Below are 57,671 nucleotides of genomic sequence, written 5' to 3' on the forward strand. Positions count from 1 at the left end.
CGTGGTGTAGCAAAGAGTGGACCTACAGCCAAATAACAGACAACAGTTAAGATTAAACTGGCAACTTTACCTAGAGGTGAGCTAAGTAGTTGAATTGAACCTTCAACACGTGAAAGTGCAATGATGGTAATAACAGGTAAACCCACTGCAGTAACTAAAAATCCGGCAGCGGCTAACCAAACATGTTCACCCGCTTGTTGGGCAACAATAGGAGGAAAGATAATATTGCCTGCCCCAATGAACAGAGCAAAGGTCATGAAACCCAAAGCAATAATATCTCTAGTACGAAGATTCGTCATGTTGAGAGATGCATTGACTAAAAACAGGCGATTCTAGTAGAAAAATAAGGACTTGGGAAAATTTTTTATATGTAATATGAATTTTTTTTATACAATATTTCTGTAGTTTAACTAATGGTTGAATTATATGGCTGAAAATTGATAAAAAATTATTAAAGAGTCTATTTAGAAATTTATAAAAAATTTAGCGGGTAGAAACATTGTCTGTTATTTTTCTGCGGTTATTTTAAGATCGTTGCAGTTGTTGTGGTTGCTTAGATTACTCGCAACATTTTTAAATGAAAAGGATTATAATGCCTGCATCATTTAAGAGGGTGAGAATATGCTAGCTTCTTCAGTCGTGATTAAAACTGAGCAAGATATTGAAAAACTGCGCGTGTCAGGGCGTTTAGCGGCACAAGTTTTGGCAATGATTGGCGAGCATGTTAAGCCTGGGGTCAGTACTGAATATCTGGATGATATTTGTCACGACTATATTGTAAATACCTTAAATGTGATTCCTGCAAATATTGGTTATTACGGTTATACCAAAACCACGTGTATTTCACCAAATGAAGTGGTTTGTCATGGTATTCCTTCGGCTACTCGTATTCTACAAGATGGGGATATTATTAATATTGATGTTGCTATTATCAAAGATGGTTACTTTGGTGACACCAGTCGTATGTATTATGTGGGCAGTATCAAACCAGAAGCAAAAAAATTGGTCGATACAACTTATGAAGCTATGCTAGCAGGAATTCAAGCTGTTAAACCTGATGCAACATTAGGGGATATTGGCTTTGCAATTCAGTCTGTTGCACAGCGGGAAGGTTTTAGTGTTGTGAAGGATTATTGTGGTCATGGTATTGGTAAAGTTTATCATGAGCAGCCAAGCGTCTTACATTACGGGAAACCAGGCCTAGGCTTGAAGCTTAAAACAGGCATGGTATTTACTATTGAGCCCATGATAAACATCGGTCGTGGTAGCGTAAAAGAACTTAAAGATGGTTGGACGGTCGTGACGACTGATAAGTCGCTGTCCGCTCAATGGGAACATATGGTAGCAGTCACAGATACAGGGTTTGAATTATTGACACCTTGGCCAGAAGGGACAGGGGATTATCCAGAAATTAACTGTCAATCAAATTAAATCGAATTTAGACTTAAGTCTAAGTTGCTTATTTATTCATCTTTATTAATAGCTAATTTCGATCAAAACTTACGTTGAGCTAGATTTTTTCAGCTTTGTATGATTTTTAAGTGAAAATATTAATCGTTTTTTTGTCTTTGATTGAATAAGTGTCTGTATATAGAATGCATTCCAAGATTCTCGCTGTAGTTTCTTATTTCAAGCTTATCCTCCTTGGATAAGCTTTTTTTTTTTATCCTTACTTATGTTTGTGTGCTAAATGTTCGACTAAGTAATCAATAAAAACCCGAACAGCAGGAAGTTGTCCTCTGCGAGATGGGTAGACGGCATGGAAAATACCATGAGGTGCTTTCCAGTCGGGTAAGACGCGGACCAATTCACCTGTTTTGATATAGTCCTGAGCAATCGAGTCTGGCAATAAGGCAATACCGCAGTTCTGCCGAGCTAGCTGTGCCAGCATCATTAAATCAGAACCCATGACAACAGGATTTACCTTGATTTTCTTCTGATGATTTTGATTGTCATGAACAATGATCTGTTGATCAAGATGTTCATCAACCATACTTAGTATATGGTGATGAGCCAAATCTTCGGGTTGTTTCAGCTCACCAAATTCATTCAAATAGGCTTGACTGGCAAAGAGATGTTGTTCAATCAATTCAAATTTTCTTAAAATTAGGCTTGGATCATCATCAAGATTTGATCGGACACGTAGAGCTAAGTCGATCCCTTCATTAATCACATCCACTCGACGATTACTCACCAAAAGTTGAACTTTAATCTCGGGGTATTTTTTTAAAAAACCAGGAAGAATTTTGGTCATTTCGTTTTGGGCAATCGAAACAGGTAAGCTGACTTTAATGACACCACGTGGTTCAACGCTTAAATGATCGACTAAATCATGAGCAGCCTGTGCGGCATTCATCATGACTTGGGCATGGCGATAGACATTCATGCCGATTTCAGTTACTGCAAAATGACGTGAGCTGCGTTGAATAAGGCGTACACCAAGACGTTCTTCTAAATTATAGACACGACGGCTCAGTTTGGACTTGGGGATGTCGGTCGCCCGTTCTGCTGCACTAAAGCCCCCATGTTCTACAACTAAAGCAAAGCAATAAAAATCATCAAGGTCGGATAACATTTATAATTCCATTTATGCAACAATTTCTAAAATTTAGTGTTAATGTTGCATGTTGTCAATTTTAAATCCTGTGTCTTTTCATGTAATTTTGCTGTTGAATCTATTAGACTGCACAGAATAGATTACAGTTGATAAAAGATGTACCAGCAAATTATTGAAATACATTCAGCAGAAGAGAATATTCGTTGTCCTATATGCCAACATGCTGTGGTGGATTGGACGGAAGAGCAATATATCCAGCCATGTGAACATACATTATTTATTGCAATGGATTTGGGCTTTGAATTTGTCTCGGATCGTTTTGAAGAAAAAATGTCACGTTCTGTAGATCAAATTCATGATGATGAAGCGGCAAATGTATTTCAAGAAATCCTCAATGTTGAGTTTAATGATGCCATTTTGGTGCGTTCAGAATTGGGGATAGAGAATATGTATCGTTATACTGGTTTTGCAGCGTAATGATAAAATAAAAACAGCTCCATTAGGAGCTGTTTTTATTTAAAGATTAGCCTTCAATTTCTTCTTCAATGTCATCATCTGCTGTATCCATACCAAGTTCTTTCAATTTACGCGTCAGAGTATTTCGTCCCCAACCTAAAAGCTCAGCAGCATGGCGTTTGCGACCACGCGTTTGCTGTAGTGCAGCATTGATGAGAGTGCGTTCAAACATTGGCGTGGCAATGTCAAGAATCTTCATTTCACCATTTTTGAGTTTCTGAATAGCCCATTGACCGAGTAATTCATCCCAGTGGTGTAATGAGATACGGTCAAAATGTGGAGTTGCCGCATGTTCTGATGCTTTTTCAATTGGAATTTGTTTTAGCTCAGATGGAAGATCTTCTGGATAAACTTCACGACCTGTAATCATGACCGTAAGCCAGCGGCAGGTATTTTCCAATTGGCGTACATTACCTGGCCAAGGAAGTTGCTGCATATATTCCTGTGTCTCAGGACGGAGAATTTTTGGACTAACGCCAAGTTCTTTGCCTGCACGTGCAAGGAAATGCTGTGCCAGCATAGGAATATCTTCGCTACGATGCGCCAGTTTAGGAATATGAATGCGGATCACGTTAAGACGGTGATACAAGTCTTCACGGAAGCGGCCTTCATTGACTAATTTTTCAAGGTCTTGGTGAGTTGCGGCCACAATACGGACATCGACCTTAACAGGGATATGACCGCCTACGCGATAAAACTCACCATCGGCTAAGACGCGTAATAGACGTGTTTGAGTTTCAAAAGGCATGTCCCCAATTTCATCGAGGAATAATGTACCGCCATTGGCTTGTTCAAAACGACCTTGACGTTGAGTATTGGCGCCAGTAAACGCGCCTTTCTCATGACCAAAGAGTTCGGTTTCGATTAAATCTTTTGGAATTGCAGCCATATTTAAGGCAATGAATGGTTTGCTGCTACGTGGTGAGTGGCGATGTAGCGCATGTGCAACTAATTCTTTACCTGTGCCAGATTCCCCATTAATCAATACAGTGATGTGTGATTGTGATAAACGACCAATCGCACGGAAGACTTCCTGCATGGCAGGAGATTCACCAATAATTTCTGTAGATTGAATAGGTGATGCTATTTTTGCAGATTCTTGTTGTTGTAACTTGGTGATATGCAAGATTGCTCGATTCACCAGTGCTAATGCTTCGTCAATATCAAAAGGTTTTGGTAAATATTCAAAAGCACCAGTCTGATAACTAGACACTGCGGATTCAAGATCGGAGTGTGCGGTCATAATAATGACGGGTAGGTCTGGATAATTGTTCTTAACTTTAGCTAAAAAAGTCAGACCATCGATTCCTGGCATGCGAATGTCGGTAAGAATCACGTCAGGTGCATCAGTCGCAAGTTGATCTAAAGCAGATTGTGCTTCTTCAAAGCTAGTAACATCAAAACCTTCTTCTTTGAATGTTTTTTCAAGCACCCATCGCATGGCGCGATCATCATCAATTACCCATATTTTATTTCGCGACATGGTTAGACTCCCAAGGTAAATATAAGCTAAATACTGTTTTTCCAGGAATAGATTGGCATTCAATCATTCCGTTATGTTGGTGCATAATGTTTTGTGCAATGCTTAGGCCGAGACCAGTACCTTTGGCACGACCGGTCACAAGTGGGTAGAACACAGATTCCAAAATTTCCTCAGGAACGCCTGGTCCATTATCTTCAATATCAACACGAACCGCAGAGCGATTCAGTACACCATTAATGGTGACAAGACGTTGAATTCGAGTTCTTAAGACCAGTTCTGGTTGATGTTCGGTAAAGAAATCTTTGTTTTCCATCATGGCTTGTACTGCGTTCACGCTAATGTTTAGCATGACTTGAATCAATTGATCACGATCTGCTTTAACTTCAGGTAAGGATAAATCGTAATCACGTGTGATCTTGATTTTTTTCTTGGTCTGGTTGGCAATCAGAGATCGAACGCGTTCTAAAGGCTCATGTACATTGACTGGTTCATAGCTTGGTAATTGGCGAGAACCCAACATGGTGTCGGCAAGATTGCGCAAACGATCAACTTCACTGATGATAATATCAGTGAACTCTGAGTATTCTGGATTATTTAAACTGCGAGCTAAAAGCTGTGTAGCACCGCGAATCCCACCTAAAGGGTTTTTAATTTCATGGGCTACCCCACGAATTAATTGACGAGCTACTTGATGTTGTTGAATCAGATTTTCTTCTTTGGAGATTTTCAGCATCCGATCAATCGGATTAAGTTCAATGAGCAGTAAAGGGTGGTAGGGTTTACCTGCATTGAGTTGTGAAACGGTATAATCTACATGAATGTCTTTAAAGTTGACGTTAATTGTAGCTTCACGGCGAGTATAAGGCTGACCAGTTGCTAAAGTGTTAAATAATGCTTCTTCTGTATTAAATTCATCATTCGGCATATGGAGCAAATTTAGGACAGGCTGCCCATTTGCTCGTAATAAACTCATATCAAACAAAGATTCACATGACGAGTTTAAGTAAAAAATATTAAGTTTACTGTCGACAAGCAAAATCGCGGTGGTCAAATTGTCCACCAAAACGCGATAGTCGATAGTATGTGGTTGATCCATTAGCGAAGGTATCCTGTGTTAAAATGGCGCAATGGCATCTTCAAAAAGCAATTAATAGTCCAATATTGGAACGCAATTGATGCAGATTAAGCAAAATGCACGCCAACTTTAAATTCAGGGTGTCAAAGTTGAACCTTTATTAAAAAAATGCGCTGAAATTGGACTTTATTAAAATTGTAGGCCGAAGATATTAAGTAATTAACTTTTAAAATGTATCAAAATGGTGCAAATGTAAATATATAAGACAAACAGTGGATTAATTTTGGTGCATTACATAAAGAGTCGGCTTCCCACCTATTTTTATCAATCGAAAAGTCTTACAATACGCGCATTCTAGTGGAGCGCAGATTCATGAAGTCCCCCAAAGTCGGTTTTGTTTCTTTAGGTTGTCCTAAGGCATTGGTAGATTCTGAACGAATTTTAACTCAGTTAAAGACTGAAGGTTATGATGTGGCATCAGATTATGATGGTGCCGATTTGGTTGTTGTTAATACCTGTGGTTTTATTGAATCTGCAGTACAAGAATCATTGGATGCGATTGGCGAAGCAATGAGTGCCAATGGTAAAGTTATTGTGACAGGCTGTTTAGGCAAAGACGAAGATAAAATTCGTGAAATGCACCCAAATGTCTTAAAAGTCACAGGCGCGGCAGCTTATCAGGATGTCATGGAAGCAGTACATGAATATGTACCAGCACCGCCAAAGCACAATCCATTTATTGATTTAGTGCCAGAGCAAGGCATTCGTTTAACCCCGAAACATTATGCCTATTTAAAAATATCGGAAGGATGTAACCATCGTTGTACCTTCTGTATCATTCCAAGTATGCGCGGTGATTTGGTATCACGCCCAGTTGGTTCTGTACTTGACGAAGCGGCTGCATTAAAACGTGCAGGTGTAAAAGAAGTATTGGTGATTTCTCAAGACACCTCTGCTTATGGTGTAGATACCAAATATAAACTGGATTTCTGGAATGGTCAGCCAGTTAAAACCAAATTTTATGACATGTGTGAAGCCTTAGGTCAATTAGGGATCTGGGTTCGTTTGCACTATGTTTACCCATATCCGCATGTAGATGCTGTTATTGATTTAATGGCTCAGGGTAAAATCTTACCGTACTTAGATATTCCTTTTCAGCATGCCAGTCCGCGCATCTTAAAATTGATGAAGCGACCAGCCCATAGTGAAAACACATTAGAGCGCCTGAAATTGTGGCGTGAAAAATGTCCTGAATTGGTGATTCGTTCAACATTTGTGGTCGGTTTCCCAGGCGAAACTGAAGAAGATTTCCAAATGTTGCTGGAATGGTTGAAAGAAGCGAAGTTAGACCGTGTGGGTTGCTTTACTTATTCACCAGTCGAAGGTGCTACGGCTAACGATTTACCAGATCACGTACCTGAAGAAGTTAAGCAAGAGCGTTATGAACGTTTTATGGAAGTTCAGCAGGAAATTTCAGCGGCTAAGCTACAAAAGCGTATTGGTCAGGTCATGACGGTCTTGGTTGATGATCTTGAAGAAGAGTTTCCTGTTGCAGTAGCTCGTTCATATGCGGATGCACCTGAAATTGATGGGAATGTCTTTGTTGAAGATATCGACAAGAATCTGATTAAAGCAGGCGATTTGCTTGAAGTAGAAATTACTGATGCAGATGAATACGATTTGTTTGCGAAGTTGATTCGAGTGAAATCGGCTTAAGTAAATCCATATATAGAAAAATAGAAATTAAGTTAATTTGGAGTTTGGAATGTCAGATTCAAAGAATCCACGCTATTCACGCATCTTGCTAAAGCTTTCAGGTGAGGCGCTTGCGGGCAACAAGGACATGGGGATTGATGCGCAAGTATTAGACCAAATGTCTTTATCTATTGCACATTTGGTTGGCCTTGGTGTGCAAGTTGGTATTGTTGTTGGTGGTGGTAACTTATACCGTGGTAGTCAACTACAGAAAGATGGTTTGGTTGGCCGAGTAACGGGTGACCAAATGGGTATGTTGGCAACTGTTATGAATGGTTTGGCTATGCGCGATGCATTGGTACGCCGTAACATTAAAACACGTTTAATGTCAGCATTGCCAATTGGTACTGTGGTGGAATCATATTCTAGCCGTGATGCAATTCGTCACTTGACTCAAGGTGAGGTATGTGTATTTGTTGCAGGTACCGGTAACCCATTCTTTACGACAGATACTGCAGCATGTTTGCGTGGTATTGAAATTGAAGCTAGCCTTATCTTAAAAGCCACTAAAGTTGATGGTGTTTATAATAAAGACCCAAGCAAATTTGATGATGCAGTGAAATACGACAATTTAACATTCGATCAAGTGTTGGATGAAAAGTTGGGTGTAATGGATTTAACTGCAATCTGTTTGTGTCGTGACCATCATGTACCGCTTCAAGTATTTGATATGAACAAGTCTGGTGCGTTGCTTTCAGTGGTTATGGGTGAAAAAGAAGGGACTCACGTTACGAACTAATGTACGTGAGCCTGAAAGCTCTTTATACTACACGCTATTTTAGTAATGACATCTTTTAGAATTAAGTAAGGAAGATCATATGATTAACGATCTTAAAAAAGACGCAGAAGACCGTATGAACAAGTCACTTGACTCGTTGGAACATGGTTTTGCAAAGGTTCGTACTGGACGAGCGCATCCATCCATTCTGAACGGTGTAATGGTTCCTTACTATGGCTCTGATGTGCCTTTAAATCAGGTTGCCAACGTTGGTGTTGAGGATTCTCGTACACTTTTAGTTCAACCTTTTGAACGTTCAATGGTTGCGGCAATTGATAAAGCAATTCGCGAATCAGATTTAGGTTTGAATCCTATTACAGCAGATGCGATTCGTGTGCCAATGGCAGCATTGACAGAAGAAACACGTCGTGACATGCAGAAAGTTGCACGTAACGAAGCTGAAAATGCAAAAGTAGCAATTCGTAACATTCGTCGTGATGTGTTGGGTGATATCAAAGCATTGTTGAAAGAAAAAGAAATTTCTGAAGATGATGAGCGCCGTGCAGGTGAAGATATCCAAAAAATCACTGATAAGTTCGTTGCTGAAGTTGAAAAGCGTTTGGCTGCAAAAGAAGCTGAATTGATGAAGGTCTAAAATTAATGACCACATCTGAAGACACTACACATCTTCCAAAACATGTTGCCATCATTATGGATGGCAACAATCGTTTTGCCAAAAAAATGCAGATGCAAAAGGGTGCGGGACACCGTGAAGGTAAAAATGTCCTTGATCCAATTGTTGAGCATTGTCGAAAAAGAAAGATTCAAGCTTTAACCGTTTTTGCATTTTCAAGCGAAAATTGGAACAGACCTCAGTATGAGGTGGATTTGCTGATGAATTTGTTGGAAGAAACAATTCATGAGCAAATCCCACGTATGGAAAAATTTGAAATCGCTTTAAGATTTATCGGTGATCGTTCTCGCTTGTCTCCGCATTTGCGCGAGTTAATGTTGCATGCTGAGCAAAGGACTGCTAAGTTCACTCAAATGACTTTAACCATTGCGGTGAGTTATGGTGGCATGTGGGATATGGCGCAAGCTGCACAACAAATTGCTCAGGAAGTCAAAGCTGGTAAGCTAGAAATGAGTCAAATTAATACTGAGCTTATGGGGCAGTATATTAGTTTGTCGGATCTACCTGCTGTTGATTTGCTGATTCGTACAGGCGGTGACTATCGACTGTCGAACTTCTTGCTTTGGCAAGCTGCGTATGCAGAATTGTATTTTACTGAAACTTTATGGCCTGAATTCGATGTGCAAGAGTTTGATCATGCACTTGAAGTTTTTGCAGGACGTGAACGTCGTTTTGGTAAAACATCTGAGCAAATTCAACAAGATAAATTTGAGAATTAATAAATGTTAGAGCGGATTATTACCGCCTTGGTATTGGTGGCAGTTGTACTTAGTTGTATGTTTGCTACTCAATCTCAGTATCCAATGTTGATGCTGATGATTGTTGCCGCTGGGGTTGCTGGTTATGAGTGGTTTAAGCTCATGCCGAGAAAAACAAATCATATTATTAAGCCTTTTGCATGGTGCTACGGTATTGTTACTGCTGCATTGGCAACTTTGGCTTTGTATTTTAAAGATATTGCACTTTTATTATGGTGTGCATCCATTTTGTCTTGGTTAGTCAGTGTTTATTGGGTAAAAAATTATCCAGAATACGATGGTTGGTATAATAACAGTCTCTATTTTTCAGGATTTATTTTAGTTTCTGCTGCCGTAACAGCAATTTTCGCGCTATGGGTGAGTTCTCCATGGTGGTTAATGTATCTGTTCTTGTTGGTTTGGGGAGCAGACAGTGGTGCATACTTTGTTGGGCGTAAATTGGGTAAGAAAAAACTTGCGCCAGATGTAAGTCCAAATAAATCCGTTGAAGGGTTGTATGGTGGTATTTTAACCTCAATGCTTATTGTAATTGTTGTTGAAGTTTTATATCTAGATTTAACGTTAGCGCAACATATTTTGTTCCTGATTCTCTCTATAGTCACTGTGTTTAGTTCAGTCTTGGGAGACTTGTTTGAGTCCATGATTAAACGCCGAGCGGGAATTAAGGATTCTGGTCGAATCTTACCTGGGCATGGCGGTGTATTAGACCGTATTGATTCTTTGCTTTCTGCAGCGCCAATATTTGCTGCGGGGATGTATGTGTTAAAACTAATTGGCGTAGATTTGTAAATGTCACAAGCAGTTTGTATCTTAGGTGTAACGGGTTCTATTGGGCAAAGTACCTTAAAAATACTGCAACAGCATCCTGAAGATTATTCTGTTTTTGCAATAACGGCATACAGTCGAATTCAAGAATTGGTGCAGATTTGCAAACAGTATCGCCCCAAAATTGTGGTTATTCCATCTGCCAAAGAGCGAGAGTTACGACAAAGCTTTGCGCAAGAAAATATTAATGATATCGAAATTTTATTTGATGAAGCGGGCTTAGAAACAGTTGCTCGTCATCCCGATGTCGATGTGGTGATGGCTGCAATTGTCGGAGCTGCGGGCCTATTGCCAACTTTGGCCGCGGTTAAAGCGGGTAAGCGAGTACTGCTTGCCAATAAAGAAGCCTTGGTCATGTCTGGTGATTTGATGATGCAGGCTGCTCGGGAGCATCAAGCCTTATTATTGCCCGTAGACTCTGAGCACAATGCAATTTTCCAATGTCTACCTGAACAATATTTGAATGTAGAACGTAATGGTCAGCCTAAACTGGGTGTTTCGCGTGTTTTATTAACAGCATCTGGTGGGCCATTTCTTCATCATTCTCTAGATGAGTTGAAAAGTGTTACACCTGAACAGGCCTGTAAGCACCCTAACTGGTCTATGGGGCAGAAGATTTCTGTTGATTCTGCGACTTTGATGAATAAGGGGCTTGAATTAATCGAAGCGTGTCATCTTTTTGCAATTTCAGAACATTTTGTAACAATTGTTGTTCATCCACAGAGTATTATTCACTCCATGGTGCAATATGTTGATGGTTCAACTTTGGCGCAAATGGGGAATCCGGATATGTGTACTCCAATTGCTCATGCTTTAGCTTGGCCTAAGCGTATTAATACCCATGTTCCAGCTTTGGATTTATTCGTAAACCATCAGCTTGATTTTCAAGAGCCAGATACAACGCGCTTTCCTGCTTTAACCTTGGCTCGCCAATCTATCCAAGCGGGTGGCTTGGCTCCTACAGTTTTAAATGCAGCAAATGAAATAGCGGTGGCATCTTTCTTGCAAAAACAGATTGGTTTTACCGATATTCCTGTGGTGGTTGAACATACGTTGAATCAAGTTGAAAATGGTTCTGCGGATTCAATAGATTTAATCTTACAAGTGGACTCAACTGCCAGATCTATTGCTCAGCAGTTTGTAAGCAGTAAAGGAAGCTAAAATGAATGCCTTGTTTATTATTGTTGCAGCAATTTTATTGCTCGGGCCTCTTATCGCGATTCATGAGTTCGGACATTATTTTGTAGCACGTAAACTCGGCGTTAAAGTTTTGGTTTATTCGATTGGCTTTGGGCCAACTGTGTTGAAATGGACATCTAAGAAGTCAGGTATTCAATATCAATTGTCTGCTTTGCCTTTAGGTGGCTATGTCAAAATGTTGGATGAGCGTGAAGGTAATGTGGCGGAAGCTGATTTACCTTATGCATTTAACCGTCAACATCCATGGAAGCGTATTGCGATTGTAGCCGCAGGACCGCTGATCAATCTTATTTTTGCAGTGTTATTATTTTGGGTGCTATTTTTACCTGCACAAGAACAATTAAATACACGAGTGGGTAAGGTCTTGGTGAATTCACCTGCCGCAACTGCCCAAATGCAGGTCGGTGACAAGATTACAGCTGTTGATGGCGCTAAAACCACGACTTGGGAGCAATTGAATTTTGCTTTGGTTGATCGTGCTGGTGAATCGGGGGTTATTCAGATTGAAGCAGATCGAAATGGTCAAGCAAAGTCTTTTCAACTTCCTATTCAAAATTTCTTAAAAGATCAAAATCAATCGCCATTGGATAGTTTGGGCTTTATTCCATATCGCCCGTATTTTCCTGCAACTGTCAAGAAGTTAAGTGAGGATGGTGCAGCGATTCGACAGGGAATGAAAGCGGGTGATCAGATAGTTGCAATTGATGGTGTAAAAATGAAAGATTGGTTTGATGTTGTTGAGGTGGTTCAAGCCTCACCTGAAAAACTACTCAAAATTGATGTATTAAGACAAAATCAGTTGGTGCATTTAGAAGTGATGCCACAAGGTAAGCGAGACAACATGGGTAATGTGTCTGGTGTGCTTGGTGTGCAAAACAATCCTGGTCAAGTGGTCATTCCTGAGGAATATAAGCAAACGATTCAATATGGTCCTGTAGAAGCATTTGGAAAAGCGCTTGATAAGACAGGGCAAATCAGTACCATGATTTTGAACTCTATCGTGAAGATGGTTCGTGGTTTAATTGGTTTGGAAAACTTATCGGGTCCAATTACGATTGCAAAAGTCGCTGGACAAAGTGCTGAAATGGGATGGCAAACGTTTATTTCTTTTATGGCATTGATGAGTGTTAGTTTAGGAATATTAAACTTATTGCCGATTCCTATGTTGGATGGTGGGCATTTAGTGTACTACTTTGTGGAATTGATTCGTGGTAAACCTGTTTCTGAACAAATACAATTGGTTGGTTTAAAAATTGGTATGGTACTGCTGGGTAGCATGATGCTCCTTGCATTATTTAATGACTTTATGCGTTTATAACAACGTCGCTTTGAAATTAACATCGGAAAAGACTGGCATGCAGCACACACATTTATTTATGCCTTTGGCACTGGTTAGTGCTATGGCAGCAGTACAACAAGTATATGCAGCGGATGAATTTATTGTCCGTGATATAAAAATTGATGGACTCGTTCGTTTAACTCCTGCCAATGTGTATACCATGTTGCCAGTACATAGTGGTGATCGTGTTGATGATCAGGCTATTTCGAATTCAATTCGTGCATTGTATGCCTCAGGAATGTTTGATGACATTAAGGCATCGAAAGAAGGCGATACGCTTGTATTTAAAGTGATTGAGCGTCCGCTGATTTCTAAAGTTGAACTGAAAGGTAATAAACTTATTCCAAAAGAAGCTTTGGAAGAAGGTTTGAAAAAAATGGGCTTGGCTGAAGGTGAAGTGTTAAAAAAATCAACACTTCAAACAGTTGAGTCTGAATTAGAGCAACAATATGTTCAGCAAGGTCGTTATGATGCTGATGTAAAAGTGACAACTACAGCAAAACCCAATAACCGTGTAGATTTATTGCTCGAGTTTAATGAGGGTAAGGCTGCTAAAGTTGTCGATATCAATGTTATTGGAAACACCGTTTTCAGCGATAGTGATATTCAACAAGCTTTTGCTGTAAAAGAAAGCAGTTGGAGTTCAATTGTTTCACGTAATGACCGTTATGCACGTGAAAAAATGGCTGCAAGCTTAGAGGCATTACGTGCTTTATATTTAAATGCAGGTTATATCAACTTTGATATTACCAATTCTAGCTTGAACTTGAGTGAAGATAAGAAGCGAATTTTTATTGAAGTTTCTGTCAATGAGGGTCAGCAATTTAAGTTTGGCGAATCTAAATTCTTAGGAGATGCATTATATAAGCCTGAAGAATTGAAGGCGATGCAGATTTATAAGGATGGCTCGACATATTCACAAGAAAAAGTAAATGCTGTAAAGCAATTGTTGTTACGTAAATATGGTAATGCAGGTTATTACTATGCGGAAGTGAATGTTGTTCCGCAAATTAATAATGAAACACGACAAGTTGATCTAAATTACTATATTAATCCAGGTCAGCAAGTGACTGTACGTCGTATTAATTTTACAGGTAATACCAAAACTTCTGATGAAGTATTACGTCGTGAAATGCGTCAAATGGAAGGTGCTTTAGCAAGTAATGAAAAAATTGACTTGTCTAAAGTACGTTTAGAGCGTACTGGTTATTTTAAAACAGTTGATGTTAAACCAGCACGTATTCCGGGTATGCCTGATCAGGTCGATTTGAATGTGAGTGTTGAAGAACAACATTCAGGTACAAGTACCTTGGCAGTGGGTTATTCACAAAGTGGTGGTGTTACATTCCAAGCTGGATTAAGCCAAACCAACTTTATGGGGACAGGTAATAGCGTTGCAATCGATTTGTCTCGTTCAGAAACTCAAGACTACTACAATCTCAGTGTAACCGACCCATACTTCACCATTGATGGTGTGCGTCGTGGCTACAACATGTACTACCGTAAAACCAAATTAAATAGCGACTATAACGTTAATAACTATGTGACGGATAGTTTTGGTGGTGGTATTAACTTTGGTTATCCTATTGATGAAAACCAAAGTGTTAGTGCAGGTTTGAATATTGATAAAACTGATGTAACGACGGGTCCGTATGTATCTACTTATGTGCGAGATTATTTAAAAGCACATGGTGGGAAAGTTAAAAATACAGCAACTTATTGTATGGTGGATTTAACTGAAGCAAATAATTATACCTGTCCAGATGGTCAAACTTCGGCTCCTTACGAATCTGAATTTACAGGTGATTTCCTCACTTATAATCTAACTTTGGGTTGGTCATACAATACACTGAACCGTCCAGTATTCCCTACAACTGGTCAGTCGCACCGTGTCAATGCTGAGGTTGCTTTACCTGGTAGTGATGTTGAATACCAAAAAATTACTTACGATGCACAAGCATTTCTACCTCTAGGTAAGGATTTTGTGCTGCGTGGCTATGGTAAATTAGGTTATGGTAATGACTTACCTTTCTATAAAAACTTCTATGCAGGTGGTTATGGGTCAGTACGTGGTTATGACAACAGTACTTTAGGCCCAAAGTATGATGGTGTTTACTATAGTGAAACAAAGAAACCTGATCCATCACCAGAAGAAGTGGGTGGTAATGCTCTAGTTCAATTTGGTACTGAGTTGGCGTTACCTTTACCGTTTAAAGGGGATTGGACACGCCAAGTCCGCCCAGTGTTGTTTGCAGAAGGTGCACAAGTCTTTGATACTCAATGTGATGTGTTTAGTACAGAAGCTGCAAAGAAAACATGTAAAGATGAATATGGTTTTGATTTAAGCAATATGCGTTATAGCGTGGGTGTAGGCTTTACATGGATTACCATGATTGGTCCATTGTCGTTAAGTTATGCCTTCCCACTAAATGACAAGCAAGGCGATCAAACTAAAGAGCTTCAATTTGAAATCGGTCGTACTTTCTAAGTACGATCTTTCTTAAACCAAAGACAATATACAATAAGGTTTAATAAATGCGTAAAATAATCAAAGCATTGGCTATTGCTAGTGTTTCACTTAGTTCAATGGTTCATGCAGCAGGCTATGGCGTGGTCGATCTAGAGCAGGTAGTAGAGAATAGTACTTATCTCAAAGCGCAGAACGCAACCCTGCAACAGTCGATCAAGCCGCAAACTACTCGTTTAGAGCAGTTGGGTAAAGAGCTTGAGGCAATGAAACAAAAGGCTCAGACAAGTAAGCTTTCTGAGGCTGAAATGCAGAAAATGAGTGCGGAATATCAAACTAAGCTAAATGAGCTAAATGGTATTCAACAAGGTCTGCAAGGTAAAGTTCAGGCGTCTTTGCAAGTAATGAACAAGACATTGGATTCTCGTATTAAGCAAGTTGCTGAGCAATTGCGTAAAGAGGGTAATTTAGATGTAGTGTTGAATAAAAACTCTGCACTTGCCTATGACGCTAAGTACGATTTAACTGATAAAATGATTCAAAAGGTTAATGCAATTAAGTAATCAATGAATCTTAACAAAAAAAGTTTAGAAGACCTTGCTCGTCTTGTTCAAGGCGAGTGTATAGGTCAATCCAATCTTGTTATTCAAGGTTTGGCGAGCCTCGATGCAGCATCTGCGCAAAATATTTCCTTTGTGACAGATGAAAAGTATTTGGATAAGGCACTTGCGTCAAAAGCGGGTGCTCTTATTGTCACTCAGGCTTTACAAGAAAAAATGCATAGCCATAAAAACTTTATTCTTGTTCCCAATCCATATCTTGCTTTTGCAATTCTCACACATGTGTTTGAGAAAAAGCATCATGATGTTGGTATAGAAAGTACTGCACAAATTCATCCTTCAGCAATTATTTCAGATTCGGCTTATATTGGCCATTACGTTGTAATCGGTGCGCATTGCGTGGTTGGTGATAACACTGTAATTCAACCACATGTACGTATTGATGATGATGTAGAAATTGGTAAAGATGGATTTATTGATTCGCATGTGACATTAACAGGCGCATGTAAAATTGGTGATCGTGTGCGTATCCATGCCAATACTGTGATTGGTGGAGAAGGGTTTGGTTTTGCACCTTATCAAGGTAAATGGCACCGTATTGCTCAATTAGGTTCCGTTCAAATTGGAAATGATGTTCGAATAGGTTCAAATTGTAGTGTCGATCGTGGTGCTTTGGATGATACCATTTTGGAACATGGTGTTAAGATTGATAACCTTGTGCAAATCGCACATAACGTTAAAATTGGTGAAAACACTGCAATTGCAGCGAAGAGTGGAATTGCAGGTAGTACAACAATTGGCAAAAACTGCATCCTTGCAGGTGGTTGTGGGGTAGTTGGGCACATTTCAATTGCTGATAATGTGACAATTACAGGAATGTCAATGGTCACAAATAATATTTACGAAGCAGGAAGTTATTCTGGTGGTACAGGATTATTTGAAACACCGCAATGGAAGCGTACAGTTGTAAGGCTTCGACAATTAGCAGATGTGCCATTGACCCAATTAGTCAAACGACTTGATCATATGCAGACTCAAATTGAGTCCCTTGAATCAACTTTTAAATTGCGTAAATAGAAATATGATGACTGAGTCGACTTTACTATCATTTACGAAACCAGAATTGCCAATGCATATTCAGCAAATTCGTGAATATTTACCACACCGTTATCCATTCTTATTGGTTGATCGCATTGTTGATGTAACTGATAATGGGATTGTGGGCTATAAAAACGTTTCAATTAATGAAGAGTTCTTACAAGGACATTTCCCGAATTACCCAATTATGCCTGGTGTGTTAATTGTTGAAGCCTTGGCTCAAGTTTCAGGTATTCTGGGCTTTATTATGAACAATGAGAAACCAAGTGAAGGTTCTTTGTTCCTTTTTGCAGGTGCAGAGAAGGTAAGATTTAAAAAACAAGTGGTTGCAGGTGACCAACTTGTATTAAAATCTGAGCTGATTATGCAAAAACGTGGTATTTACAAATATAATTGTATTGCCACTGTTGATGGCGTAGTTGCGACAACCGCGGAAATTATGGTTTATCATCAGAAAGTATAGAGCAGGCATGAGCAATAACGAATTCATTCATCCAACCGCTATTATTGACTCATCAGCAGTAATTGCTCCGGATGTGCAAATTGGGCCCTATTGTATTATTGGTCCACAGGTCACAATTGGAGCTGGTACAAAACTTCATTCACACGTTGTGGTTGGAGGTTACACGCGTATTGGTAAAAATAATGAAATTTTCCAGTTCGCGAGTATTGGCGAAGTATGTCAAGACCTAAAATATCAAGGTGAAGAAACCTGGTTGGAAATTGGTGATCACAACTCAATTCGTGAACATTGCAGTTTACATCGTGGTACTGTGCAAGACCAAAGCTTGACCAAAATTGGTAGTCATAACTTATTGATGGTAAATACCCATATTGCACACGATTGCATGGTAGGTGATCATAATATTTTTGCTAATAATGTAGGGGTAGCGGGTCACGTTCATATTGGTGATTACGTTATTGTTGGTGGAAACTCAGGTATCCATCAGTTCTGTAAACTTGCTTCATTTAGCATGATCGGCGGTGCATCTTTAATTCTGAAAGACGTGCCTGCTTATGTAATGGCTTCTGGTAATCCTGCACATGCTTTTGCAATGAATGTGGAAGGCATGCGCCGCAAAGGTTGGTCTAAAGAGGTTATTCAAGGCTTGCGTACAGCGTTTAAACTTATTTATAAAGAAGGTTTAACGACAGTTGAAGCTATTGAGCGTATCCGTCAAGAGATTTTACCTACGGTGGCTGAAGCTCAATTGTTGATTGATTCTCTGGAGCAGTCTGAACGCGGTATTGTGCGTTAATTAATTGTAAAAAAAGACACCTTAAGGTGTCTTTTTTTATTTCTTGAAATAGCCTGCTTCTTCGCTTTTTGGATATTGTTTTAAGAGCTTTGCTTTGTATTGATTTGCCAAGGCTGTATTACGGTCAACATCTTTGGCTATGTTATATAGTTGATAAAGCGCTCGTGATGCTTTAGAAGACTGCGAATATTGGTTGACCACAATATTATAATTCCGCTTGGCTTCGGTATAGTTCGTAGGTTCTATGGCTAAGTTAAATTCTGCTAACCAGAAGTAAGCATTACTAATATAAACACTATTAGGATGGTTTTTGATGAAGTTTTGCATTGGAGCAATCGCTTTTTTCGCACCACCTTGTTTATATGCATCTAGAGCGACGGTGTAAGCGGCTTTTTCCAAATCTGTAGTTTGTTGTTGAGTGTTTGGTGTAGTTGTTGTATCTATGCTTGTAGCTTTAGTTGAGTTAGTTGCTACGGGTGCGGGATTACTTACATTATTTACTGCTGGAGCGGTGGTTGAGGTGGTGGTGCTGTTGGAGCTGGGAGAAGTATCTTGTTGATTATCCTCCGTTTGGGTGGCACTGTCAGGATCAACCTTTTGTTGTAATAATTCTAAACGTTGATCTAGGTCAGTATAGCGATTGTTTAGATCATTTTTAAGTTGCTCAATCGTATTTTCTTGTTCTTCAATACGTCCACGCAGACTTCTAATATCATTTTCAAGTTGCTGATTTTTCTGCATCAGTTGCCAATTGATGTTGGTTGGCACACTAGTCTCTGCAACAGGGGTGTTGGTTGATGTTGAGCCATAGTTAGAACCAGAATCGTTTTGACTTAAACCGCGAGTTTCAATTGGGACGTTGGCAAAAATAGAACTGCTGCTGAGTAAGGTGAGTGCATAAATTGCATGCTTATATTGCATCATAAAAACATATCCATTTTGTATTACTTGCTTAAAGCCTTGAGTTTGTGTGGCTTTATTCATTACATCTTGAACACATTTAAAATGTTCGAGTAAGGAAAAGCAATAAGTGTTTACAATCTTGTCGTATGTTTAAGGTAAACTTATCCTGCATGTCGAAGAAAAAATGTCATAAATTGGTATTTTTGTATTTTAAATAATCAAATGAATGGCTTAGCTATATAAATGCAGATTAAAGGCTTGCAACTTGAGTAAAAATCTCTATACTCTGTTCTTGCAATGGTAGCCCTGCCGGTTACTTCGCAATTGCACTCTGCGAACCCCGCCAGGACCGGAAGGTAGCAACGGTAGTAGAATTGTGATGTGCCGAAGCTTTGCTGGTAGGGTTGCCACCATTTTTATAGCATTTTATTATAATTATTCATCATCTTCTTTTTTGTTAATTACTTTCATAATCACCTCCATATCAAATCCTCTATATTGTAGAAAACGTATTTGTTTTGCTTTGAGTTTTGGATCTTTTTCCACTGTATTGCCAAATTTTTTGATTTTGAGTTGATAGGCTTGTTCAACCCAGTCGATTGCTTTTAGTTCTTCTTGAATCAGGTCACTATTAATTTTCTTGTTTTTCAACGCTAATTTAATACGTTGCGGCCCTTTCCCTTTTCTTTTTTGGCTTGATAGCACAATGTCAGCTACGCGCTGATCGCTTTGATAGTTCTGCTCGGACAATTCATTTACAAGATTTATCACTTCCTCACGACTTGCTGCGTAGACGGCAAGCTTTTCGATCAGTTCGGCTTTGGAAAATTCTTTACGAGTGAGTACAGCAAAGGCGTAAGAACGCAAGCGTGAGCCTGTCAGCCTTATATTTTGAGGGGGAATGGTCTCTATGGTGGCATCGGAATCATTGGTTGTGTCTTGCGATGCTGTATGTTCAGTAGAGGAAGTCCCAAATTCTTGTTTTAATCTTTCATAGTCAAGCAATTTAGGGAATTTAGATTGGCTCATAATATATCTAATCTTGATTGAAAAACGCCCCGAAGGGCGTTTAATTGTAACAGGTATATTTCTAAGAGGCAGATGCTTTAAGCATCGAGCAAGAGGTCAGATTCATCCTCTTCTTCTTTGTCTTCTACAACACCGCCCGTTGTTAATAATTGGTCACGGATAATGCGTTCCACTTCTTGTGCCAATTGTGGATTTTCTTCAAGGTGGCGAATGACATTGTTTTTACCTTGACCGATTTTGTTCCCTTGATAAGAATACCAAGCACCTGCTTTTTGAATGATGTCTTGTTGAACAGCAAGATCAACCAATTCACCTAGCTGGTTAACGCCCTTACCATAAAGAATCTGGAAAAGAGCTTCTTTAAATGGAGGCGCCATTTTATTTTTAACCACTTTAACTTTGGTTTCTGAACCTATAATTTCGTCACCTTCTTTAACTTGACCAACACGGCGAATGTCAAGGCGAACAGAAGCATAGAATTTTAATGCGTTACCACCAGTTGTAGTTTCAGGACTACCAAACATCACACCAATCTTCATACGAATTTGGTTAATGAAGATCACCATACAGTTCGAACGCTTCGCATTACCTGTAATTTTACGTAAGGCTTGGCTCATTAAGCGCGCTTGTAGCCCCATGTGTGAATCGCCCATTTCACCTTCGATTTCAGCGCGTGGTGTAAGTGCTGCAACAGAGTCGACTACGATTAAGTCAATTGCACCAGAACGTACTAGCATGTCTGCAATTTCGAGTGCTTGCTCACCATGGTCTGGTTGAGAAACTAAGAGGTTGTCAATATCAACACCAAGCTTGCGAGCATATTGTGGATCAAGTGCATGTTCAGCATCGATGAAAGCACAAGTACCACCGGCCTTTTGACATTGCGCAATCGCTTGTAATGTCATGGTGGTTTTACCTGAAGATTCTGGACCGTAAATTTCAACAATACGACCCTTTGGTAAGCCACCAATACCTAGTGCAATATCGAGTGTCAATGAACCTGTTGAAACGGCTTCAACAGCTTGTACTGTATTGTCACCAAGGCGCATAACTGTATTTTTACCAAACTGTTTTTCAATTTGGCTTAGGGCAGCATTGAGTGCCTTACTTTTATTCTCATCCATCTTACAACCTCAAAACTTTGTCACTTTACTTTTAACCTAAAGTGGATGTCTTACATTACAAACGTTTTCCACTTCAGTATAGTGACAGAATTATTTCTGTTATTCTATGCCTATTGTATCTTGTGCGACACAACATGACGCGACTAATTTAATCATCATTATATGACCAATGTTGGTCAAATTGCTGATCATTTTCTTGTTTAAATCTACTGATTTGTCGACGATCTTTTTTCGAAGGTCGATGATCAGGTCGAGCAAGATTATGCAATTTTCTTTGCGATGCAAGCAATTCTCTTTTTGCTAAACTGACTTCAGTTTCTTCATATAATTGCTGAGCAATAGGAGCAGGGCCACGCATATTAGAAATAGCTTTAATAATCACAGTTTTTTTCTCGAAACCTTGTTGGATGGTAAGTTCCATGCCTACACGGACTTCTTTAGAAACTTTGACGCGTTCTCCATCGAAATGGACTTTGCCGCCTTCAATTGCAGACTTAGCAATGCTTCGAGTTTTAAAAAAACGTGCAGCCCATAGCCATTTGTCGATACGTACAGTTTCGACAGGAAGATTTTGCTCTGCTTTAGGCATATTGCTTTTGTTCCTCAGCTTGTTCAAGTAAAGGGATTAGGTCTGTGAGTCTATTAATCATTGGGAAATTGGAATTCTCACGTATTAACCCTGTAGATGAGGGCTGTTGGATCGTAATCAAATGCTGTAGTCCAAATTTTTGTGCACCCAATAAAACTTTTTCAGTGTCATCAATAAAATAAGTTTGCTGCGCATCAAAAGGATGCAATTGGTGTAACTTTTCCCAGAATGCAGTAAATTCTTTGGCGTGCCCTAGTGTTTCACTGCTCACAATCACATCGAAATATTGCTCAATACTTGTTTGCTTAAGTTTAAATTTTAGACTGGCACAGTCAGCATTTGTGGCTAACCAACATGGATAATGGTTGGCTTTGAGATATTCTAATAATTCAATACAGCCTTCACGGCGGCTTACTTTATGTTGCTGCTTTTTTTGTAATGCAAGCACATCAAAGCCGACTTTAGTCGACCAAAAATGTGAAGAATACCAGTTTAAAGTGTGGCTATGTTCTTGATAGAATTGGAATAGGACTTCTTTACTTTGTTCGATCGAACATTGATGCACTTCAGCATACTGAATGGGCACAAGCTGATTCCAAATCAGGTCATCATAAGCAAGATCGAGTAAGGTTCCGTCCATATCAAAGATAATGGTCGGTTTTTGAGAAAAGTTCGACATATATAAGGTGATCTATGTTTAAAACAACAACAGCACCGCAAGACGCAATGATCTTGCAGCTTGTGCCCATTGTGACACAAGCGTGCGAAATTTTGCGAGAAGAATATCAACGCTATTGTGCTGGTGAGCAGTTTGATATCACCCAAAAGCATGATGATTCACCTGTCACTCAGGCAGATTTCAGAGTGAATCAATATATTACAGAAGCCTTGGCACAGCAATATTCAGATATCCCCCTGCTGTCAGAAGAAGGTGAGTATGATCAACGCCAGCAATGGCATCGGTTTTGGTTGCTCGATCCCTTAGATGGTACCAAAGAGTTTTTGCATAAACGTCCTGAGTTCACGATCAATTTAAGTCTGGTTGAGGGTGTGCATACGGTTTTTGCAGTTTTGGCAATTCCTGCTGAGCAGGTGATGTACTTTTGCCCTAGGCAAGGGATGCCATTGAAGTTAAATCTCAACAGTCAGCGGTGGTCTGTATATGAATTGGAACAAGCAATAACTACACCTGTGCATATAGGTTTAAGTCAAAGTACACAGCATAAGTCTGAATATATGGCGTATTTAGATGTGCTGAAAGATCTGGCTGCCTATGATGTATTTAAAGCAGGTAGTGCCTATAAGTTTTGTATGATCTTGGAACATAAGGTGGATATTTACCCACGGTTCCATCCAACCAGCGAATGGGATACCAGTGCAGGACAATGTTTAATTGAGCGAATTGGTGGCGGATTGGTCGATTTCAAAGGGCGACCATTTGTTTATAATCAACGAGAAACTCTGTTGAATGGTGGTTTTATTGCGTATCGGAATGCAGAGATGAAAGAACTCGCATTACAAGCACTTGCGGCAATGTAGAGTAAGCATTGAGCAAAAAAATTAAAATGTTATAGTGTAAGCTCGACGGAAGAATGATGGTCTTATGGCATTAGAACGACTCCCACATAGTATGCTAAAAGCAATCGATTTATTGCCAGATACACATACTCCAGTCACATTATTTACACGGCATTCCATTCGCGAAATGGTGAGCGGGCAAGGCTTGGCTGGTTATGATTTGCAGCTAACACCGCAAGGGCGTGATTTGGCGTTAGCATGGGGCGGACATTTAATTGCTCAAACAGGTCGAATTATTCAACATTGTATATCGAGTCCTATTCAACGTTGTGTGGATACGGCTGCTTTAATGATTCAAGGTGCAGATTCAATTAGTCTGCAAAGCAATACGCATCATATCGAAATAGTACAACAAGGGCTCTTAGTTGAGCCGGGCAGTTTTGTGCTTGATATTAAACAGGCAGGTCCCTATTTTCGTGAACAGGGAGCTTTAGGCTTTATCAATAGCTTTGTAAATAACGCTTTACCGGGCATGAAACACCCGATACGAGGTGTGGTGGATGTGCTTGAATTAATTTATAACACACATCCACAGCAGCATAATGGGCTTAGTCTGGCAGTAAGTCACGATACCATTATTTCTGCAATTATTGCGGTAATTTCAGGTCGAAATGTAATTACTCAAGAAGACTGGCCACAAATGATGGAAGGATTATTTGTTTGGTTTGAGGGAGATGAGTTTTTAGATTCAAAACTAAAATGGATTTGGCGTGGTGAATTACATGAGTTGAATATTCGACAGTTCAATCAGCATCATTAAAAGAACTGAATTAACCTAAATTTTAAAATATCTGCTAGATCAGATATGTCTTTCATTATTCTCAATTTTTGTATTTTATAAAAGTATAATATATTATTTAAAATAAGATCATGTTTTTTAATGATTTATTTTACATTTGCATTTTGGAATTTATAACAATTGGGGGTTTTTGTGAAAAATGTGATGAATTACCATTCGCATGTTCTGAGTGTGTGTATTGCCTCTATATTATTGTCAGCATGTGGCGGTGGAGGAGGAGACTCCGCTGGAGGAGGCTCTAAAAATCCAGATTCATCTGTTGATACCGCACCGAGTGAGCCTGTATATCCTGAGCCAACAAAAGATGTATTGGATGAGGATACGTTTGGTTTTTATGATTATGATGCAACTTCTGCAACGCGAGTAATTCGTTCTGATTTGACAGGTTCATTTCAGGGTATGGTTCAATTTGCGCAAGCGCATGTAGTTGATCCGAGTGGCAATGAAGCTAAAAAAATGCCCCGACTTACCTCTGAACGTGAGGCATTATTGTTGCTTACCCCTACTAGTGCAATGGGTGATATACAGAGCTTAGAGATTGAAATATATCAGGATGGTTTATTTGTACGGAAAGTTAAGCTGGATGATCCATCACAAATCCCACTTTCAGATCAGAGTAATCAGGATCAACGACCACAGGTGCTTTACAGTAAGCGAGCTTGGTCAGCTAAGTTAAATTGGAATGAAGTAAAACCTGGCCTGAAACTCAAATTTGTTGATGGGTCAGGTCGTGTGGGAGAGTTGCTGGAAACTCAAATTGACTTTGCTGCACCTGGCGTATTGGTATTGAATAATATCCGTTTAGGTCTGCTCACAGATCCACCTGTTTCTACAGGGCATTATATGTTGCTTGAACCTGAAAAGGCGGGCACGGATTATTTTCAAACCATTCCTGCCTCAGAAATGATTGTCGCGAAATATGATGACATGAAGCTAAATCGAGTCATGGTCGCGAATGGAACCATTTATGACACCAGTAGCGCGGTAGAGGGCGGTGTATATTCGGGTGATATGCGCGAAAATGTTGCGAAATCGACTTTTAGTGTTGGTATTAATTTGGCTAACTGGGGTGTGACGAGTGCTTCAATGGCAAGTCAGGAACAACCTCAACTCACTGAAAGTGTGATTGTGCATCATGCACGTGGTCAATATACCAATGGTATTCAAAACCACGGTTTGAGTGGTGGTAATGGTATGTTGACGCTGATTGATTCGATTGGTAATGAGTTTAGCCATGAAATCGGACATCATTATGGCCTAGGTCATTACCCCGGTTCGGTCTCGGTTGAAGGACAGCCGACCAATTATTTCTGGTCAGCACACCATGCAGACAGCGGATGGGGCTATATTTCTTTCCGTAATAAAATGCGCGGTAATCTTAACTGGAAATCGACCAGTTTAGGTGATGGCGCTAATGGTGTTCCAAATTTTCTAAAACTTTACCCTTATGGTTGGGATGCTATGGCTGGTGGTGCAACGGCTAGCTCAATTTCACGTTATACTCACTATACGGGATATAGTACATCAACCAAGATACAACCACATTTCAACCGCTATATCTGGGATGCAAATTCGAGTACAGGCTATACAAAGTGGAATGCAACAACCCGTAAAATGGAAGTTGTGCAACCCCGTGTCCCTAGCTCATCAAAAGTTTGGTATAACCGAACAGATTGTAATTATCTGAAACCTCGTTTATTCGGTGTTCCTGTATATACAATTTTAGGTGGATATGACCCTGAAAATCAGGTGGGTTTATTGTATCCAGCGGCACGAAGTAACTGGGGTAATGTGTTTGATTTGCCTGAAGCAAATACGGCAGTAACTCAAGCAGCGTGTTGGCTCAATATTCGTTCGGTAAGTGGTAATAAGACTGTTGGATTGGCGCCGAATCGCATGGATTCGACGAATAGTCCTGCAAATAAATTACACGTCAATCTGGCGATTTCTGATCAGCCCCAGCACGTCGATTTGTATTGTAAAAAAGCCAATCAGGCTGAAAAATTGCTTTCTAGTATTGATATTCCGACCTATGCTGAAGCGATGAGGCCTGCGGTGAAAATTGGTCGTGAAAATGGCTATGATGCTTTACGTAAAATTGAATTACCAAATTTAGAACAAGAATTAGAGGCTCAAAATGGTAAACCAATCGTAGCTTTATCTACGCAAAATAAATTACTGTACGATTCTTATCGAACTAATCAAGAAGGGCTATCTGCCACTGCTCAGCAAGTACTTGCACAATATTCTGACCAACAGCAAAAAATTTATCGTTTAAACCGTTGGATGAATGTGTATGCACAGGATTTAGCTGCAAATAATGTAGCAGCTAAATCTGCTTTGGCTTCATTTATTCAGCAGTTGGGTTTAGAAACGGACTCTTTACTGAATCAACAAAGTACTTTGCTGAATAGAACTAATTGCTTGAAAGTGGAGAAAACAACTTCGGGGCAATATAATCCTTATATTAGTGGTCCAACGGGGTGTACGGGTGATGACTCGGAGAAATGGATTTTAGATGGTTTGGGGCGTATTCATAGTAAATGGGCTGTGGATCAATGTTTAACCAGTAATGGAAGTGGTGGAAAAATTACACTTACTACGTGCTCAACGCAATTAAGCAGCCAAGTCTGGATCATGGCAGCAGATACTCAGTCTATTCGTCAAGGCAATCAGTGTTTTGATTTGAATCGTGGATATTTGGTTGATAATCGTGCTGATTTAATCCGTTATTCTTGTACAAATGGCGCGAATCAGAAGTGGAGTATGTTGACTCCGAATAATAATTTAATTTTATCGTATTTAAAGCCTAAAAACTTAGCTGTACTGGTAAATTAAAGTTTGCGCTCCTTCACTGATGTGGGGGAGTGCATTTGATATCTTGTTAGAATTTATAGGTTGAATTATAAAGCTATAGATGTAAAAAAAGCCCAGATGGGCTTTTTTTAATACAACAAATTAGTTAGCTAACGCTTTAACTTGTGCATTTAAGCGGCTCTTATGACGAGCTGCTTTGTTTTTATGGATGATACCTTTATCAGCCATACGGTCAATTACAGGAACAGCTTTTTTGTAAGCTTCTGTAGCAACTGCATGGTCACCAGCAGCGATAGCAGCTACTGTGCGTTTGATGTAGGTACGAACCATAGAACGCAAGCTTGCGTTGTGTTTACGTGCTTTAACGTTTTGACGAGCACGTTTTTTTGCTTGAGCAGAGTTTGCCACTCGTGCACTCCTTGAATTAGATTGGTCTGGGCGGGCTGAAATTCATACTGAAAACCAACATCAGTAGAACTATCACCAGCCCGTAAACAAGTGCCATATTTTGATTAAACACGACTACGAAGTCAAGTCTTGACATGCTTTGACAACATTTTAGATGCAGAAAAATGTTAAAGAAAACGTTAGATTACTCATAAAACATGGAGAACGGTCAAAAAATGATAAATTCGATTCAAAATGCAATTGTGATTGGTGCAACAGGTCTTGTAGGTCGGGCCTTAATAAAACAATTAAATGAATTAAGCAGTTGTGAACAAATTACGGCAGTGGTGCGACATTACGATGTTGAGTTAAGTCAGTTGGAAAAAGTCCATCAATTTGTACTGGAAGATTTTTTGTTACTAAATGATGAGGATGTGCATGGTCATACTCATGCATTTAGTTGTTTGGGGTCAACTTTAAAAAAAGCAGGCTCAAAAGCGCAGTTTTATAATATTGATTATGAAATAAATGCACATTTTGCAGATTTATTTGATGGATTAGAAACACATTACTTGTTGGTGAGTGCACTTGGCGCCAATTCGAAATCACCAATTTTTTATAATCGCGTTAAAGGTGAGTTAGAACAGCATATTCGTGAATTGGGTTTAGCGAAGACTTCAATACTACAACCTTCTTTATTGTTGGGTGAGCGATCAGAACAACGGTTGCTAGAAGGCGCTACTCAGCGCTTATATCAGAAGATGTCGCATTTGGTTCCAGATTCTTTTAAATATAAGCCAGTGACTGCGGAACAAGTGGCTCATACTATGGTCGTGGCAGCTCAATATCAAACTGAAAAGTTTGAAATTTATGATAATTTACGCATACAAAAAGCCAAATAAATGGAGAATGATGTGACAACAGTTCCTTTTGTAACTTGTGATTTATTAGACGATAACCCTGAAAAAGAACTTCAGGTGGTTACTCCATCGATTGACGGTAAATTTTTTAAAAGCTATGGGGCGCGCAAAAGTTTTGGCGGTCAGGTGGTGACGGTCAAATGTTTTGAAGATAACTCGCGAGTCAAAGAGCTTTTAGCGACTGAAGGTGCTGGTAAGGTGCTCGTTGTAGATGGGGGAGCTTCAATGCGCTGTGCCTTGATGGGGGATCTGATTGCTGAGTCAGCAGTTAAAAATCATTGGAATGGCGTGATTATTTATGGATGTGTTCGTGATGTGGATGCCATTGCAGAATTAGATTTGGGTGTACATGCATTGGCTGCAATTCCACAAAAAAGTAATCGTAAAGGCATAGGCGAAACGGATATTCCGCTCTATTTTGGTGGGGTAAGTATTCAATCTGGCGATTACATTTATGCCGATAATAATGGCATTGTGGTGGCTAAAGAACCATTGGTCGAACTATAAGACCATTAAAAATAAGGACAAAATATGGTGAATCATCAAATAAAAGTCATTCAAGCTTTGGCTTCATCATTTGTGGAAGGTGGTCGAGGAGTCTCTGGTACAGCTTTTCCAAAGCAACCAGAGAAATCATTGAAACTCTATGAATTTGAAGGTTCTCCATTTTGTCGCCGTGTGCGTGAAGTTTTAACTTTATTGAATCTGGATTATGAAGTTTATCCATGTCCAAAAGGTGGAACAAAATATCGTAAAATCGTAAAGCAATTAGGTGGAAAAAAACAATTTCCTTTCTTCATTGATGATAATACTTCAACGCAGATGTATGAGTCCCAAGACATTATTCATCATCTATTTGAACATTATGGGCGAACAGGGAAAATACCGAAAAAATTTGCGCATTATCCCAAAATTCCTGTTATGGCACTTGCTGGAACTATTATCAATGGCGCGCGTGGTGTTTGGGTGGATCAACGTATTGTCAACCGTGAAGCACCGCAGCAGTTGCTTGAATTATGGGGATTTGAGGCGAGCCCATTTACCCGTGTCGTTCGAGGTGTATTAACGGAATTAGAGCTGCCATTTATATTTCATAATGTGGCAAAAGAGCGCTGGCAAGATATGGGACCTGCTGTATTACGCTTAAAGCCAGGAAAGTATATCCCAATTAAAGAGGGTAAACGTGAAAAGGTAATGCTGTTGATGGGACGTGATATTCAAGTGCCATATTTAGTTGACCCAAATACACAAGTAAGGATGTTTGAATCGGCAAAAATCGTCAACTACCTTAAAAAGCAATATGGTGCTTAGAATCCTAGGTATAAAAACTTGAACTCGGATTAGATAATGGATAATAGTTTAATTTGAGTGTTAGGTTTAAGTGGTCAATAGCGTGAATAATTGTTGCATGCCTTCGGTTGCGGTTTGTGCAATAAGCTGATATTGCGGAGGCATGGTTTGTTGATGCGCTTTAGGGTCAATATAATATGCTTTACAGTGTAGTGGAATTTCATGGATTAGTCCTGCAACAGGATATACCTCTAAACTTGAGCCAATCACAATAAAAATATCTGCGTGTTGTACAATTTTTTGTGCCTCGGCATAAGCAGGTACAGCCTCACCAAACCAGACCACATGCGGTCGTAGTGGGTAGCCTAAAGGGCAACGATCTGTTTCTAAATTAAGTTCCCAGCCTTCTATAGGGTAAAACTCAGTCGCATATTCGGCATGGGGCCCAGAACTCTTGGCGAAGCGAATATTGCCATGTAAATGTAATACATTGTCATTACCTGCACGTTCATGCAGATCATCAATATTTTGTGTAATGACATTGAGATGATAGTGCTGCTGTAATTGGGCAATCAGTTGATGAGCACGGTTCGGTTGAGCGTGTAAAATATGTTTACGTCGTTGGTTATAAAAATCTTGAACCAACTGCGGGTTTCTTGCCCAAGCTTCAGGTGTGGCGACATCTTCAATGTTGTAATTTTCCCAGAGGCCGTCGTGATCACGAAAGGTTTGAATACCACTTTCGGCACTCATACCAGCACCTGAAAATACCACTAAGTTTTGCATGATTTCCTCATTGTTTACTTATTCTTGGGCTTAGGTATCAACTGAAGTGAAGTTTGAAATCATTTTTACTTCATGTTGAATCCAGTCGACAAACTTGCTCAAAATAGTTGATGGCGCTTGACTAGAATGCACCAAATAATATGCACGATTACTCGGTAATGGACTGCTACTAGTAATCACCAAGGTTTGATTTTTTAGTTCTTGTTCAATCAGCATTTGCGGAATTAAAGCAACGCCCATCGAATGTGATGCCGCTACAGCGAGCATGGAAAACAGCTCATGTCGTTGTCCTTCGTCGGCTTTAGGGTGGTCGATTTGATGGGCTTGAAACCATTCCTGCCAAATAGTAGGTCGTGTGGTTTGCTGTAATAAAGGAAGTTGCGTAATTTGCTCTGGGTTTAAATGATAGCTATATGGGGTGAGTTTTTCAGCGTTTGGAAAATGTTTCAAAATAAGTGAAGGTGAGCAAACAGCGATAACATCTTCATGCATTAAAAAATAGGCTTGGATGCTTGGCCAGTGTTCAATCTGTTGCTCTGTACCTGCATAAATGGCTGCATCGAACATATGGTCATTAAATAAAAAAGGCTTAGTACTGGTTTCCAAATGAATGGTAATTTCAGGATAACGCATATTAAAACCATGGAGTTTTGGTAATAACCAACGAGTAGCAAAGGTCGGCACAACACCGAGTTTTAGTGTCCCTCCTAAACCTTTATGTGCCATGACTTCTTGTGTGGATTTTTCTAAACCGAGTAAATAGGGTTTTATCGCCGTATAATATTGTGTACCCGCAATGGTCAGTTCCATACCATGTCGTGTTCGTGTAAATAATTGAATATCTAAAAATTCTTCCAATTGCTGAATTTGACGCGATACTGCACTTTGGGTCATGGATAGTTCTAAAGCTGCATGCGTGTAACTGGCATGTTTAGCAGCCGATTCAAAGCAGAGTAAGCTCTGCATAGAGGGAATTTTTCTTCTCATTAGTCTTGTCATTCAGCCATTAGGATATTTCAAAAGTGCATAAAGCATGTAGATTGCATCATAAGAACATACTGTAGAAATGTCATTTTTACCAATTTATTGTTTTTTTAATGTGAAAAAAATAAACAAGATATGCGTTTAAAGCATATCTGCATGCGAATTAATCGTTTGAATTATTTTGTGTTCAAGCATAGCATCATTATAGATAACAAGACCTAGCAGAGGATGCGTAATGAACCAAATGGTGAATACAAAAGCGGCACGTGTACAATTTGATTGGAAAGATCCATTTTTAATTGAGCAGCAACTCACAGAAGAAGAGCGCATGATTCGTGATACGGCATATGCCTATTGTCAGGAACAGTTAATGCCACGTGTATTGGAGCAGTTCCGTTATGAACGAACTGATGCTGGTATTTTCCGTGAAATGGGAGAACTGGGCTTATTGGGGCCAACGATTTCTGAACAATATGGCGGTGCAGGTTTAAATTATGTGAGTTATGGCTTAATTGCACGTGAAATTGAACGTGTAGATTCAGGCTACCGTTCTATGGCGAGCGTACAAAGTTCTTTGGTGATGGTGCCAATTCACGAATTTGGTACAGAGCAGCAAAAACAACAATATTTACCAAAACTCGCATCAGGTGAGTACATTGGTTGCTTCGGTTTAACTGAGCCAGACCACGGTTCAGACCCAGGAAGCATGATTACACGTGCTAAAAAAGTAGCAGGTGGTTATCGCTTATCTGGTGCGAAAATGTGGATTACCAATAGCCCAATTGCAGATGTATTTGTGGTGTGGGCAAAAGAAGTGTCTGAAGAAGGACATGTGGGTGACATTCGTGGCTTTATTTTAGAAAAAGGTTGGGAAGGGCTTTCGGCACCTGCGATTCATGGCAAAGTGGGTTTACGTGCATCAATCACAGGTGAAATTGTGATGGATAACGTTTTTGTTCCAGAAGAAAATGCATTTCCTGAAATTCGTGGTTTGAAAGGTCCATTTACCTGCCTAAATAGCGCACGCTATGGTATCGCTTGGGGCGCGATGGGTGCAGCAGAATTCTGTTGGCATACTGCGCATCAATATACAATGGATCGTAAACAGTTTGGTCGCCCTTTAGCAGCAAACCAACTTATTCAGAAAAAACTTGCTGATATGCAAACTGAAATTGCTTTAGGGTTACAAGTTGCTTTGCGTTTTGGACGTATGAAAGATGAAGGGATTGCATCGGTTGAAGGAACCTCTCTAATCAAACGTAACAACTGTGGTAAAGCTTTAGATATTGCCCGTTTAGCCCGTGACATGATGGGGGGAAATGGGATTAGTGATGAGTTTGGTGTCGCACGACATTTGGTCAATTTAGAAGTGGTGAACACCTATGAAGGCACCCATGACGTACATGCACTAATTCTTGGTCGTGCGCAGACGGGTATTGCTGCATTCTAATTTTAAAAAATCATTTGATCAAAATCAGGGTGCTCGAAAGAGCATCTTAAGGGCAAATGCATCTTTGTAAATCAAAAGTAAAACGAAAATGCAAGATTGAGGAGCAAATAATGGGTGCGTTAAAGGGAATTCGGGTTTTGGATCTGAGCCGAGTATTGGCGGGCCCATGGTGTGGGCAAATTTTGGCAGATCTCGGTGCCGAAGTCATTAAAATTGAGCGTCCACAATGTGGTGATGATACTCGCATGTGGGGGCCGCCATGGATGCTTGATGCTCACGGTGAACAGACGCGTGAGTCAGGTTATTACCAGTCGGCCAATAGAAATAAATATTCAGTCGCGATTGATATTACACGCTCAGAGGGACAGGCTATTCTGCATGAAATGGTCAAAACGGCAGATGTCGTGATCGAAAACTATAAAGCGGGTTCATTACAGAAATATAGTCTGGATTATGAAACTTTAAGTGATATTAATCCGAATCTTGTTTATTGCTCGATCACAGGTTTTGGACAAACAGGACCACGTGCGGCTGAACCAGGCTATGACTTTATCATTCAGGGTATGTCTGGACTGATGAGTATTACGGGTGAAGAGGAAGATTCAGGGTGTGGCGCACAAAAAGTGGGTGTCGCTGTGGTCGATATTCAAACAGGCTTATATGCCACGATTGCCATTCAGGCTGCACTATTGGCTCGTCATCAGATTGGACGAGGGCAACATATTGATTTGTCATTACTGGATGTTCAGGTGGCAGGTTTAGCCAATCAAGGTATGAATTATCTCACTACGGGTGTATCTCCAAAGCGTATGGGAAATAGTCATCCGAATATTGTTCCATATCAAACTTTTAGCGCGAAAGATAAAGAATTTATTGTCGCTTGTGGTAACGATAAGCAGTTTAAAGATTTCTGTATTGCGATTGGTTATACCTCGCTATTGGAAGATGGGCGTTTTAATCGAAATCAGGATCGAGTACGCCACCGTGAAGTACTTATTGAATTATTATCTGCTCATTTTGTACAGCAAAATGCAGAGTCGTGGGTGAGTGCGATTCATGCATTTAAAGTCCCTGTTGGGCTTATTAATTCTGTTGCCGAAGCTCTGCAAGAACCCCAAATTCAACATCGGGAAATGGTGGTGAATATACAACATCTACTTAATCCAGAGTTTCAGATGATTGGTTCGCCTATAAAATTGTCTGAAACACCTGTTGAATACCATCATGCACCGCCACAATTGGGAGAACATACCATGTCTGTATTGTCTCAATTTAAAGCGGAACATGAATTACGACTGTTAAAAGGAATGGGTGTGATTGATGGTAAAATAGCCTAAGCAGATGAATTATTAAAAATATGACCTAGAAGGGCATTTAATTCTGTTTGAGATCAAAAAAGTTTAACCAAGGCTTTCTTTGATTTGAATCGATGAGTTTGATGCTCTTTATAAAATAAAGCTCATCCTCATCACCAGGCCCGACAATGCGTCCAGCATTAATTTCATAAGACAGATCAACTACAGCTTGGCGACCTTTGAATTGGTTTTTGAGTTTCTCACCCAGTGAGTCTTGATCAAACTCAAACCAATCACCACATTGCTGACTACAATAAGCGTGATATTCTTTTCCTTGCTGATCTTTTAAACCAAGTCCGAGATCATCTACGCCACCCCCATAAATGATGGTGTAGGTTTCGAATTGTGAATTTGCAAAAGCAGACATACTTGAAAGCATAAGAATACAGTTGAAAAAATATTTTTTCATTTTTATAAATTCTAGGGGTTATGAAGTTAGTGGACGGTATTTAAACAAACATTTTAGACAAAGAAAAGCCTCAACAATGTGAGGCCTTTGAGGACGGTATTCTTATACAAGAAACTGTTTTAAAGCTTCATTAAACGCCGTTGGCTGTTCCACATTCGAAATATGCGATGCATCAATTTCTACCAACCGACTCTTGGGAATTTGACTCTGCATAAACTCAGCATCCGCCACCGTTGTCACAGGATCTTGCTGTCCTGCAACAAGCAACACAGGAACCGTAATTGTCTTTAATTGTTCCCGAACATCCGCTTTAGCCAAAGCTTCACAACAACTCGCATAACCTTCAGGGCTGCCAGCACCTAAGTCGTTTGAAAGCGTTGCAACCGTTGCCGCGTTGCTTTGGATAAAGGGAACTGTAAACCATCGCGAAGCTGCACTGTCCGCGATGGATTGTAAACCTTGAGATCTGACCAAAGCCGCCCGATCCAGCCAAGCCTGCTCCTGACCAATTTTAGCCGCCGTATTACATACCACCACATGGCTAAAACGCTCAGGATAATGAATCGCCAACCATTGACCGGTTAAGCCACCCATGGAGATGCCACAAAATGCAGCTTTTGAAATCTGTAAATGATCCAGCAAATGAATCACATCCTCACCTAATTGTTGCAAGCTATAAGGACCTTGCGGGGTAGATGAAGTACCATGACCACGCGTGTCATAACACACCACAAAGAACTGCTCTTTTAAAGCATTAAACTGCTGCTGCCACATGCCATAATTGGTACCCAAAGAATTGGAAAATACCAAAGCAGGATTGGTGGCATCACCAAAAGTTGCGTAATTGATGGTTGCATCATTTGAAATAAATGTTGGCATAAATCCCTCCCGACCTCCCTTTAAAAAAGGGAGGGGAAATATCTTAAATAGTTATGATTTGTTAAACCCGCTGAATAATCATTGCAATACCTTGACCGACACCAATACACATCGAACACAAGGCATAGGTTCCACCCGTTTGTTCCAATTGGTTTAAAGCCGTGGTGACTAAACGTGCACCCGATGCACCTAACGGATGACCAATCGCAATCGCACCACCATTGGGATTTACTTGTGTCGTGTCATCTGCCAGACCTAAATCACGGGTAACCGCCAGTGCCTGTGCCGCAAAAGCTTCATTCAGCTCAATCACATCCATCTGTTCGATGCTGAGATTAGCTTGTTTCAGCAGCTTCTTAATCGCTGGTGCTGGGGCAAAGCCCATGATGCGCGGTTCAACCCCCACAGCCGTAGACGCAATAATCTTGGCACGTGGTTGAAGCTGGTATTGCTCGACGGCTTGTTCCGAAGCAATTAGTACAGCAGCCGCACCGTCATTGATGCCTGACGCGTTTCCCGCTGTGACGGTGCCTTCTGCTGTGACGACTGGCTTCAGTTTCGCCAAACCTTCCAAGGTGGTCGATGCACGAGGATGTTCATCGGTATCCACCACAATCGGATCACCCTTACGCTGCGCAATACTTACAGGGATGATCTCATGTTTAAAAAAGCCTTGAGCTTGCGCGGTTGCTGTGCGCTGTTGACTCGTCAAGGCAAACTGGTCTTGATCTGTACGATCAATCTTAAATTGTTGTGCCACATTCTCTGCAGTCTGTGGCATGGTCTCTACACCATACATGGCTTTCAGCTTCGGATTGATAAAACGCCATCCCATGGTGGTGTCTTCAATCTTCTGGCTACGACCATAAGCCGTTTCCGATTTACCCATCACAAAGGGTGCACGCGACATGCTTTCCACACCCCCTGCAATGATCAGGTTCGCTTCACCCGCTTTAATGGCACGGGCTGCCATGGCAATCGCATCCAACGATGAACCACATAGACGGTTGATGGTGGTGGCTGGAACTTCAACCGGTAAGCCTGCCAACAATGCCGACATACGCCCCACATTGCGATTGTCTTCTCCCGCTTGGTTGGCACAGCCGTAAATCACGTCATCGACTTGTTTCCAGTCCACGCTTGGATTACGTTGCATTAAGGCTTGAATCGGCACAGCACCCAAGTCATCGGCACGGACTGGGGCGAGTCCACCGGCATAACGGCCGAATGGGGTACGGATGGCATCGATGATATAAGCGTCTTTCATGTTAATCTTGTCCTTTGAAACGGGACTCTGCTGATAGATAAACTGTATCTAGTCACAATGGAGTCTTACCATGTTCGGTTAAATGCCAGTAGCTCGTTCTTGTCACTTTTTTAAAAAAGTGACCAAAAACCTTTGTTGAACAGATGAGGCTTCCTTGTCTCCCTGTTCAACTTAGCGACATCCATGTCGCCTGTCACGATAGTGAATTACGGGGAAAATCCAAATCTTAAGAAGTGAGAACCGTATTCAAAGCGTTCCATTCAGTATTTCTCGATGGCGGCATGGATGCCGCCCGTTGGACTTTGGTATATGGATATACCATCAGCCCAACAAAGATTTTTGTTACTTTTCATCTCTGAAAAGTAAGGGTATCGCCTACACGGAACGTTTTGCTTGAACCAGTATTCGAGGCAATGACCTTATTCAAACAATTAAATTTTCAAACTAATCAGTTAATGTGTCGCATCCACCAACGGAGCACCCGTCATGGCCTGCAATTCTGCAAAACTTAGACCGTCGACTTTCTCAATCACTTTTAACCCTTCCGCAGTGACATCAATCACACACAGGTCGGTATAAATACGGTCAACACACTTTTGTCCTGTGGCGGGGTAAGTCAGCTCAGCCACAATCTTCGGTTCACCGTTTTTGGTGACATGATCGGTGGTGATAAACACTTTTTTAGCGCCGACGGCCAAATCCATCGCTCCACCTACTGATGGAATTGCATCGGGTGCACCAGTATGCCAGTTGGCCAAGTCACCATTGGCTGCGACTTGAAAGGCACCAAGGACTGCAATATCCAAATGCCCACCACGCATCATGGCAAACGAATCCCCATGATGGAAAAAGGCGCCGCCTTGTAACATGGTCACATATTCTTTACCCGCATTGATCAGCTCAGGATCTTCTTCACCTGCGGCAGGTGGTGGACCAAAAGCCAATAAACCATTTTCAGAATGCAGGAAGATCTCTTTGTCATTCGGTAAGTAGCTGGCAATCTTGGTGGGTAAGCCAATACCTAAATTGACATAAGCTCCATCGGGAATATCTTGGGCCACACGTTCAGCAATCTGGTTGCGGTTGAGTTTTTGATAGCTCATGATGTTCTCCCGATTACACAGCTACAGGTTCAGGCTGAACCTGCACCACATGTTGAACGAAGATGCCTGGGGTGATGATGTGTTCTGGATCAAGCGTCTCGAGTTCCACCACTTCAGACACTTGGGCAATGGTCACATTGGCTGCCATGGCCATGATTGGGCCAAAGTTACGTGCCGATTTACGGTAGACCAGATTGCCCCAACGGTCGCCTTGTTGGGCTTTAATCAAAGCGAAGTCAGCTTTGATTGGGTATTCGAGTACATAATCTTTACCGTCGATGTGACGAGTTTCTTTACCTTCGGCCAATAAAGTACCAAAGCCTGTAGGGGTAAAGACTGCACCGAGTCCCATGCCTGCGGCTTGAATACGGCAGGCCAAATTGCCTTGAGGGACTAATTCCAATTCGATTTTGCCTGCACGATAGAGTTCATCGAAAACCCAAGAGTCGGACTGACGCGGGAATGAGCAGATGACTTTTTTCACTGCACCGGCTTTCAACAGTTTCGCCAGACCATAATCGCCATTGCCTGCATTGTTGCTGACGATGGTGAGGTCTTTACGTCCAAGTTTGATCAGCCCGTCAATGAGTTCAGCAGGTTGTCCTGCTGTTCCAAAACCACCAATCATGATGGTTGAGCCGTCTTGTATCTGGGAGAGCGCTTCCGTTAAGGTCGCTGCACTTTTATCTATCATAATATTTCCTAGACCCTATATAGGTCGGACTAACTTTTACTAGATTGAGTGGATGAAATAGTGGTAGGTTCAGTAGGGCGTTTGGTTAAAATGACATGTGCGAATAAACCAATCACAATGCCCCAAAAAACGGAACTTAGGCCTAAAAAATGCATTCCTGAAGCCGTAGCTAAAAAGGTAATGAGTGCGGAATCCCGTTGAGGCTCATCCCTCATAGCAACAGCGATATTGGTTGAAATGGCGCCCAATAAGGCCAATCCAGCCAGTGCTGCAACAAGCTCTTTTGGCAGTAAGCTGAAGAGCAGAACGATACTGCCTGCAAACAGCCCACCTAAAATATAAAAAATGCCGTTGGCAACCCCTGCGATGTAGCGTTTTTCCTTTAACTCATGCGCATCTTTACCCATACAAAGCGCAGCGGTAATCGATGCCAAAACGATGGTAATGCCACCTACACAAGCGACAGCCAATGACGCAATACTGGTGGTCGTGATAATTGGCTTGGCAGGTATGTCATAACCACTGAGTTTCATGATGGCCATGCCTGGTAAAAACTGTCCCGTCAGACTGACTAAAATCAAAGGCAGGGCAAGGTTTAAGGTGGAATGCCAAGTCCATTCTGGAGTGATCAACTGAGGAATAGCAAGTTGGAAATCTAAACTCACCGCATTCATTTCACCAAGCCCAAAGCTCAATGAAACACCAGAAAGAAGTACCCAAAGCATGCTATAACGTGGGGAAATTCGTTTTGCGACTAAAAATACAAACAACATGCTAAATACAATAATTGGCATGCTATTAGTTGCGCTAAATAACCCTAAACCAAACTGAAATAAGATTCCTGCCATCATGCCTGCGGCAACGGATTGAGGAATCCATTTCAACAATTTATCGAAATAACCACTTATACCAATAAGGAAAATTACCACAGCCGAGGTGATGTAGGCAGCAACTGCTTCATTCAGGCTAATATTCGGGAACAGGGTGACCAATAAAGCCGTACCCGGTGCAGACCATGCCGTAATCACAGGGACTTTAAATTTAATGGAAAGGAAGATCCCTGCCACAGCTGCCCCAATCGAAATACCCCAAATCCATGAAATCATCATGGTTGGGGAAACCTGAGCTTGTTGCGCAGCCTGAAAGAAGATAATAAGTGGGCCTGAATAGGAAATCAGCACTGCCAAAAATCCTGCGACAGTGGCTGAAATAGACCAATCTTCTTTCAAGGTTTTAAACAGGGTAGCCATTTATTTGCCTCCATGCAGACACGATCCTGTATATAAAGTTGTTTAGTGATCAATTAGCCTTGATCACCACCGCCGACGGGAACAACTGTACCTGTCATATATGACGAATCATCTGAAGCAAGGAATACAATTGCATTTACTTGTTCCTGAATCGTGCCATAACGGTTCATAAAACTACGATCAATGGTCTGATCGACCACTTGTTGCATCCACGCTTTTTCATTTTCGGAAAGAGGGTTTGCATTGCGTGGTACTTTACGTGGCGGTGCTTCTGTTCCACCTGTAGCAATTGCATTTACTCGGATCCCATCTTTGGCATGTTCAAATGCCAGTGATGCGGTGAGGGCATTGACACCGCCTTTGGATGCTGAATAGGGCACGCGGTTAATTCCGCGAGTTGCTATAGAGGATACATTTACAATCGTACCTTTCTGATTTTTAATCATTTCAGGTAAAACAGCGCGACAACACCATAGCGTTGGAAATAATGAACGATTGACTTCTTTAATGATTTCTTCTTCAGAAAATTCTTCAAAGGGTTTCATCCAAATTGCACCACCGACATTATTGATGAGTACATCAACACGGCCATAGATTTCAAGTGCTTTTGCTACAATGGCTTGTGCGCCTGCGAAAGTTTCAAGATTGGCTTTGACTGTTATAGCATCACCTTGATGTGCTTCAATCTCTGCTAATGTTTCATCTACATAGTCAGATAAATCAGCTAAGACAACTTGTGCACCTTCTTCAGCCACTTGGAGTGCAACCCCACGACCAATGCCTTGAGCGGCACCAGTCACAATCACGACTTTGTTTAAGAATCTTTGATTTGACGCCATTTTTTGAACTCACTTATCATCCAATATAAAGATGAATTTTTAAATTTATACAATTTGGCACGCCTACATCCTAATAGCTGGACATCAGTTACTGGATTAACCTTTGGTTAGATTTACTTTTCTTTTGGGAAAAGTAAGCAGAACCATTGTCATTTGTAGAACTCGTCGAAACCTATGACTTGATATCCTCCTCGCCAAAAAAGCATTTTTACCAAGTAGTCTGGCCTCGAACAATTGCAAATGACATTTTCGCGTACCATCTTTTCTATAACTTAAATATTGGGTGATGTATTAGTTTGCGGAGAATTTTTCAAATAGGAAGTTTGCAGGTTTTACACCTTCACTATCTAACCAACTGCGAACAGCATCGACCATAGGAACAGGGCCACATAGGTAGACATCGACATCACCGCCATTGAGCCATTCATTTTCAATGTGTCCAGTCACATAGCCTTTGCGCTCATGTGCTGAGTCTGGGCTTGCAACCACGGTACGATATTCAAACCATGGAAGTTTGGCTTGAAGTGCATCAAGTTGTTCTAAAGCAACTAAATCAAAATCATTGGTTACACCAAACACTAAACGTACAGGGTGCTCTGAGCCTTTTTCTTCTAACACTTGAAGCATGGACATAAATGGCGCAATTCCCGTTCCGCCAGCAAGCATGACGACAGGGCGAACTACATTACGTAAGTAGAAACTGCCAAATGGACCTGTAAAGGTCATTTTATCGCCTGCTTTGGCGCTATTACTTAAAAAGCTACTCATTTTTCCATTAGGTACGTTGCGCACCACAAAACCTGTTAAACGGTTGCCTGGTTTAGAACTAAATGAATATGAACGTGTTTCTGTGGTATCTGGAATGCCAACATTGACATATTGACCAGCAAGGAAGTGAATATCAGGTTGACCTTCGTCAAGTTGAATATCAAAAGTGATGGTTGAGTCTGATAAGTTTTCCACAGCAACTAAAGTGCCTTGGTATTGGTGAATCTCGGTTTTACATACTTCAGATGATGCTTGAATTTGGAATACAGCATCGGATGTTGGGCGGCATTGGCAAGCTAGAATATAGCCTTGCTCAGCTTCTTCTGGGGTGAGTGCATCTTCAATGTAGGTTTCTTCAGGCATGTCATAACTTCCCGATTCACAGAAAGCTCGGCATGTTCCACAGGCACCATCGCGACAATCTAAAGGAATATTAATTTTTTGACGGTAAGCCGCATCAGACAAAGTTTCGCCCTGAGCGACGCTAATAAAACGGGTAACACCATCTTCAAATTGAAGTGCAATATTGTGGTTTGACATGGCTAGAATCCTACTAAAAACTTTGAAACTTGACCTTCAGTCAACATTCCATTTGACTGAAGGGATGACGCTTAAATCAGAGGTGGTAAATATCAATGACTTGATTGATATAGTCATTTTTCAGGACCACGTATTTGCTTAAAATCTGTGGTTGCGCGCCTGAAAAATCGATTTCATAACGTGACATGCCAAAATAGCTGTAGTTGGTTTTGTAACGGAAACTTAAGGTGTTCCAGTTAAAACGAACTGTCACTTTGTTGCCATCACGTGCCATCACTTCAATATTGCTAATATTGTGGCTGGTGCGGGTATCTGGCATGGTTGCAGAAGAGCGTTCGGTTTTAATACGGAACACACGGTCTTCAAGACCTTGACGGTCTGGGTAATAAATTAGTGAAATTTCAGACTGAGGATCTTCAGTTAAACGGTCATCATCATCCCAAGCAGGCATCCAAAAAGAAGCAGATGGAGCATAACAATTTAACCAGTCATCCCATTGTTCATCATCTAGAAAACGTGCTTCTTGATAAAGAAACTGTGCAATCTGTTCGAGAGAGCTGCGTTCTAAAGTGGCAGTGGCATTCATGCGATCTCTCCTTGTTCATTCACGAGTGCTTTTTCTGAGGCAATGGCATGTTTCATCGTTTCTAGCCAATATTGATGTTGAGCGAGGTACAAGCCTTCATCTTCGGTTTTAATGCCGCTGAGTTTTGGTTTTAACCCAATTTCGTTGGCAGCGTCATCAGGGCCTTGAATCCAGTGTTTCGAGCCACGGCACATGTCATTCCATTCCAGTTCAATCCCTGCATAACCTGCTTGGCAAGCACGGAATTCTTCAAGATCATCGGGTGTTGCCATGCCTGAAGCATTAAAGAAATCTTCATATTGACGAATACGGCGAGTACGTGCTTCTGGTGCTTCACCTTTCGGGGCGATACAGTAAATGGTCACTTCAGTTTTGTTGACTGCCAGTGGGCGTAAGACACGAATTTGTGAACCAAACTGATCCATCAAATATACATTTGGATATAAGCAAAGATTACGTGAGCGCTCGATCATCCATTTCGACATTGGTGCACCGAATTTCTCGGTATATTCCTCTGCTTTAGGGTAGTTCGGACGATCTTCTGGGTTTGCCCATTGTGTCCAGAGCAACATGTGACCATTGTCAAAACCGTATGAACCACCGCCTTGTTTACCCCACGAACCTGCGCTCATGGCACGGATGTTGTCACCTGCTTCTTTCTCTTTACGCTGTTGGGTTGTGGCTGCATAGTTCCAGTGTACGGCAGACACGTGATAACCATCGGCACCATTTTCAGCAGTCAGTTTCCAGTTGCCTTCGTAAGTGTAGGTTGATGAACCACGTAAAACTTCCAGACCTTGCTCAGACTGATCGACAATCATGTCAATGATTTTGGTGGTTTCACCTAAAAATTCTTCCAGTGAAGGAACATCAGGATTCAAGCTACCAAACAAGAAGCCTTTGTAGTTTTCAAAACGTGCTACTTTTTTCAGGTCATGTGAACCTTCTTGATTAAAGCAATCTGAATAACCAGCTTCACTTGGATCTTTTACTTTTAGGAGTTTACCTGAGTTGTTAAACGTCCAACCGTGGAATGGGCAGGTGTAAGTTGCCTTGTTGCCACGTTTATGGCGGCAAAGTTGTGCACCACGATGTGAACAGGCATTGATCATGGCATTGAGTTCACCATTACGGTTACGCGCAATAATGATTGGCTGGCGTCCCATATACGTGGTGTAGAAGTCATTATTATTTGGAATTTGGCTTTCATGTGCCAAGTACACCCAGTTACCTTCAAAAATGTATTTCATTTCAAGGTCAAATAAGGCTTGATCAGTAAATACTGAGCGATGCAGTTTAAATTCGCCAGTTTCAAAATCGTCAACAAGCAATTCATCAATACGATCGAGGTGACTGGTGTTAATTACAGGAATACGAGGCATGTCCGTTCTCCGAGGTTCCAAATGTGGGGAACACTCCGAAATGACAGTTGATTTAGATGTCATTTCGGTTCCTAAAATATGGGTTAAGCGCTAGCGCGACGACGATCTACTTCAGTTGAAGGAGCGCCTTGCTGTTCTTTTACTAACTCAATATTGAATGTGATGTGCTTGAACGGTTGATTTAAACCGCGACGAGCAATTTCAGCTTCATCGGTCACATCTACAGCAGTGGCAACTAAACCATCACGGGTTGCAAAGGCAAAGTCATCCCAAAGGTATTGATCACCTTCAATGTTGAACTGAGTAGTGAGCTTGCGATAACCAGGAGCAGAGACAAAGTAATGTACATGTGAAGGGCGGTTACCATGACGACCTAGCTTATTTAACACCGCTTGAGTCGTGCCATCAGGTGGGCAACCGTAGCCTACAGGCATGGTGGTCTGTGCCACATATTTGCCATCAGCATCCGTTAAAATACTACGACGTAAGTTAAAGTCAGATTGAGATTTATCGAAGAATGAGTAGTTGCCTAAGCTGTTTGCATGCCAAACTTCAACTTTGGCACCTTCAATAATGTTGCCATCAGTATCAGTTACTGTACCTTCAATAAACAAAGTTGGAATTTTGTCAGTTTCAGAACCATCATCCATGCGGGCAAAACCAGTAGATTCTGGTGCACCTGCAACATAGAGTGGACCTTCAATGGTACGTGGCGTACCACCTGTAATACCTGCTTTAGCATCGGCTTCATCGGCACGAAGGTCTAAATAATGTTCTAAGCCTAACCCCGCTGCGAGTAGACCTAATTCATTGGCTTGACCTGCATCGGTAAAATATTCCAGACCTTTCCAAAGTTCAGTTTGACTGATGTCGAGGTCTTCAATGGCTTGGAATAGATCGCCCACTAAGCGCACAACAATTTGTTGTACACGTGCATCGACAGGACCAGTTGCAGTGTCGACGTTCATTTCTTTTACGAGGGCATCAATTTGTTGGCGGTTCATACTATCGCTCCTTAAGTATGTTTGAGTGGCTGGCGCATGCTTGATCTCATCAAAACACTTAGCGGGCCACATTCCTTGTGAATACAGATTTTTTTTACACGTTGGGAAGCTGTCTTCCCATTATTCCTTTGCTTAACGATCATCTTCACGAATAGAAGAGGGATGTCGGTTCAGTGGCATCACTTCAATATTCATGTAGGGATAAAGTGGTAAACCCTGCAACAGGTTATGCAACTCATCATTGCTCTCGACATCAAAAATACTGATGTTGGAGTATTGGCCTGTAATACGCCAAATGTGGCGCCATTTGCCTTGCTGTTGCAGTTCTTGCGAATATGCCTTTTCAACCGCTTTAATTTCATTTGCCTGTTCTGCTGGCATATCCTGCGGTAGGTTTACATCCATTCTTACGTGGTAAAGCATGTAGAATTCCTTTAATTACTGACGACGCATACGGTCAATTTTGTCTTCATCAATTTCAATACCCAGTCCAGCTGTGGTCGGTAACATCAGCTCGAAGTTTTGATATTGCAGCGGAGTTTTTAAAATTTCTTCGGTCAGTAACAGTGGACCAAACAGTTCAGTACCGTATGCTAAATTATGAAAGGTGGAAAAGACTTGCGCCGATGCCATAGTGCCAATTGGACCTTCAAGCATGGTGCCACCGTAAAGGTCAATTCCTGCCAGTTTGGCAATTTTTCCAACTTCACTGGCTTCAACCAAACCGCCTGATTGCGCGATTTTGACTGCAAAGACTGAAGCTCCATTACGTTTTGCTAAGCGATAGGCACTGTCTGGACCCATTAGCGATTCATCAGCCATGATGGCGATATCAAAGCGACGGGTAAGACGTTGCATGGCATCAATGTTGTCGATAGCACAGGGTTGTTCAATTAAATCCACACCACCATCTTGTAACTGTTGAATGCCCTTAACTGCTTCAAGTTCTGACCAAGCACGATTTACATCTACACGAATAGAAACATCTGAACCTAAAGCTTGTTTGATGGCTAAAACATGCTCTACATCTTCTTCCACACGACGCGAACCAATTTTTAACTTGAAGGTATTGTGGCGTTTGCTGGCAATCATCTGCTGTGCTTCAGCAATATCTTTTTCTGTATTGCCAGAAGCCAATACCCAAAGTACTGGGACACTATGTCTTAAACGACCACCAAGTACTTCACTGATGGGTAGACCTAAGCGTTGTGCTTGAATGTCAAATAGAGCGGTTTGAATGGCATTTTTAGCAAAACGGTTGCCATTGATATTGCGTTTGATTGTTTGTATGGTTTGTGCCACATTCAAACCAGATAATGACTTGAGTAATGGCGCAAAATAAGTTTCGATATTGGTTTTGACGCTTTCTGGACTTTCTTCGCCATAGCCTAAGCCACCAATTGTGGTTGCTTCGCCCCAGCCAATAAAGCCATCTTCTGTGGTGACTTTAACCAGAACCAAGGTCTGAGTTTGCATTGTTGCAACCGCCATTTTATGTGGGCGGATTGTCGGTATTTCTACAAGCAACGTTTCAATCGATTTATACATCTTTCGGCTTCGCTATCTTGATTTGTCTAATTTATTTGATATACCTTAAAAGAATGAACTAAACCTGTCGAAGATCATTTTTGCATTTTTTTATATTTAAAAGGTATGAAGTCTTATGGAACTTAGACACCTACGCTATTTTGTAGCGGTTGTAGAGGAACAAAGTTTTACCAAAGCAGCAGAAAAACTGTTTATAGCCCAGCCTCCGCTGAGTCGGCAGATTCAAAACCTTGAAGCTGAGTTGGGAATTCAGTTGTTTGAGCGGGGTAGTCGGCCTTTACAGACCACGCCAGCAGGTCAATTCTTCTATCAGCATGCGGTTAAACTTTTGTCTAATGCTGAAGAAGTGAAGTCGATGACTAAGCGTGTGGGTATGGTCGAACGTACCGTAACAATGGGATTTGTTGGGTCATTGCTCTATGGTTTATTGCCAAGAATTGTGTATTTATTCCGTCAGCAGCAGCCACAGCTTAAAATTGAACTGATCGAAATGAGTACTAAAGACCAAATTCAGGCGCTTAAAGAAGGGCGAATTGATGTTGGTTTTGGACGGTTAAGAATTTCTGATCCTGCAATTCGTCGTGTGTTATTGCGTGAAGAACCTTTGATGGTTGCGGCTCACAGCAGTCATCCTTTAGCATCGCAAAAACAAGGGGTATATCTTGCAGATTTAGTTGAAGAAAGTTTGTTCTTATATCCAAGTCATCCTAAACCTAATTTCTCGACCCAAGTCCGTAGCCTATTTTCAGAGTACGGTTTAGAGCCACGTAGTTTGCGAGAAGTCCGTGAAATTCAATTGGCACTGGGCTTAGTGGCAGCAGGGGAAGGAATTTGCATTGTGCCTGAAAGTGCTTGTAGTATTCAGTTTCCTCACTTGAACTACATCCCTTTGTTGGATGATGCCGCAGTTAGTCCAATCTTCCTCGCTATTCGTAGTATGGATGAAAGTGAAGATATCCGCTCGCTATTTGATTGCATTTATCAAGTTTATGATCTTGAAGCAATTAAATATGATCGAGCGGTGCTTTAATTAAACTAAAGTTTTGTTATTCGGACTGATTCAAAAGAAAGCGGGAAATTTCTCGCTGAAATTTGAAAGGTTCATTAATCAAAATAGCATGACCTGAGCGTTCAAAAATAACTTGCTTGGCATTTTTAACACTATTCGCGATAATTTTTTGCCCTTGAGATGGATAAAGTATCGAATTTTCCCCAATGAAAAAAGTTGTGGGACAGCTCAATTCTGTTAAAGATTCTCGATAATCTTCATTGTGATATAGATAGTTATTGATATACCACGCTAAATAGTCGAGACGGTGTAAGGGCAAGAGATGTTTTTGTAATTTATCGTATTTTAAGGCGGTGTTCCATAAGATGGGGCTTAAACGATGACCATTTTGTAATGATACGAATTTACTCCATATTTTAATAAATTCTTGACGTGAAGCTGGGTCAAGATCTTCTAGACTTTTAATAGGAGGTAAGGCCGAGAAAAACAGTGAAATTTCAGCTAAGAGTTTTTTAAAATTTGAGTGTTGTTGACTGAGTAAACCATACGGCCAACGGCTATCTACTGTAATTTTGGGTGCTTGATCAATATGTAAATAACAATTGATCGATTGTTTAAAATTTCCATATTTCATGCCATGCATGGCTATTGTTGCACCCATTGAGAACGCAATAACAGTGAAGTCAGGATACTTTAATTGTTGGATTAATGCCTCTAAATCACGCCAATGACTAGAAATAGCATCTATTTCAGGTATACGGCAGTGTTTTGAACGACCAAACCCGCGCCAATCCGGAATAATGAATTTAAATTGGTTACTGTTTTGAATTAAAAAAGGTAGCCATTGCCAACTTTGCATGCCTAAACCTGAGAGTACTAAAACAGGTTTGCCCTGACCAAATTCACGAACGTACAATTGTTCTTGATCGGGCATTTGATAGTAAGGCATGGTAATTTCTCTATTTCTTAAGATTGCTCAAATTTTTTCAGGCCTGTAATCATGGTTTCAAGCCATTCAATCCAGCCCACTTCTAAGTTAATGCCTAACTGTAAAATCATTTTATGAATATATAAAGTGCGATTTTCATTTTCTGTAGATGAGAAGTCTTTGGCAAAAATTTGTTGATAAATTTTCAATTTTTCTTGATGCAACATCAAGTGTCTTTCTAACTCAGGCAATACAGTAGCCTGACCGACTTGTGCTTCTGCTCTTAAACGTACCATCAGTTCTTCACGCAGTTGAGCGGGCGGGCTTTGCTTGACCATCCAGTCAGCCAATTCAGTTCGACCCATTTGCTCTACTTGATAGGTTTTTTTTCGGCTATTGGAACTTTCATCTTCAATGGTTGAAATCCAGCCTTTTTGCTGCATGGCACTGAGTTCACGATAAATTTGTTGATGTGTCGCATTCCAAAAGAAACCCATAGAACGGTCAAAACGCCGTGCCAGTTCAATCCCTGTACTTGGTTTTTCCATCAGACTGGTCAACAGAACATGTGCTAAAGACATAAGTTAGCATCAAAAAAATAAGGTACAGATATTATGCAACATGTTGCATAGATTTCAAAATTGGATTATAAATTAGTGCAACAAGTTGCATAAAAGCAAAATTTAGCCAGCACATTGCAAGCCATGGAGGTCTCATGTCCAATTATCCACATTTACTCGCCCCATTAGATTTAGGATTTACTACACTTAAAAACCGTGTACTTATGGGTTCTATGCACGTTGGTCTTGAAGAAGCGCCAGGTGGTTATGACCGTATGGCAGCATTTTATGCAGAGCGGGCAAAAGGCGGTGTTGGACTGATTGTGACGGGCGGTATTTCACCCAATGATCATGGTTTGACTTTTAAAGGGGGTTCTAAGCTCGATACCCGTGAAGAAGCAGAGCACCATAAAGTCATTACGCAGGCAGTCCATGATGCGGGCGGTAAAATTGCACTGCAAATTCTGCACACTGGTCGTTATTCATATCAAAAAGATATTGTTGCACCATCTGCAATTCAAGCACCGATAAACCCAAGTCGTCCTAAGGAATTAAGTTCTGCTGAAGTTCAGCAAACGATTGATGATTTCGTAAACTGTGCCAAGCTTTCGCAATACGCTGGTTATGATGGTGTAGAAATCATGGGTTCAGAAGGTTATTTAATCAATGAGTTTATTGCTGCCAGAACGAACCATCGTGATGATGAATGGGGCGGTAGTTATGAAAAACGTATTCGTTTCCCAATTGAAATTGTAAAGCGTACCCGCGAAGCAGTCGGTGAAAACTTCATTATTATTTACCGTTTATCTATGTTGGATTTGGTTGAAGGCGGTTCAAGCTTAGAGGAAGTTATTCACTTAGCCAAAGAAATTGAAAAAGCGGGTGCAACCATTATCAATACAGGTATTGGTTGGCATGAAGCGCGTATTCCGACTATTGCGACTAAAGTGCCTCGTGCGGCATTTACTTGGGTGACTAAAAAATTAAAAGGTAGCGTAAACATACCTTTGGTTACTTCTAACCGTATTAACACACCTGAAATGGCAGAGCATGTTTTGGCATCTGGTGATGCTGACATCGTATCGATGGCTCGACCAATGCTGGCGGACCCTGAGTTTGTACTTAAAGCTGAACAAGGGCGTAGTGATGAAATTAATACTTGTATTGGTTGTAACCAAGCCTGTTTAGACCATATTTTCTCGATGAAAATTGCAACTTGTTTAGTGAACCCACGTGCATGTTATGAAACAGAATTAATTTTCAAAGAAGCAGGTCAAGCGAAAAATATCGCTGTGATTGGTGCGGGTCCCGCGGGATTAAGTTTTGCAACTTATGCAGCAGAGCGTGGTCATAACGTCACCATTTTTGAAGCTGCAAACCAAATTGGTGGTCAGTTCAATATTGCAAAAACTGTACCAGGTAAAGAAGAATTTTATGAAACCTTACGCTACTTCAAGCGTAAAATTGAATTGTTACAACCGAAGATTAAGCTGCAATTGAACCATAAAGCGACTTATGAAGAACTCAGCCAAGCCAACTTTGATGACATTGTAGTCGCTACAGGTGTAACACCACGCGAGTTGAGCTTTGAAGGGATCGATCATCCAAAAGTATTGAGCTACCTCGAAGTATTAAGAGAGCGTAAGCCCGTGGGTAAACGTGTCGCGGTGATTGGTGCGGGTGGTATTGGTTTTGATACGGCTGAATACTTGAGCCACGAAGGTGAAAGTGGCAGTTTAAATCCACAGAAATTTTATGATGAATGGGGTATTGATACGCATTACAACGATGTGGGCGGTCTAAAACAACCACAAGTAGAAGCTTCTGAGCGTGAAATTTTCTTGTTGCAACGTAAACCTACATCTGTGGGTGCAGGTTTAGGGAAAACCACAGGCTGGATTCACCGTGCTGGTTTGAAAAACCGTGATGTACAGATGATTGCGGGCGCAAGCTATGAAAAAGTTGATGACCAAGGTCTGCACATCATTGTGAATGATAAATCAATGATTCTAGATGTAGACAATGTGGTGATTTGTGCAGGGCAAGAACCTTTCACTGCAATGTTCGATCAATTAAAAGCTGATGGTAAAGCCGTACACTTAATTGGTGGCGCAAAAGAAGCAGGTGAATTGGATGCGAAACGTGCAATTCGTCAAGGTGCTGAGCTTGCAGCAGTCATTTAAAACCAAGGGGACCTACGGGTCCTCTTTTCATCAATTAAGGAGAACACAACAATGCAATTAAAACAAACCCAAGATGCATTACATAAATGGCACCACATGGTTGCAACACGTGACATGGACTATTTAAATGAATTGTTAGCAGACAATGTGGTCTTCAGATCTCCTGTTGCTTTTCATCCTTATGAAGGTAAAGCCGTGGTGCAGTTTATTCTGAGCAATGTTATTCAGGTATTCGAAAACTTCACCTATCACCGTGAATTTCTGACAGAAAATGCTCAATCTGTTGTTTTAGAGTTTTCGGCAAATGTCGGGGAAAAAAAGTTGAAGGGGATCGATATGATTCAATTCAATGAACAAGGTCAAATTGTTGATTTTGAAGTGATGATTCGACCCAAAAGTGGTTTGGAGGCATTGGCTGCTGAAATGGGACAGCGTATTAAGCAGTTTCAGCCTGCTTAATTTATATTTTTTCATACAATTACTGAGATGAAACAGATGTGGTTAAAACTTTCGACTTTAGCTTTATTGCCTGTGTTGGTGTTCCAAGGAGTAAAAGTTCGCAAGAATACACCACGTCTTTTAGAAGCCAGTGGTGATCGTGAGGGAATAATTGGTCAAGGGCAGCCATTATCCTTATTAATTTTAGGAGACTCGGCTGCAGCAGGAGTTGGAGTAGAATCACAAAGTGAGGCTTTGTCTGGCGCGATTCTTCAAGCATTACAAGATGAATATCAGATTCTCTGGAAACTACATGCAAAGACTGGCGATACGACGGAGCAAGTCATTCGGGCAACGCAGCATTTAGCACCCCAGCAATATGATGTGGTGGTGACATCGGTCGGTGTGAATGATGTCACCAAATTGACTTCAGTCAAATCTTGGTTGAAGCAACAACAGCTTTTATTTGAAGAAATACAGAATCGGTTTCAGCCGAAATTGATTATTGTTACAGGTGTCCCACCGATGCAGCATTTTCCTGCATTGCCGAATCCATTGGCATGGTTACTGGGTCAATATGCAACTGCAATGAATCAACAATTACAGCAATATTTAGCGCAGAACAGTCGGTTTAAGTTTCTACATTTTGATATACATGCTTTTCAAACAATGAATTTGCCGATGGCAAGTGATGGTTTCCATCCAAGTAAAGAAATTTATGCCATTTGGGGTCAGCAGATCGCCACATTAGTACAGCAATCTTTTACTCATCATCAATAATGGTAAATCGATATGAGAATATCTACTTTAAATAAAATTAAAGTTCTAGGTTCGGAATGGATTGATTCGGTTATCGGTGCTGAACAACCAAAACTGTACTATAGCCCACAAGGGCAAAGTAAAAAGGTGCTAGAAAAGTTACCTCAGCTTCAACAGAAATATCGCCCAACCCCGTGGTTATCAAACTCACATGCACATTTATTATATTTTGATGTGATTAAGAAGCGAACCATTCAACTTGAGTATGATCGAATTGATCAGTTGACCATGCAAGATGGTGGTGTGACTGCGGTGGCGTGGTATGGTCTAGCTTTACCTCCAGAAACCCCGACGATCATCATTTTGCATACGATTACGGGTAATCTGGCCAGTATGAGAGAGTTGGTTCGAGATCTGCATCAATATACGGGCTGGCGTATTGCTTTGTGTTTGCGCCGTGGGCATTCAGATTTACCTTTACCTGTACCAAAAATGAGCTTGTTTGGTTTTACTTCCGATTTACGGGAGCAAGTCACCTATATTCAGCAACAATTTCCAGATTCACCTTTATATGCTGTAGGTTCATCTGCGGGTACAGGCTTATTGGTTCGTTATTTAGGTGAACAAGGATTTGATACTCCTTTTAAAGCCGCTTTCGCATTATGTCCTGGCTATAACACTGAACTTGGCTTTGTGAACATTCATCCTTTTTATAGTAAGGTCATGACTAAAAAGTTATTCAAGACTTTTATCCAGCCTTATTTAACAACTTGGGAACCTGTGACTTCATTGTCGAAGGTATTGGCGGTCAAAACACTGGCCGAATTTGAGAAAAGTTATTTTGAATTGGCAGGTTATCCTGACTATGCCAGTTATACCCAAGCCATTAATCCCATTCATGTATTTGAAAATATTAAAATACCTTTGATGGTTTTAAATTCTGAGGATGACCCCGTTTGCCATATCAAAAACTTTTATCCTTATAAATCAGTGATTGAAAGAATGGAAAATGTTATTGTTGTGACGACCAAAAAGGGCAGTCACTGTGGTTTTTATGAAGGGATTACGCAAACCCGATCATGGGCTGCAAAATTAATGGCAGATTATTTAAAATTGCATGTAGATTAAAGTTTTGATGACTTTTTATCGAGCATTAAAAAAACCAGTTCATTTGAACTGGTTTTTTTAAATAAATTTTAAATTATTTATTGTCTAATGCAGGAGTTGCAGCGGCAATTGCAGCAGCGACAGCATCATCTTCTGACTGAGCAGCTGTATTTGGTTTCGGCTGTTGTACAGCTTGAGCTGGTTTCTCTTCAGCTTTAGGTGCTTCAGTTACTTGAGAAGTAGCTGGTTTAGGTGCTTCTTCACGACGAATTTCAGTCGTAGTATTTGGAGTTTGCTCACGCACAACTTCAACTTGAGTCGGGATTACAACTTCAGCTTCAGGTTTAGATGCTTCTAACGGTTGGAACTGCGCTTGTTCAGTTGCTTCAGAAGCAGCTTGAGCTGTTTCAGTTTGCTCATCCTTAGGCTCTTCTTTTTTCACACATGCTGTAAGTAATAAACCCATTGCAAGGGCACCACAAATTAAAAATTTCTTATTCATAATTGCACAAAATAAAGCATAAATAGAGTGCGCGTAGTATAGCAGTAAAATTACAGATGAAAAATCCTGAGATTCCCCACTAAATTTTTATCGGAAATGCTGATAGAATAGCCAATTGTTTATTGATCTATGAATTGCTGCTAATTGACTTTGCTTTCTAGGTGCAGAGTAAAGTAAAATCGCACAACATTGTAGGCCGATTTAGGCTCCATTGTACGAGAAACTTAATGACCCATTTTATTTTCGTTACTGGTGGTGTAGTTTCATCACTAGGTAAAGGTATTTCAGCTGCTTCAGTTGCTGCACTTTTAGAAGCCCGTGGTTTAAAAGTCACCATGGTCAAAATGGATCCATACATTAATGTCGATCCAGGGACGATGAGCCCATTCCAGCATGGTGAAGTTTTTGTGACAGAGGATGGTGCTGAGACTGACTTGGATTTGGGTTATTACGAACGTTTCTTACGTCGTGCGAAAATGACCAAACTCAATAACTTTACTTCTGGTCGTGTTTATCAAGACGTACTCAATAAAGAGCGTCGTGGTGATTACTTAGGTGGTACTGTTCAAGTAATTCCACACATTACAGACAATATTAAAGAACGTGTTCTTCGCGCTGGCGAAGGTTATGACGTTGCCATCGTAGAAATCGGTGGAACTGTAGGTGACATTGAATCTCTCCCATTCATGGAATCTGTACGTCAGTTAATGGTTGAATTAGGCCACAAACGCACAATGCTGATGCATTTAACGTTGTTGCCATATATCAAATCTGCGGCTGAGTTAAAAACCAAACCGACTCAACACTCTGTAAAAGAGCTGTTATCTATTGGTATTCAACCAGATATCTTAATCTGCCGTACTGAATACGATGTGGATGCGGATACAACACGCAAAATTGCATTATTCACCAACGTAGAAGCGCGTGCGGTTGTGGTGTGTAAAGATGCGAAAACGATTTATCAAATTCCTCGCACATTCTATGAGCAAGACGTTGATGATTTAATTTGTGAACGTTTTGGTTTTAATAATTTACCAGAAGCTGATCTTTCAGATTGGGACAATGTAGTAGAAGCATTGTTAAACCCTGAATACACAGTTCGTGTTGCAATGGTGGGTAAATATGTTGAACTTCCAGATGCGTATAAATCTGTAAACGAAGCTTTATTACATGCTGGTATTCAAAATCGCGTTAAAGTTCAAATCGATTACGTGAATGCTGAAGACCTTGAAAGTCAAGACGTAGCAACTGCATTGAAAGATGCTGATGCGATTCTTGTGCCAGGTGGTTTTGGTGAACGTGGTACTGAAGGCAAAATGAAAGCAATTCAGTATGCGCGTGAAAACAATGTGCCATTCCTTGGTATTTGTTTAGGTATGCAGTTAGCTGTAATTGAGTTTGCTCGTAACGTTGCAGGTATTGCAGATGCGACTTCTACAGAGTTCAATCGTTCAACTAAATCACCATTGATTGGTTTGATTACTGAATGGTTAGATGAGCGTGGTGAAGTCCAACAGCGTAGCCTAGAGTCTGACCTTGGCGGCACAATGCGTTTAGGTGCACAAAAATCAGAACTGGTTGAAGGCACAAAAACACGTGAAGTGTATGGCAAAGCTGAGATTGTAGAGCGTCACCGTCACCGTTATGAAATGAATAATCGTTTCATTCCAGTACTTGAAGAAGCAGGGATGAAAATTTCTGGCTATTCACCTGTACAGCACTTAGTAGAAACAGTTGAAATTCCTCAACATCCTTGGTTTATTGCTGTACAATTCCACCCGGAATTTACAAGTTCTCCACGTGATGGTCATCCATTATTTGCAGGTTTTATTGGTGCAGCGAAAGCAAAACATCAAAAAGCTTAAGAATAAGGTAGGTCTAGGACTAAACTAGGAAAGTTTAAATGTCACAATTAAAACCACAAGAAATTGTACGTTTAGGCGATATACAAATGGCAAACCACTTGCCATTTGTACTATTCGGCGGCATGAACGTATTAGAGTCAAAAGATTTAGCTTTTGAAATTGCAGAAACTTATGTTGATATTTGCAAGCGCTTAGACATTCCGTATGTGTTTAAGGCAAGTTTCGATAAAGCGAATCGTTCGAGCTTAAATTCATTCCGTGGTCCTGGTTTGGAAAAAGGAATTGAATGGTTGGCAGACATTAAAAAGCACTTTAATGTGCCAATCATCACCGATGTGCATGAGCCGTATCAAGCCGCACCAGTGGCAGAAGTTGCAGATATTATTCAGTTGCCAGCTTTTTTAAGTCGTCAAACTGACTTGGTTGAAGCAATGGCAAAAACCGATGCCATCATTAACATTAAAAAAGCACAATTCCTTGCTCCACACGAAATGCGTCATATTTTGCATAAGTGTCTAGAAGCTGGAAATGACAAGCTTATTCTATGTGAGCGCGGTTCTGCATTTGGCTATAACAACCTTGTTGTAGACATGTTGGGCTTCGACATCATGAAAGAAATGAATGTACCTGTATTCTTTGATGTGACGCATGCATTGCAAACGCCTGGTGGTCGTGCAGATTCAGCGGGCGGTCGCCGTGCGCAAATCACGACACTTGCCCGTGCAGGTATGGCAACAGGCCTGGCTGGTTTGTTCTTGGAAGCACATCCAGATCCTGAAAAAGCCAAATGTGATGGTCCATGTGCATTACGTATGGCCCAACTTGAGCCGTTCTTAGCACAGCTAAAAGAATTAGATACCTTGGTAAAAGGTTTCGCAAAATTAGATACTCATTGATGCTTTCTAAGGCATCTCGTTATTAATCAACTGAGGAATTATTCATGAGCCAAATCGTTGACATTCGTGCACGTGAAATTTTGGACTCTCGTGGTAACCCAACCATCGAAGCAGACGTTATCCTAGAATCTGGTGTTGTAGGTCGTGCATGTGCACCTTCTGGTGCTTCAACTGGTTCTCGTGAAGCTTTAGAACTTCGTGATGGCGACAAAGCACGCTATTTGGGTAAAGGTGTTAAAAATGCGGTTAACAACGTAAACACTTTAATCCGTGACGCTTTAGTGGGTAAATCAGTATTTGAGCAAAAAGACATCGATAACACGATGATTGCGCTTGATGGTACTGAAAACAAAGAAAAACTAGGTGCTAACGCAACTCTAGCTGTTTCTTTGGCTGCTGCACGTGCTGCTGCTACTGAAAAGAAAATTCCTCTTTTCCAATACATCGCAGACTTACGTGGTCAAACGACTTTGAGCATGCCTGTACCAATGATGAACATCATCAATGGTGGTTCACATGCTGACAACAACGTTGATATTCAAGAGTTCATGATTGAGCCAGTTGGCTTTACTTCATTCGCTGAAGCATTACGCGCGGGCGCTGAAATCTTCCATTCTCTAAAATCAGTTTTAAACAAAAAAGGTTTAAACACTGCTGTAGGTGATGAAGGTGGTTTTGCACCGAACTTGCGTTCAAACGAAGAAGCAATTACCGTTATTCTTGAAGCTATTGGTCAAACTGGTTACAAAGCTGGTTCTGATATTATGCTTGCGCTTGACTGTGCATCTTCAGAATTCTACAAAAATGGTCAATATATCCTTGCGGGTGAAGGCAATAAAG

The 57,671-nt window shown here is 40.8% G+C and carries 58 protein-coding genes and 1 other RNA gene (2 of these 59 only partly in view); 31 read left to right on the plus strand and 28 right to left on the minus strand.

Translation table 11 applies throughout. The features are described 5' to 3' along the window. Nucleotides 1-299, minus strand: partial view of a branched-chain amino acid transport system II carrier protein gene (brnQ, locus tag I593_RS11315; RefSeq protein WP_016167709.1) — the start only. The gene continues 994 nt to the left of window position 1, outside the view; the window shows 299 of its 1,293 coding nt (coding positions 1-299); it begins with the start codon at nt 297-299; its stop codon lies beyond the left edge, outside the window. 322 nt (nt 300-621) lie between these two features. Here brnQ and map point away from each other — a divergent pair, with 322 nt between their 5' ends. Beyond that, complete coding sequence (gene map / locus I593_RS11320) at nt 622-1,431, plus strand: type I methionyl aminopeptidase (RefSeq protein WP_016167710.1); 810 nt, start codon at nt 622-624, stop codon at nt 1,429-1,431. A gap of 238 nt (nt 1,432-1,669) precedes the next feature. Here the strand turns inward: map and I593_RS11325 are convergent, their stop codons facing one another. Next, nucleotides 1,670-2,575, minus strand: a complete 906-nt coding sequence (locus I593_RS11325; RefSeq protein WP_016167711.1) for a LysR family transcriptional regulator — start codon at nt 2,573-2,575, stop codon at nt 1,670-1,672. Nucleotides 2,576-2,713: 138 nt separating this feature from the next. Here I593_RS11325 and I593_RS11330 point away from each other — a divergent pair, with 138 nt between their 5' ends. Then, nucleotides 2,714-3,034 (plus strand): hypothetical protein, encoded by a 321-nt coding sequence (locus I593_RS11330; RefSeq protein ID WP_016167712.1) that lies wholly within the window; start codon nt 2,714-2,716, stop codon nt 3,032-3,034. Between the two features lie 46 nt (nt 3,035-3,080). Here I593_RS11330 and glnG read toward each other — a convergent pair whose 3' ends face one another. Continuing rightward, the gene (gene glnG, locus I593_RS11335; RefSeq protein WP_016167713.1) at nt 3,081-4,556 is read right to left on the minus strand and encodes a nitrogen regulation protein NR(I); all 1,476 of its coding nucleotides are present in this window, start codon (nt 4,554-4,556) and stop codon (nt 3,081-3,083) included. After that, nucleotides 4,543-5,652 (minus strand): nitrogen regulation protein NR(II), encoded by a 1,110-nt coding sequence (gene glnL, locus I593_RS11340; RefSeq protein WP_016167714.1) that lies wholly within the window; start codon nt 5,650-5,652, stop codon nt 4,543-4,545. The genes glnG and glnL overlap by 14 nt, the downstream gene beginning before the upstream one ends. Before the next feature lie 351 nt (nt 5,653-6,003). Between glnL and rimO the strand changes: the two genes are divergently transcribed. From rimO to lpxA, 12 genes are all read left to right on the plus strand, one after another. Then, the gene (rimO, locus tag I593_RS11345; protein WP_016167715.1) at nt 6,004-7,347 is read left to right on the plus strand and encodes a 30S ribosomal protein S12 methylthiotransferase RimO; all 1,344 of its coding nucleotides are present in this window, start codon (nt 6,004-6,006) and stop codon (nt 7,345-7,347) included. Between the two features lie 49 nt (nt 7,348-7,396). Then, nucleotides 7,397-8,125 (plus strand): UMP kinase, encoded by a 729-nt coding sequence (gene pyrH, locus I593_RS11350; protein WP_016167716.1) that lies wholly within the window; start codon nt 7,397-7,399, stop codon nt 8,123-8,125. A 79-nt stretch (nt 8,126-8,204) separates the two neighbouring features. Next, a complete protein-coding gene (gene frr, locus I593_RS11355) occupies nt 8,205-8,759 on the plus strand; it encodes a ribosome recycling factor (protein ID WP_016167717.1) in 555 nt (184 codons plus the stop codon). A gap of 5 nt (nt 8,760-8,764) precedes the next feature. Next, nucleotides 8,765-9,517 (plus strand): polyprenyl diphosphate synthase, encoded by a 753-nt coding sequence (uppS, locus tag I593_RS11360; RefSeq protein WP_016167718.1) that lies wholly within the window; start codon nt 8,765-8,767, stop codon nt 9,515-9,517. A gap of 3 nt (nt 9,518-9,520) precedes the next feature. Continuing rightward, nucleotides 9,521-10,345: a phosphatidate cytidylyltransferase gene (locus tag I593_RS11365; RefSeq protein ID WP_016167719.1), complete on the plus strand. Its 825-nt coding sequence runs from the start codon at nt 9,521-9,523 to the stop codon at nt 10,343-10,345. After that, nucleotides 10,346-11,542 (plus strand): 1-deoxy-D-xylulose-5-phosphate reductoisomerase, encoded by a 1,197-nt coding sequence (ispC, locus tag I593_RS11370; protein WP_016167720.1) that lies wholly within the window; start codon nt 10,346-10,348, stop codon nt 11,540-11,542. It abuts the gene before it with no gap. Between the two features lies 1 nt (nt 11,543). Next, entirely contained in the window at nt 11,544-12,899 is a 1,356-nt protein-coding gene (gene rseP / locus I593_RS11375; RefSeq protein ID WP_016167721.1) for an RIP metalloprotease RseP, read from the plus strand. 37 nt (nt 12,900-12,936) lie between these two features. After that, nucleotides 12,937-15,408 (plus strand): outer membrane protein assembly factor BamA, encoded by a 2,472-nt coding sequence (gene bamA / locus I593_RS11380; RefSeq protein WP_016167722.1) that lies wholly within the window; start codon nt 12,937-12,939, stop codon nt 15,406-15,408. 47 nt (nt 15,409-15,455) lie between these two features. Further along, a complete protein-coding gene (locus tag I593_RS11385) occupies nt 15,456-15,950 on the plus strand; it encodes an OmpH/Skp family outer membrane protein (protein ID WP_016167723.1) in 495 nt (164 codons plus the stop codon). A 3-nt stretch (nt 15,951-15,953) separates the two neighbouring features. After that, nucleotides 15,954-17,024 carry a UDP-3-O-(3-hydroxymyristoyl)glucosamine N-acyltransferase gene (lpxD, locus tag I593_RS11390; RefSeq protein ID WP_016167724.1) on the plus strand — a complete coding sequence of 357 codons (1,071 nt, stop codon included), beginning with the start codon at nt 15,954-15,956 and terminating at the stop codon, nt 17,022-17,024. A gap of 7 nt (nt 17,025-17,031) precedes the next feature. Then, nucleotides 17,032-17,508: a 3-hydroxyacyl-ACP dehydratase FabZ gene (fabZ, locus tag I593_RS11395; protein ID WP_104442206.1), complete on the plus strand. Its 477-nt coding sequence runs from the start codon at nt 17,032-17,034 to the stop codon at nt 17,506-17,508. Nucleotides 17,509-17,515: 7 nt separating this feature from the next. After that, nucleotides 17,516-18,304: an acyl-ACP--UDP-N-acetylglucosamine O-acyltransferase gene (lpxA, locus tag I593_RS11400; RefSeq protein ID WP_016167726.1), complete on the plus strand. Its 789-nt coding sequence runs from the start codon at nt 17,516-17,518 to the stop codon at nt 18,302-18,304. 36 nt (nt 18,305-18,340) lie between these two features. Here lpxA and I593_RS11405 read toward each other — a convergent pair whose 3' ends face one another. Continuing rightward, nucleotides 18,341-19,228 (minus strand): YbgF trimerization domain-containing protein, encoded by an 888-nt coding sequence (locus I593_RS11405; RefSeq protein WP_026441033.1) that lies wholly within the window; start codon nt 19,226-19,228, stop codon nt 18,341-18,343. A 286-nt stretch (nt 19,229-19,514) separates the two neighbouring features. Between I593_RS11405 and ffs the strand changes: the two genes are divergently transcribed. Next, nucleotides 19,515-19,611, plus strand: an RNA gene (gene ffs / locus I593_RS20095) — signal recognition particle sRNA small type. Between the two features lie 31 nt (nt 19,612-19,642). On the opposite strand, the gene I593_RS11410 is transcribed toward ffs, so the two are convergent. The 4 genes from I593_RS11410 to I593_RS11425 form a co-directional block, all read right to left on the minus strand. After that, nucleotides 19,643-20,236 carry a regulatory protein RecX gene (locus I593_RS11410; protein ID WP_016167728.1) on the minus strand — a complete coding sequence of 198 codons (594 nt, stop codon included), beginning with the start codon at nt 20,234-20,236 and terminating at the stop codon, nt 19,643-19,645. Between the two features lie 77 nt (nt 20,237-20,313). Next, nucleotides 20,314-21,360 (minus strand): recombinase RecA, encoded by a 1,047-nt coding sequence (recA, locus tag I593_RS11415; protein ID WP_016167729.1) that lies wholly within the window; start codon nt 21,358-21,360, stop codon nt 20,314-20,316. Nucleotides 21,361-21,508: 148 nt separating this feature from the next. Beyond that, nucleotides 21,509-21,949 (minus strand): RNA-binding S4 domain-containing protein, encoded by a 441-nt coding sequence (locus I593_RS11420; RefSeq protein WP_016167730.1) that lies wholly within the window; start codon nt 21,947-21,949, stop codon nt 21,509-21,511. Then, nucleotides 21,942-22,628 (minus strand): HAD-IA family hydrolase, encoded by a 687-nt coding sequence (locus I593_RS11425; RefSeq protein WP_016167731.1) that lies wholly within the window; start codon nt 22,626-22,628, stop codon nt 21,942-21,944. The genes I593_RS11420 and I593_RS11425 overlap by 8 nt, the downstream gene beginning before the upstream one ends. A 14-nt stretch (nt 22,629-22,642) precedes the next feature. On the opposite strand from I593_RS11425, the gene I593_RS11430 reads away from it, so the two are divergent. The 3 genes from I593_RS11430 to I593_RS11440 all read left to right on the plus strand — a co-directional run bounded on the left by I593_RS11430 (nt 22,643) and on the right by I593_RS11440 (nt 27,164). Continuing rightward, nucleotides 22,643-23,488, plus strand: coding sequence for a 3'(2'),5'-bisphosphate nucleotidase CysQ family protein (locus I593_RS11430; protein ID WP_016167732.1), 846 nt, complete (start codon nt 22,643-22,645; stop codon nt 23,486-23,488). Nucleotides 23,489-23,552: 64 nt separating this feature from the next. After that, nucleotides 23,553-24,287 carry a phosphoglycerate mutase family protein gene (locus tag I593_RS11435; RefSeq protein WP_016167733.1) on the plus strand — a complete coding sequence of 245 codons (735 nt, stop codon included), beginning with the start codon at nt 23,553-23,555 and terminating at the stop codon, nt 24,285-24,287. Between the two features lie 183 nt (nt 24,288-24,470). Then, entirely contained in the window at nt 24,471-27,164 is a 2,694-nt protein-coding gene (locus I593_RS11440; RefSeq protein WP_016167734.1) for a M66 family metalloprotease, read from the plus strand. A gap of 120 nt (nt 27,165-27,284) precedes the next feature. On the opposite strand, the gene rpsT is transcribed toward I593_RS11440, so the two are convergent. Further along, nucleotides 27,285-27,551, minus strand: coding sequence for a 30S ribosomal protein S20 (gene rpsT / locus I593_RS11445; RefSeq protein ID WP_016167735.1), 267 nt, complete (start codon nt 27,549-27,551; stop codon nt 27,285-27,287). Nucleotides 27,552-27,766: 215 nt separating this feature from the next. On the opposite strand from rpsT, the gene I593_RS11450 reads away from it, so the two are divergent. From I593_RS11450 to I593_RS11460, 3 genes are read left to right on the plus strand one after another with little or no spacing between them, the layout of a single operon-like run. Continuing rightward, entirely contained in the window at nt 27,767-28,432 is a 666-nt protein-coding gene (locus I593_RS11450; RefSeq protein WP_016167736.1) for a Rossmann-fold NAD(P)-binding domain-containing protein, read from the plus strand. Nucleotides 28,433-28,444: 12 nt separating this feature from the next. Further along, nucleotides 28,445-28,957 (plus strand): ribonuclease E activity regulator RraA, encoded by a 513-nt coding sequence (gene rraA, locus I593_RS11455; protein WP_016167737.1) that lies wholly within the window; start codon nt 28,445-28,447, stop codon nt 28,955-28,957. 24 nt (nt 28,958-28,981) lie between these two features. After that, the gene (locus tag I593_RS11460) at nt 28,982-29,761 is read left to right on the plus strand and encodes a glutathione S-transferase N-terminal domain-containing protein (RefSeq protein ID WP_016167738.1); all 780 of its coding nucleotides are present in this window, start codon (nt 28,982-28,984) and stop codon (nt 29,759-29,761) included. A 66-nt stretch (nt 29,762-29,827) separates the two neighbouring features. On the opposite strand, the gene I593_RS11465 is transcribed toward I593_RS11460, so the two are convergent. Beyond that, nucleotides 29,828-30,526, minus strand: a complete 699-nt coding sequence (locus I593_RS11465) for an SIR2 family NAD-dependent protein deacylase (protein WP_016167739.1) — start codon at nt 30,524-30,526, stop codon at nt 29,828-29,830. Between the two features lie 30 nt (nt 30,527-30,556). Further along, nucleotides 30,557-31,513, minus strand: coding sequence for a LysR substrate-binding domain-containing protein (locus I593_RS11470; RefSeq protein WP_026441031.1), 957 nt, complete (start codon nt 31,511-31,513; stop codon nt 30,557-30,559). Nucleotides 31,514-31,745: 232 nt separating this feature from the next. Between I593_RS11470 and I593_RS11475 the strand changes: the two genes are divergently transcribed. Both I593_RS11475 and I593_RS11480 read left to right on the plus strand, forming a co-directional pair. Beyond that, nucleotides 31,746-32,960, plus strand: a complete 1,215-nt coding sequence (locus tag I593_RS11475; protein ID WP_016167741.1) for an acyl-CoA dehydrogenase — start codon at nt 31,746-31,748, stop codon at nt 32,958-32,960. A gap of 110 nt (nt 32,961-33,070) precedes the next feature. Then, a complete protein-coding gene (locus I593_RS11480) occupies nt 33,071-34,297 on the plus strand; it encodes a CaiB/BaiF CoA transferase family protein (RefSeq protein ID WP_016167742.1) in 1,227 nt (408 codons plus the stop codon). 37 nt (nt 34,298-34,334) lie between these two features. On the opposite strand, the gene I593_RS11485 is transcribed toward I593_RS11480, so the two are convergent. From I593_RS11485 to I593_RS11545, 13 genes are all read right to left on the minus strand, one after another. After that, nucleotides 34,335-34,724, minus strand: coding sequence for a hypothetical protein (locus tag I593_RS11485; RefSeq protein WP_042069079.1), 390 nt, complete (start codon nt 34,722-34,724; stop codon nt 34,335-34,337). 102 nt (nt 34,725-34,826) lie between these two features. After that, entirely contained in the window at nt 34,827-35,603 is a 777-nt protein-coding gene (pcaD, locus tag I593_RS11490) for a 3-oxoadipate enol-lactonase (protein WP_016167744.1), read from the minus strand. Nucleotides 35,604-35,664: 61 nt separating this feature from the next. Beyond that, complete coding sequence (gene pcaF, locus I593_RS11495; protein WP_016167745.1) at nt 35,665-36,870, minus strand: 3-oxoadipyl-CoA thiolase; 1,206 nt, start codon at nt 36,868-36,870, stop codon at nt 35,665-35,667. A gap of 452 nt (nt 36,871-37,322) precedes the next feature. Next, nucleotides 37,323-37,973 (minus strand): 3-oxoacid CoA-transferase subunit B, encoded by a 651-nt coding sequence (locus tag I593_RS11500; protein ID WP_016167746.1) that lies wholly within the window; start codon nt 37,971-37,973, stop codon nt 37,323-37,325. Between the two features lie 13 nt (nt 37,974-37,986). Beyond that, nucleotides 37,987-38,667, minus strand: a complete 681-nt coding sequence (locus I593_RS11505; protein WP_016167747.1) for a 3-oxoacid CoA-transferase subunit A — start codon at nt 38,665-38,667, stop codon at nt 37,987-37,989. Between the two features lie 29 nt (nt 38,668-38,696). Then, nucleotides 38,697-39,917 (minus strand): benzoate/H(+) symporter BenE, encoded by a 1,221-nt coding sequence (benE, locus tag I593_RS11510; protein WP_016167748.1) that lies wholly within the window; start codon nt 39,915-39,917, stop codon nt 38,697-38,699. Nucleotides 39,918-39,970: 53 nt separating this feature from the next. Next, nucleotides 39,971-40,756 (minus strand): benzoate diol dehydrogenase BenD, encoded by a 786-nt coding sequence (gene benD / locus I593_RS11515; RefSeq protein ID WP_016167749.1) that lies wholly within the window; start codon nt 40,754-40,756, stop codon nt 39,971-39,973. Nucleotides 40,757-41,047: 291 nt separating this feature from the next. Further along, entirely contained in the window at nt 41,048-42,064 is a 1,017-nt protein-coding gene (gene benC / locus I593_RS11520; RefSeq protein ID WP_016167750.1) for a benzoate 1,2-dioxygenase electron transfer component BenC, read from the minus strand. Nucleotides 42,065-42,140: 76 nt separating this feature from the next. Next, the gene (gene benB, locus I593_RS11525) at nt 42,141-42,650 is read right to left on the minus strand and encodes a benzoate 1,2-dioxygenase small subunit (RefSeq protein WP_016167751.1); all 510 of its coding nucleotides are present in this window, start codon (nt 42,648-42,650) and stop codon (nt 42,141-42,143) included. Next, nucleotides 42,647-44,032, minus strand: a complete 1,386-nt coding sequence (gene benA / locus I593_RS11530; protein WP_016167752.1) for a benzoate 1,2-dioxygenase large subunit — start codon at nt 44,030-44,032, stop codon at nt 42,647-42,649. The genes benB and benA overlap by 4 nt, the downstream gene beginning before the upstream one ends. Before the next feature lie 83 nt (nt 44,033-44,115). Then, a complete protein-coding gene (catA, locus tag I593_RS11535) occupies nt 44,116-45,036 on the minus strand; it encodes a catechol 1,2-dioxygenase (protein WP_016167753.1) in 921 nt (306 codons plus the stop codon). Between the two features lie 132 nt (nt 45,037-45,168). After that, complete coding sequence (gene catC, locus I593_RS11540; protein ID WP_016167754.1) at nt 45,169-45,459, minus strand: muconolactone Delta-isomerase; 291 nt, start codon at nt 45,457-45,459, stop codon at nt 45,169-45,171. Between the two features lie 15 nt (nt 45,460-45,474). After that, entirely contained in the window at nt 45,475-46,584 is a 1,110-nt protein-coding gene (locus tag I593_RS11545; protein ID WP_016167755.1) for a muconate/chloromuconate family cycloisomerase, read from the minus strand. 115 nt (nt 46,585-46,699) lie between these two features. Here I593_RS11545 and I593_RS11550 point away from each other — a divergent pair, with 115 nt between their 5' ends. Beyond that, entirely contained in the window at nt 46,700-47,614 is a 915-nt protein-coding gene (locus I593_RS11550) for a LysR family transcriptional regulator (protein WP_016167756.1), read from the plus strand. Between the two features lie 16 nt (nt 47,615-47,630). On the opposite strand, the gene I593_RS11555 is transcribed toward I593_RS11550, so the two are convergent. Then, nucleotides 47,631-48,542: an alpha/beta fold hydrolase gene (locus I593_RS11555; RefSeq protein WP_016167757.1), complete on the minus strand. Its 912-nt coding sequence runs from the start codon at nt 48,540-48,542 to the stop codon at nt 47,631-47,633. Nucleotides 48,543-48,559: 17 nt separating this feature from the next. Next, nucleotides 48,560-49,102, minus strand: coding sequence for a PadR family transcriptional regulator (locus I593_RS11560; RefSeq protein WP_016167758.1), 543 nt, complete (start codon nt 49,100-49,102; stop codon nt 48,560-48,562). Nucleotides 49,103-49,236: 134 nt separating this feature from the next. Here I593_RS11560 and I593_RS11565 point away from each other — a divergent pair, with 134 nt between their 5' ends. The 4 genes from I593_RS11565 to I593_RS11580 are packed head-to-tail and all read left to right on the plus strand — an operon-like array spanning nt 49,237 to nt 53,589. After that, nucleotides 49,237-51,264 (plus strand): NADPH-dependent 2,4-dienoyl-CoA reductase, encoded by a 2,028-nt coding sequence (locus I593_RS11565; protein ID WP_016167759.1) that lies wholly within the window; start codon nt 49,237-49,239, stop codon nt 51,262-51,264. Between the two features lie 51 nt (nt 51,265-51,315). After that, nucleotides 51,316-51,723, plus strand: coding sequence for a nuclear transport factor 2 family protein (locus I593_RS11570; RefSeq protein WP_016167760.1), 408 nt, complete (start codon nt 51,316-51,318; stop codon nt 51,721-51,723). Between the two features lie 36 nt (nt 51,724-51,759). Beyond that, nucleotides 51,760-52,482, plus strand: a complete 723-nt coding sequence (locus I593_RS11575) for an SGNH/GDSL hydrolase family protein (protein ID WP_016167761.1) — start codon at nt 51,760-51,762, stop codon at nt 52,480-52,482. Between the two features lie 12 nt (nt 52,483-52,494). Next, nucleotides 52,495-53,589 (plus strand): YheT family hydrolase, encoded by a 1,095-nt coding sequence (locus I593_RS11580; protein ID WP_016167762.1) that lies wholly within the window; start codon nt 52,495-52,497, stop codon nt 53,587-53,589. Between the two features lie 73 nt (nt 53,590-53,662). On the opposite strand, the gene I593_RS11585 is transcribed toward I593_RS11580, so the two are convergent. Continuing rightward, nucleotides 53,663-54,070 (minus strand): hypothetical protein, encoded by a 408-nt coding sequence (locus tag I593_RS11585; RefSeq protein WP_016167763.1) that lies wholly within the window; start codon nt 54,068-54,070, stop codon nt 53,663-53,665. A 227-nt stretch (nt 54,071-54,297) separates the two neighbouring features. Here I593_RS11585 and I593_RS11590 point away from each other — a divergent pair, with 227 nt between their 5' ends. The 3 genes in view from I593_RS11590 to eno are tightly spaced (at most 44 nt apart) and all read left to right on the plus strand, a layout consistent with a single transcriptional unit that may run on beyond the window. Continuing rightward, complete coding sequence (locus I593_RS11590) at nt 54,298-55,935, plus strand: CTP synthase (RefSeq protein WP_016167764.1); 1,638 nt, start codon at nt 54,298-54,300, stop codon at nt 55,933-55,935. 38 nt (nt 55,936-55,973) lie between these two features. After that, a complete protein-coding gene (gene kdsA, locus I593_RS11595; protein WP_016167765.1) occupies nt 55,974-56,831 on the plus strand; it encodes a 3-deoxy-8-phosphooctulonate synthase in 858 nt (285 codons plus the stop codon). A 44-nt stretch (nt 56,832-56,875) separates the two neighbouring features. Continuing rightward, nucleotides 56,876-57,671, plus strand: the 5' portion of a protein-coding gene (gene eno / locus I593_RS11600; RefSeq protein ID WP_016167766.1) for a phosphopyruvate hydratase. It continues 494 nt past the right edge of the window; 796 of the gene's 1,290 nt are visible here — the first part of the coding sequence; the start codon lies at nt 56,876-56,878; the stop codon falls past the right edge of the window.

The sequence above is a fragment of the Acinetobacter tandoii DSM 14970 = CIP 107469 genome (assembly GCF_000400735.1).
Classification (GTDB): Bacteria; Pseudomonadota; Gammaproteobacteria; order Pseudomonadales; family Moraxellaceae; genus Acinetobacter; species Acinetobacter tandoii.

Coding starts and splice junctions, on each gene's coding strand:
- map (WP_016167710.1), top strand. CDS start 622: ATGCTAGCTTCTTCAGTCGTGATTAAAACTGAGCAAGATATTGAAAAA.
- I593_RS11325 (WP_016167711.1), bottom strand. CDS start 2,575: ATGTTATCCGACCTTGATGATTTTTATTGCTTTGCTTTAGTTGTAGAA.
- I593_RS11330 (WP_016167712.1), top strand. CDS start 2,714: ATGTACCAGCAAATTATTGAAATACATTCAGCAGAAGAGAATATTCGT.
- glnG (WP_016167713.1), bottom strand. CDS start 4,556: ATGTCGCGAAATAAAATATGGGTAATTGATGATGATCGCGCCATGCGA.
- glnL (WP_016167714.1), bottom strand. CDS start 5,652: ATGGATCAACCACATACTATCGACTATCGCGTTTTGGTGGACAATTTG.
- rimO (WP_016167715.1), top strand. CDS start 6,004: ATGAAGTCCCCCAAAGTCGGTTTTGTTTCTTTAGGTTGTCCTAAGGCA.
- pyrH (WP_016167716.1), top strand. CDS start 7,397: ATGTCAGATTCAAAGAATCCACGCTATTCACGCATCTTGCTAAAGCTT.
- frr (WP_016167717.1), top strand. CDS start 8,205: ATGATTAACGATCTTAAAAAAGACGCAGAAGACCGTATGAACAAGTCA.
- uppS (WP_016167718.1), top strand. CDS start 8,765: ATGACCACATCTGAAGACACTACACATCTTCCAAAACATGTTGCCATC.
- I593_RS11365 (WP_016167719.1), top strand. CDS start 9,521: ATGTTAGAGCGGATTATTACCGCCTTGGTATTGGTGGCAGTTGTACTT.
- ispC (WP_016167720.1), top strand. CDS start 10,346: ATGTCACAAGCAGTTTGTATCTTAGGTGTAACGGGTTCTATTGGGCAA.
- rseP (WP_016167721.1), top strand. CDS start 11,544: ATGAATGCCTTGTTTATTATTGTTGCAGCAATTTTATTGCTCGGGCCT.
- bamA (WP_016167722.1), top strand. CDS start 12,937: ATGCAGCACACACATTTATTTATGCCTTTGGCACTGGTTAGTGCTATG.
- I593_RS11385 (WP_016167723.1), top strand. CDS start 15,456: ATGCGTAAAATAATCAAAGCATTGGCTATTGCTAGTGTTTCACTTAGT.
- lpxD (WP_016167724.1), top strand. CDS start 15,954: ATGAATCTTAACAAAAAAAGTTTAGAAGACCTTGCTCGTCTTGTTCAA.
- fabZ (WP_104442206.1), top strand. CDS start 17,032: ATGACTGAGTCGACTTTACTATCATTTACGAAACCAGAATTGCCAATG.
- lpxA (WP_016167726.1), top strand. CDS start 17,516: ATGAGCAATAACGAATTCATTCATCCAACCGCTATTATTGACTCATCA.
- I593_RS11405 (WP_026441033.1), bottom strand. CDS start 19,228: ATGATGCAATATAAGCATGCAATTTATGCACTCACCTTACTCAGCAGC.
- I593_RS11410 (WP_016167728.1), bottom strand. CDS start 20,236: ATGAGCCAATCTAAATTCCCTAAATTGCTTGACTATGAAAGATTAAAA.
- recA (WP_016167729.1), bottom strand. CDS start 21,360: ATGGATGAGAATAAAAGTAAGGCACTCAATGCTGCCCTAAGCCAAATT.
- I593_RS11420 (WP_016167730.1), bottom strand. CDS start 21,949: ATGCCTAAAGCAGAGCAAAATCTTCCTGTCGAAACTGTACGTATCGAC.
- I593_RS11425 (WP_016167731.1), bottom strand. CDS start 22,628: ATGTCGAACTTTTCTCAAAAACCGACCATTATCTTTGATATGGACGGA.
- I593_RS11430 (WP_016167732.1), top strand. CDS start 22,643: ATGTTTAAAACAACAACAGCACCGCAAGACGCAATGATCTTGCAGCTT.
- I593_RS11435 (WP_016167733.1), top strand. CDS start 23,553: ATGGCATTAGAACGACTCCCACATAGTATGCTAAAAGCAATCGATTTA.
- I593_RS11440 (WP_016167734.1), top strand. CDS start 24,471: ATGAATTACCATTCGCATGTTCTGAGTGTGTGTATTGCCTCTATATTA.
- I593_RS11450 (WP_016167736.1), top strand. CDS start 27,767: ATGATAAATTCGATTCAAAATGCAATTGTGATTGGTGCAACAGGTCTT.
- I593_RS11460 (WP_016167738.1), top strand. CDS start 28,982: ATGGTGAATCATCAAATAAAAGTCATTCAAGCTTTGGCTTCATCATTT.
- I593_RS11465 (WP_016167739.1), bottom strand. CDS start 30,526: ATGCAAAACTTAGTGGTATTTTCAGGTGCTGGTATGAGTGCCGAAAGT.
- I593_RS11470 (WP_026441031.1), bottom strand. CDS start 31,513: ATGAGAAGAAAAATTCCCTCTATGCAGAGCTTACTCTGCTTTGAATCG.
- I593_RS11475 (WP_016167741.1), top strand. CDS start 31,746: ATGAACCAAATGGTGAATACAAAAGCGGCACGTGTACAATTTGATTGG.
- I593_RS11480 (WP_016167742.1), top strand. CDS start 33,071: ATGGGTGCGTTAAAGGGAATTCGGGTTTTGGATCTGAGCCGAGTATTG.
- I593_RS11485 (WP_042069079.1), bottom strand. CDS start 34,724: ATGAAAAAATATTTTTTCAACTGTATTCTTATGCTTTCAAGTATGTCT.
- pcaD (WP_016167744.1), bottom strand. CDS start 35,603: ATGCCAACATTTATTTCAAATGATGCAACCATCAATTACGCAACTTTT.
- pcaF (WP_016167745.1), bottom strand. CDS start 36,870: ATGAAAGACGCTTATATCATCGATGCCATCCGTACCCCATTCGGCCGT.
- I593_RS11500 (WP_016167746.1), bottom strand. CDS start 37,973: ATGAGCTATCAAAAACTCAACCGCAACCAGATTGCTGAACGTGTGGCC.
- I593_RS11505 (WP_016167747.1), bottom strand. CDS start 38,667: ATGATAGATAAAAGTGCAGCGACCTTAACGGAAGCGCTCTCCCAGATA.
- benE (WP_016167748.1), bottom strand. CDS start 39,917: ATGGCTACCCTGTTTAAAACCTTGAAAGAAGATTGGTCTATTTCAGCC.
- benD (WP_016167749.1), bottom strand. CDS start 40,756: ATGGCGTCAAATCAAAGATTCTTAAACAAAGTCGTGATTGTGACTGGT.
- benC (WP_016167750.1), bottom strand. CDS start 42,064: ATGTCAAACCACAATATTGCACTTCAATTTGAAGATGGTGTTACCCGT.
- benB (WP_016167751.1), bottom strand. CDS start 42,650: ATGAATGCCACTGCCACTTTAGAACGCAGCTCTCTCGAACAGATTGCA.
- benA (WP_016167752.1), bottom strand. CDS start 44,032: ATGCCTCGTATTCCTGTAATTAACACCAGTCACCTCGATCGTATTGAT.
- catA (WP_016167753.1), bottom strand. CDS start 45,036: ATGAACCGCCAACAAATTGATGCCCTCGTAAAAGAAATGAACGTCGAC.
- catC (WP_016167754.1), bottom strand. CDS start 45,459: ATGCTTTACCACGTAAGAATGGATGTAAACCTACCGCAGGATATGCCA.
- I593_RS11545 (WP_016167755.1), bottom strand. CDS start 46,584: ATGTATAAATCGATTGAAACGTTGCTTGTAGAAATACCGACAATCCGC.
- I593_RS11550 (WP_016167756.1), top strand. CDS start 46,700: ATGGAACTTAGACACCTACGCTATTTTGTAGCGGTTGTAGAGGAACAA.
- I593_RS11555 (WP_016167757.1), bottom strand. CDS start 48,542: ATGCCTTACTATCAAATGCCCGATCAAGAACAATTGTACGTTCGTGAA.
- I593_RS11560 (WP_016167758.1), bottom strand. CDS start 49,102: ATGTCTTTAGCACATGTTCTGTTGACCAGTCTGATGGAAAAACCAAGT.
- I593_RS11565 (WP_016167759.1), top strand. CDS start 49,237: ATGTCCAATTATCCACATTTACTCGCCCCATTAGATTTAGGATTTACT.
- I593_RS11570 (WP_016167760.1), top strand. CDS start 51,316: ATGCAATTAAAACAAACCCAAGATGCATTACATAAATGGCACCACATG.
- I593_RS11575 (WP_016167761.1), top strand. CDS start 51,760: ATGTGGTTAAAACTTTCGACTTTAGCTTTATTGCCTGTGTTGGTGTTC.
- I593_RS11580 (WP_016167762.1), top strand. CDS start 52,495: ATGAGAATATCTACTTTAAATAAAATTAAAGTTCTAGGTTCGGAATGG.
- I593_RS11585 (WP_016167763.1), bottom strand. CDS start 54,070: ATGAATAAGAAATTTTTAATTTGTGGTGCCCTTGCAATGGGTTTATTA.
- I593_RS11590 (WP_016167764.1), top strand. CDS start 54,298: ATGACCCATTTTATTTTCGTTACTGGTGGTGTAGTTTCATCACTAGGT.
- kdsA (WP_016167765.1), top strand. CDS start 55,974: ATGTCACAATTAAAACCACAAGAAATTGTACGTTTAGGCGATATACAA.